Source organism: Bradyrhizobium sp. SZCCHNS2022 (genome assembly GCF_032377575.1).
GTDB classification, from domain to species: Bacteria; Pseudomonadota; Alphaproteobacteria; order Rhizobiales; family Xanthobacteraceae; genus Bradyrhizobium; species Bradyrhizobium aeschynomenes.
On the sequence record NZ_JAUHHZ010000001.1, the window covers coordinates 5,135,954 to 5,193,624 of the forward strand.

The 57,671-nt window shown below is 63.6% G+C and carries 44 protein-coding genes and 2 pseudogenes (2 of these 46 running past the window's edge); 13 read left to right on the forward strand and 33 right to left on the reverse strand.

Translation table 11 applies throughout. The features are described 5' to 3' along the window. The 10 genes from trbJ to QXZ94_RS23055 all read right to left on the reverse strand — a co-directional run. Window positions 1-203, reverse strand: the 5' end (the start) of a protein-coding gene (gene trbJ, locus QXZ94_RS23010; RefSeq protein WP_409998766.1) for a P-type conjugative transfer protein TrbJ. 526 nt of this gene lie to the left of the window's left edge; the window shows 203 of its 729 coding nt (coding positions 1-203); it begins with the start codon at window positions 201-203; the stop codon falls past the left edge of the window. Next, a complete protein-coding gene (trbE, locus tag QXZ94_RS23015; protein ID WP_315722329.1) occupies window positions 200-2,641 on the reverse strand; it encodes a conjugal transfer protein TrbE in 2,442 nt (813 codons plus the stop codon). Before trbE ends, trbJ begins: the two co-directional genes overlap by 4 nt. A gap of 7 nt (window positions 2,642-2,648) precedes the next feature. Beyond that, window positions 2,649-2,912, reverse strand: coding sequence for a VirB3 family type IV secretion system protein (locus QXZ94_RS23020; RefSeq protein WP_172111441.1), 264 nt, complete (start codon window positions 2,910-2,912; stop codon window positions 2,649-2,651). Then, a complete protein-coding gene (locus tag QXZ94_RS23025; protein ID WP_172111442.1) occupies window positions 2,912-3,238 on the reverse strand; it encodes a TrbC/VirB2 family protein in 327 nt (108 codons plus the stop codon). The genes QXZ94_RS23020 and QXZ94_RS23025 overlap by 1 nt, the downstream gene beginning before the upstream one ends. Next, on the reverse strand, window positions 3,235-4,200 hold the full coding sequence (gene trbB / locus QXZ94_RS23030) for a P-type conjugative transfer ATPase TrbB (protein WP_172111443.1): 966 nt from the start codon (window positions 4,198-4,200) through the stop codon (window positions 3,235-3,237). The genes QXZ94_RS23025 and trbB overlap by 4 nt, the downstream gene beginning before the upstream one ends. A gap of 278 nt (window positions 4,201-4,478) precedes the next feature. Next, a complete protein-coding gene (locus QXZ94_RS23035; protein ID WP_315726461.1) occupies window positions 4,479-5,840 on the reverse strand; it encodes an MFS transporter in 1,362 nt (453 codons plus the stop codon). A 46-nt stretch (window positions 5,841-5,886) separates the two neighbouring features. Continuing rightward, window positions 5,887-6,426, reverse strand: a complete 540-nt coding sequence (locus QXZ94_RS23040; RefSeq protein ID WP_172131212.1) for a hypothetical protein — start codon at window positions 6,424-6,426, stop codon at window positions 5,887-5,889. 158 nt (window positions 6,427-6,584) lie between these two features. After that, on the reverse strand, window positions 6,585-7,013 hold the full coding sequence (locus QXZ94_RS23045) for a CopG family transcriptional regulator (protein WP_315722330.1): 429 nt from the start codon (window positions 7,011-7,013) through the stop codon (window positions 6,585-6,587). A gap of 10 nt (window positions 7,014-7,023) precedes the next feature. Beyond that, the gene (locus tag QXZ94_RS23050; RefSeq protein WP_172111446.1) at window positions 7,024-9,018 is read right to left on the reverse strand and encodes a conjugal transfer protein TraG; all 1,995 of its coding nucleotides are present in this window, start codon (window positions 9,016-9,018) and stop codon (window positions 7,024-7,026) included. Between the two features lie 17 nt (window positions 9,019-9,035). Beyond that, window positions 9,036-10,796, reverse strand: a complete 1,761-nt coding sequence (locus QXZ94_RS23055; RefSeq protein WP_315722331.1) for a relaxase/mobilization nuclease domain-containing protein — start codon at window positions 10,794-10,796, stop codon at window positions 9,036-9,038. Between the two features lie 260 nt (window positions 10,797-11,056). Here QXZ94_RS23055 and tnpA point away from each other — a divergent pair, with 260 nt between their 5' ends. Next, window positions 11,057-11,689: an IS66 family insertion sequence element accessory protein TnpA gene (gene tnpA / locus QXZ94_RS23060; protein WP_315722332.1), complete on the forward strand. Its 633-nt coding sequence runs from the start codon at window positions 11,057-11,059 to the stop codon at window positions 11,687-11,689. After that, window positions 11,632-11,814 (forward strand): annotated as a pseudogene (locus QXZ94_RS23065) (transposase domain-containing protein); the annotation flags it as partial. The gene tnpA and the pseudogene QXZ94_RS23065, both read left to right, overlap by 58 nt. A gap of 524 nt (window positions 11,815-12,338) precedes the next feature. On the opposite strand, the gene QXZ94_RS23070 reads toward QXZ94_RS23065, so the two are convergent. The 4 genes from QXZ94_RS23070 to QXZ94_RS23085 all read right to left on the reverse strand — a co-directional run bounded on the left by QXZ94_RS23070 (window position 12,339) and on the right by QXZ94_RS23085 (window position 14,788). Then, the gene (locus QXZ94_RS23070; RefSeq protein WP_315722333.1) at window positions 12,339-12,851 is read right to left on the reverse strand and encodes a S26 family signal peptidase; all 513 of its coding nucleotides are present in this window, start codon (window positions 12,849-12,851) and stop codon (window positions 12,339-12,341) included. Then, entirely contained in the window at window positions 12,848-13,312 is a 465-nt protein-coding gene (locus QXZ94_RS23075; protein ID WP_315722334.1) for a DUF2840 domain-containing protein, read from the reverse strand. The genes QXZ94_RS23070 and QXZ94_RS23075 overlap by 4 nt, the downstream gene beginning before the upstream one ends. A 289-nt stretch (window positions 13,313-13,601) precedes the next feature. Next, a complete protein-coding gene (locus QXZ94_RS23080) occupies window positions 13,602-14,483 on the reverse strand; it encodes a replication initiator protein A (RefSeq protein WP_172111449.1) in 882 nt (293 codons plus the stop codon). Window positions 14,484-14,485: 2 nt separating this feature from the next. After that, the gene (locus tag QXZ94_RS23085; protein ID WP_172111450.1) at window positions 14,486-14,788 is read right to left on the reverse strand and encodes a helix-turn-helix transcriptional regulator; all 303 of its coding nucleotides are present in this window, start codon (window positions 14,786-14,788) and stop codon (window positions 14,486-14,488) included. Between the two features lie 444 nt (window positions 14,789-15,232). On the opposite strand from QXZ94_RS23085, the gene QXZ94_RS23090 reads away from it, so the two are divergent. Further along, a complete protein-coding gene (locus tag QXZ94_RS23090; protein ID WP_315722335.1) occupies window positions 15,233-15,355 on the forward strand; it encodes a hypothetical protein in 123 nt (40 codons plus the stop codon). An 88-nt stretch (window positions 15,356-15,443) separates the two neighbouring features. On the opposite strand, the gene QXZ94_RS23095 is transcribed toward QXZ94_RS23090, so the two are convergent. Next, window positions 15,444-15,722 (reverse strand): DNA -binding domain-containing protein, encoded by a 279-nt coding sequence (locus tag QXZ94_RS23095; protein ID WP_172111451.1) that lies wholly within the window; start codon window positions 15,720-15,722, stop codon window positions 15,444-15,446. A gap of 1,700 nt (window positions 15,723-17,422) precedes the next feature. Then, window positions 17,423-17,941 (reverse strand): MarR family transcriptional regulator, encoded by a 519-nt coding sequence (locus QXZ94_RS23100; protein ID WP_315722336.1) that lies wholly within the window; start codon window positions 17,939-17,941, stop codon window positions 17,423-17,425. Window positions 17,942-18,069: 128 nt separating this feature from the next. Between QXZ94_RS23100 and badH the strand changes: the two genes are divergently transcribed. The 7 genes from badH (at window position 18,070) to QXZ94_RS23135 (ending at window position 25,943) form a co-directional block, all read left to right on the forward strand. Then, window positions 18,070-18,837 (forward strand): 2-hydroxycyclohexanecarboxyl-CoA dehydrogenase, encoded by a 768-nt coding sequence (gene badH, locus QXZ94_RS23105; protein WP_315722337.1) that lies wholly within the window; start codon window positions 18,070-18,072, stop codon window positions 18,835-18,837. A gap of 24 nt (window positions 18,838-18,861) precedes the next feature. Further along, the gene (gene badI / locus QXZ94_RS23110) at window positions 18,862-19,644 is read left to right on the forward strand and encodes a 2-ketocyclohexanecarboxyl-CoA hydrolase (RefSeq protein ID WP_172131216.1); all 783 of its coding nucleotides are present in this window, start codon (window positions 18,862-18,864) and stop codon (window positions 19,642-19,644) included. Window positions 19,645-19,748: 104 nt separating this feature from the next. Continuing rightward, window positions 19,749-20,900, forward strand: coding sequence for a cyclohexanecarboxyl-CoA dehydrogenase (aliB, locus tag QXZ94_RS23115; RefSeq protein WP_315722338.1), 1,152 nt, complete (start codon window positions 19,749-19,751; stop codon window positions 20,898-20,900). Between the two features lie 33 nt (window positions 20,901-20,933). Then, entirely contained in the window at window positions 20,934-22,577 is a 1,644-nt protein-coding gene (gene aliA / locus QXZ94_RS23120) for a cyclohexanecarboxylate-CoA ligase (RefSeq protein ID WP_172131218.1), read from the forward strand. Window positions 22,578-22,661: 84 nt separating this feature from the next. Next, the gene (locus QXZ94_RS23125) at window positions 22,662-23,438 is read left to right on the forward strand and encodes an enoyl-CoA hydratase (protein ID WP_172111457.1); all 777 of its coding nucleotides are present in this window, start codon (window positions 22,662-22,664) and stop codon (window positions 23,436-23,438) included. Between the two features lie 53 nt (window positions 23,439-23,491). Beyond that, window positions 23,492-24,673 carry an acyl-CoA dehydrogenase gene (locus QXZ94_RS23130; protein ID WP_409998806.1) on the forward strand — a complete coding sequence of 394 codons (1,182 nt, stop codon included), beginning with the start codon at window positions 23,492-23,494 and terminating at the stop codon, window positions 24,671-24,673. A 61-nt stretch (window positions 24,674-24,734) separates the two neighbouring features. After that, complete coding sequence (locus QXZ94_RS23135; protein WP_315722340.1) at window positions 24,735-25,943, forward strand: ABC transporter substrate-binding protein; 1,209 nt, start codon at window positions 24,735-24,737, stop codon at window positions 25,941-25,943. Between the two features lie 111 nt (window positions 25,944-26,054). Here QXZ94_RS23135 and QXZ94_RS23140 read toward each other — a convergent pair whose 3' ends face one another. From QXZ94_RS23140 to QXZ94_RS23170, 7 genes are all read right to left on the reverse strand, one after another. Then, entirely contained in the window at window positions 26,055-26,375 is a 321-nt protein-coding gene (locus QXZ94_RS23140; protein ID WP_006611602.1) for a DUF736 domain-containing protein, read from the reverse strand. Between the two features lie 848 nt (window positions 26,376-27,223). Next, window positions 27,224-28,720, reverse strand: coding sequence for a sugar ABC transporter ATP-binding protein (locus QXZ94_RS23145; protein ID WP_172111460.1), 1,497 nt, complete (start codon window positions 28,718-28,720; stop codon window positions 27,224-27,226). After that, on the reverse strand, window positions 28,717-29,811 hold the full coding sequence (locus QXZ94_RS23150) for a hypothetical protein (RefSeq protein ID WP_315722341.1): 1,095 nt from the start codon (window positions 29,809-29,811) through the stop codon (window positions 28,717-28,719). The genes QXZ94_RS23145 and QXZ94_RS23150 overlap by 4 nt, the downstream gene beginning before the upstream one ends. After that, window positions 29,808-31,925, reverse strand: a complete 2,118-nt coding sequence (locus QXZ94_RS23155; protein WP_315722342.1) for an ABC transporter permease — start codon at window positions 31,923-31,925, stop codon at window positions 29,808-29,810. Before QXZ94_RS23155 ends, QXZ94_RS23150 begins: the two co-directional genes overlap by 4 nt. Before the next feature lie 79 nt (window positions 31,926-32,004). Beyond that, window positions 32,005-33,021 (reverse strand): sugar ABC transporter substrate-binding protein, encoded by a 1,017-nt coding sequence (locus QXZ94_RS23160; protein WP_409998767.1) that lies wholly within the window; start codon window positions 33,019-33,021, stop codon window positions 32,005-32,007. 38 nt (window positions 33,022-33,059) lie between these two features. Then, entirely contained in the window at window positions 33,060-34,031 is a 972-nt protein-coding gene (locus tag QXZ94_RS23165) for an ABC transporter permease (protein WP_315726465.1), read from the reverse strand. Between the two features lie 22 nt (window positions 34,032-34,053). Beyond that, window positions 34,054-35,931, reverse strand: coding sequence for an AMP-binding protein (locus QXZ94_RS23170; protein ID WP_315722343.1), 1,878 nt, complete (start codon window positions 35,929-35,931; stop codon window positions 34,054-34,056). 252 nt (window positions 35,932-36,183) lie between these two features. Between QXZ94_RS23170 and QXZ94_RS23175 the strand changes: the two genes are divergently transcribed. Next, window positions 36,184-37,128 (forward strand): helix-turn-helix domain-containing protein, encoded by a 945-nt coding sequence (locus tag QXZ94_RS23175; protein WP_172111464.1) that lies wholly within the window; start codon window positions 36,184-36,186, stop codon window positions 37,126-37,128. 543 nt (window positions 37,129-37,671) lie between these two features. Here QXZ94_RS23175 and QXZ94_RS23180 read toward each other — a convergent pair. The 7 genes from QXZ94_RS23180 to QXZ94_RS23210 form a co-directional block, all read right to left on the reverse strand. Further along, entirely contained in the window at window positions 37,672-37,992 is a 321-nt protein-coding gene (locus tag QXZ94_RS23180; RefSeq protein ID WP_172111465.1) for a DUF736 domain-containing protein, read from the reverse strand. Window positions 37,993-38,855: 863 nt separating this feature from the next. Beyond that, window positions 38,856-39,791 carry a DUF2493 domain-containing protein gene (locus QXZ94_RS23185; RefSeq protein ID WP_315722344.1) on the reverse strand — a complete coding sequence of 312 codons (936 nt, stop codon included), beginning with the start codon at window positions 39,789-39,791 and terminating at the stop codon, window positions 38,856-38,858. A gap of 337 nt (window positions 39,792-40,128) precedes the next feature. After that, window positions 40,129-41,178 (reverse strand): toprim domain-containing protein, encoded by a 1,050-nt coding sequence (locus QXZ94_RS23190; protein WP_172111467.1) that lies wholly within the window; start codon window positions 41,176-41,178, stop codon window positions 40,129-40,131. Next, entirely contained in the window at window positions 41,178-45,491 is a 4,314-nt protein-coding gene (locus QXZ94_RS23195; RefSeq protein WP_315722345.1) for a strawberry notch family protein, read from the reverse strand. The genes QXZ94_RS23190 and QXZ94_RS23195 overlap by 1 nt, the downstream gene beginning before the upstream one ends. A gap of 202 nt (window positions 45,492-45,693) precedes the next feature. Beyond that, window positions 45,694-47,820: a ParB/RepB/Spo0J family partition protein gene (locus tag QXZ94_RS23200; RefSeq protein ID WP_315722346.1), complete on the reverse strand. Its 2,127-nt coding sequence runs from the start codon at window positions 47,818-47,820 to the stop codon at window positions 45,694-45,696. 107 nt (window positions 47,821-47,927) lie between these two features. Continuing rightward, complete coding sequence (locus QXZ94_RS23205; protein ID WP_315722347.1) at window positions 47,928-48,884, reverse strand: ArdC family protein; 957 nt, start codon at window positions 48,882-48,884, stop codon at window positions 47,928-47,930. A 309-nt stretch (window positions 48,885-49,193) separates the two neighbouring features. Beyond that, window positions 49,194-52,550, reverse strand: a complete 3,357-nt coding sequence (locus QXZ94_RS23210) for an autotransporter domain-containing protein (protein WP_315722348.1) — start codon at window positions 52,548-52,550, stop codon at window positions 49,194-49,196. 611 nt (window positions 52,551-53,161) lie between these two features. On the opposite strand from QXZ94_RS23210, the gene QXZ94_RS23215 reads away from it, so the two are divergent. Next, window positions 53,162-53,569 carry a hypothetical protein gene (locus QXZ94_RS23215; protein WP_315722349.1) on the forward strand — a complete coding sequence of 136 codons (408 nt, stop codon included), beginning with the start codon at window positions 53,162-53,164 and terminating at the stop codon, window positions 53,567-53,569. Between the two features lie 39 nt (window positions 53,570-53,608). Here QXZ94_RS23215 and QXZ94_RS34445 read toward each other — a convergent pair. Beyond that, window positions 53,609-53,746: pseudogene (locus QXZ94_RS34445) on the reverse strand (TRCF domain-containing protein); the annotation flags it as partial. Between the two features lie 108 nt (window positions 53,747-53,854). Between QXZ94_RS34445 and QXZ94_RS23220 the strand changes: the two are divergent. After that, window positions 53,855-55,072 carry an ISAzo13 family transposase gene (locus QXZ94_RS23220; RefSeq protein WP_315722350.1) on the forward strand — a complete coding sequence of 406 codons (1,218 nt, stop codon included), beginning with the start codon at window positions 53,855-53,857 and terminating at the stop codon, window positions 55,070-55,072. 116 nt (window positions 55,073-55,188) lie between these two features. On the opposite strand, the gene QXZ94_RS23225 is transcribed toward QXZ94_RS23220, so the two are convergent. Next, window positions 55,189-56,109 (reverse strand): FAD binding domain-containing protein, encoded by a 921-nt coding sequence (locus tag QXZ94_RS23225; RefSeq protein ID WP_315722351.1) that lies wholly within the window; start codon window positions 56,107-56,109, stop codon window positions 55,189-55,191. Beyond that, a protein-coding gene (locus QXZ94_RS23230) for a molybdopterin-dependent oxidoreductase (protein ID WP_315722352.1) crosses the window boundary here: on the reverse strand, window positions 56,106-57,671 show its 3' portion. Its footprint extends 1,122 nt past the window's final position; the window shows 1,566 of its 2,688 coding nt (coding positions 1,123-2,688); the start codon falls outside the window, past its right edge; it ends in the stop codon at window positions 56,106-56,108. Before QXZ94_RS23230 ends, QXZ94_RS23225 begins: the two co-directional genes overlap by 4 nt.

Here is a 57,671-nt window from a genome sequence, read left to right on the forward strand (position 1 = left end):
TTGCGCGACTGATTGATCAGCATCTGGGCCTGGTTCTGCAGGGCCAGGATTTGATTGTTGATCTGCTGCAGCTCGCGTGCGGCGGTCAGCACGTTCTGGGCATAGTTGTTGGGGTCGAAGACGACGGACTGAGCCCGCACCGGAACCGCCGAGGCGAGAACCAGCAGCGCCACCGACGCTGCCCATCGCTTGGCAGACATCATCGCCCCATCTCCAGATTCTCCAGGCGCGGGATGAGGTCGGCGGCCCAGCCGAGCTTGAGATGCCGCAACCAAGCTGCCGCAAAGCCGTCCCTGCCGGCGGACTTCAGAACGTCCGAGATCGCGGCCTGATCGGCTTTGGACGACGCCGCGGCAAAGGCGAGCGCGACCTCGCCGAGACCAAGCTCGAACATGCGGTTGCCCCGGCGCGACTGGCAGTAATAATCGCGCTTGGGCACCGCACGGCTGACGAGCTCGATCTGACGATCATTGAGGCCGAAGCGGCGATAGACGCCGCTGATCTGTGGCTCGAGCGCGCGCTCGTTCGGCAGCAGGATGCGGCTCGGGCAGCTCTCAATGATGGCGGGTGCGATCGGCGAGCCGCCGATGTCGGACAGCGACTGCGTCGCGAAAACGACGGAGGCGTTCTTCTTGCGCAGGGTCTTCAGCCACTCCCTGAGCTGGCCCGCGAAGTCGGCGTCGTCCAGCGCCAGCCACCCTTCATCGATGATCAGAAGCGTCGGACGGCCGTCGAGCTGCCGGGCGATTCTGTGGAACAGATAAGCGAGGACAGCCGCAGCTGCAGCGGTCCCGATCAACCCCTCGGTCTCAAACACCTGCATCGCCCGATCGCCGACGAGCTCATGATCGGCATCCAGCAGTCGTCCGTGAGCGCCATCGAGGCAATATGGCTTGAGGGCCCGTTTCAAGCTGTTCGACTGCAGCAACACCGACAGGCCGGTCAGGGTCCGCTCAGAAGGTGGCGCGGAAGCCAGCGAGGTCAGCGCCGACCAGAGATGCTCCTTGGCGTCCGGCGTCACCACGATCTTCTCGCGCGCGAGCAGGCCGGCGATCCAATCCGCCGCCCAGGCGCGCTCCGTCACATCGCCAATTCCCGCCAGCGGCTGCAGCGCGACCGAGGTTTCGCTATCGGACGACAGCGCTCCGCCGAGATCATGCCAGTCACCGTCCATGGCAAGCGCGGCGGCTCGCAGGGAGCCGCCGAAATCAAACGCGACGATCTGCGCGTTCGGATAGCGGCGGAACTGCAGCGCCATCAGCGCCAGCAGCACCGATTTGCCGGCTCCGGTCGGTCCGACCACCAGAGTGTGACCGACATCGCCGACATGAAGCGAGAACCGGAATGGCGTTGCGCCCTCGGTGCGGCCGAACAGCAGCGCGGGCGCCCGCAGATGATGGTCACGCACCTCGCCTGCCCAGACCGCCGACAGCGGGACGAGATGGGCTAGGTTCAGCGTCGACAGCGGCGGCTGGCGCACATTGGCATAGACGTGCCCCGGAAGGCTGCCGAGCCAGGCCTCGACCGCATTCACGGTCTCCGCCATGCAGGTGAAATCGCGCCCCTGGATCACCTTTTCGACCTGGCGCAGTTTTTCGTCAGCCCTCGCCGGATCCGGATCCCACACCGTCACCGTCGCGGTGACATAGGCCTGGCCGATCTCGTCGGAGCCCAGATCCTGCAGCGCTGCATCGGCGTCGACAGCCTTGTTGTGGGCGTCGCTGTCAACGAGGTGAGCAGCCTCGTTGGTCACGACCTCCTTGAGGATCGCCGCCAGAGATTTGCGCTTGGCGAACCACTGCCGGCGGATCCGTGTCACGAGCTTCACGGCGTCCTGCTTGTCGAGCATGATGGCGCGGGTCGACCAGCGGTAGGCAAAGGCAAGCCCGTTCAATTCGTCCAGCAGTCCTGGGGCCGTTGCAGAGGGAAAGCCGATAATGGTGAGGACGCGCAGATGCTGCGCCCCCAGCATCGGCGCGAGGCCGCAGGTCAGCGGCTGGTCGGCGAGCAGCCCATCCAGATGCATGGGGATTTCAGGGACACGCACCCGCTGGCGCTTGGTCGAGATGGTCGAATGCAGATAGCTCAGCACGGCGTCGTCGCCGAGCCAGCCGCATTCGGGCATGAATCCACCGACGAGCTGCAGGATTCGGTCGGTGCGGTCGACGAAGCTTCGCAGGATATCGCGGCCGCGGACGCGCTCCGGCTGCGGCATGCCTTCATAGAGCACGCGTTCGGAACGGGCCAGATCTTCGCGGGGCGGCAGGTATAGAAATGTCAGATAGTAGCTCGACTCGTAGTGTGCCGCCTGTTCCTCGAACTGCGCCTTGCGCTCGGCATCGACCAGGGCGGACGCAGCATCCGGAAACACGCAGGCCGGGTAGGCTCCGGCCGAATGCCGCTGCGCTTCGACGAAGATCGCCCAGCCCGAGCCCAGGCGCCGCAGCGCATTGTTGAGACGGAAGGCGACTGCGGCGAGCTCGGACGCGACCGAGCTCTCCAGGTCAGGCCCGCGAAAACGCGCCGTCCGCTGCAGCGAGCCGTCCTTGTTGAGGACGACGCCCTCGTCCACCAGCGCCGCCCAGGGCAGGAAGTCCGCAAGCCTTATATTGGTGCGGCGGTATTCGGCCAAATTGAACATGGAAGCCTCACTGGCTGAGATGATTGGGGATCCGCAGGTGACGGCGCACGACCTCGACAAAGGATGGATCGCGCCGTGTCGCCCAGACCGCGACCATGTGGCTGACGACCCAGAGCAGCAGGCCGAAGAACCAGAGCCGCAAACCGAGGCCGAGCGCGGCCGACAGGGTGCCGTTGAGGATCGCAACCGAACGGGGGGCGCCCCCGATCAGAATGGGCTCGGTCAGCGAACGATGCACGGGCGCGCTGAAGCCCTTGATCTCATCATCCATCAGATCACCACCCCGCCGCCAAAGGAGAAGAACGACAGGAAGAAGCTCGAGGCGGCGAAGGCGATGGACAGACCGAACACGATCTGGATCAGCCGCCGAAAGCCGCCGGAGGTTTCGCCGAACCCCAGCGACAGGCCCGTCGTGATGATGATGATCACCGCAATGATCTTGGCGACCGGTCCCTCGACCGAAAGCAGGATCTTGTTGAGCGGCTGCTCCCAAGGCATGTTCGAGCCCGCCGCATGCGCCGGCGCCACCGCCACGAGCACTGCGGCTGCAGCAATCGCAATCGTGGCGACGGACCGGCAGGACAGTCGCGCCTTCATCGCTGATCTCCCAAAGGAACGAGGATGTAGTCTCCGCAAGGTGAGAGCCCCTCGACACGCACGAGCTCGCCGAGCCGCCGTTGCGAGCCGCGCCCGGCGAGAACCGCGATCACGTTGATCGTCTCGGCAATCAGAGCTTTGGGCACGCTGACCACGGCCTCCTGAATCAGCTGCTCCAGCCGGCGCAGGGTGCCGAGCGCGGACCCCGCATGAATGGTGCCGATGCCGCCCGGATGGCCGGTCCCCCAGGCCTTCACGAGGTCGAGCGCCTCCGGCCCGCGGACCTCGCCGATCGGAATGCGATCCGGGCGCAGCCGAAGCGCGGCGCGTACCAGATCCGAAAGCGACGCCACGCCCTGCTTGGTCCGAAGCGCCACGAGGTTGGGCGCCGCACATTGCAGCTCCCTTGTATCCTCGATCAGCACGACGCGGTCGCCGGTCCTCGCCACTTCAGCCAGCAACGCATTGACCAGCGTGGTCTTGCCGGTCGAGGTGCCGCCCGCCACCAGAATGTTGCAGCGGTCGGCAACAGCCCGCCGCAGCGCGCCGGCCTGTTCTGCGGTCGTAATCCCACGAGCTACGTAGTCGTCGAGCGTGAAGACGGCGATCGCGGGCTTGCGGATGGCGAATGTCGGAGCTGCAACGAGCGGCGGCAGCAGGCCTTCGAAACGTTCGCCCGTCGTCGGCAGCTCTGCCGACACACGAGGAGAGGCCGCATGGACCTCGAGCCCGACGTGGTGCGCGACCAGCCGGACGACACGCTCGCCATCTCCCGCACCGAGGTTCTCACCAGTATCGGCCAGGCCAGAGGCGAGCCGATCGACCCACAGTCTGCCGTCTGGATTGAGCATGATCTCCACGACGGATTGATCGTCGAGGTGGCGCGCGATGGCAGGCCCCAATGCGGTCCGCAGCATGCGGGCGCCACGCGCGATGCGCTGTGTCTGGGCGAAGCCGGTCACTCTCATCTCCGATCGTTGCGCGATCATCCGCGTCGCTTGGCGCGATCAAAGATGCAGACCTCTTGCAGGGGCAAGACCAACAGCGCCTTGGGCGTAGCCTGGCGAAGGAAATCGCAGACACCGGAGCGCATCTGCTGGGATCGAGCGACCCGATGGCTGCGCGCGCAGCCGGCCCCGCTCCGATCATCGGCCGGTGAAGCCAGCCCCTCACAGCCACCGACGAAGGCGATCGTTGTGACATCGCGGCTCTTGGTCACGAGCTGCGCTGCGGCGTGGGCTCACCACCTGGCATGCCCTACCGGCTCGCGAGCGAGAGCTTGACGCTCGCCCGAAGCCGCGACGAGATCAGCCACGACAATCTCCGTCCCGCCGCTTGCCTCCGGCGATCGAGGACTCTGTTCGCGTGGAGCGGCGAACCAGATCAAGGCCGCGAGCTGGAGCGCCAGGTTCACTCCAAACGCAACCTGATAGGCAATGACAGGATAGTGCCCATTGGATTGCGGCCATTGGGCCAGCAATACACCGATCCCGTACTGGGCAAGAAACCCCCACCCGAAATGCACCACGTTCAATGCGCCATTGGCGCGACCGGCCATCTCCGTTGGGAAATAATCCGAGACGATCGCAAAGCTGAGCACCGTGGCTGCGCCGACGATTGCGATGATCAGCCATGGCGCGATCGCCGGCAATGGCAGCCGCGACACCAGCGCCAGCTGAGCCGCCATGAAGAGCATCGCGATCAAGGCCAGCAGACGTTCTGGACCTACTCCTTTGCGACGCGCCCAGCTGGCCAGCGCGCCGAGCATCCACGCACCGAGGCTGAGCATGAGGGCCGTCACGCACAGCGCCGTCACGACCTGGGTGCGTGTCATGCCCTCCACGTCGGCCAGCCACGCGGATGCCCACAAGCCCTGGAGCGACCAGGCCGATCCGATGCAGGCTCCGGATAGCGGCGCGACCCGCCAGAAGCGGACGTCGCGCAGAATGCTCCGCAAGCCGCCCGCCTGCGACGCGGACGAGGGCCGCGTTTCGCGCTCGGGCACCAGACAATAGATCAGGATCGCCGCTGCAGCTGTCGCGATCGCCAGGATGTCAAACAGGCCGCGCCATCCGGTCTTCACCAGGATGGCTTCCGCAGGGACCGTCGCGCTGACGGCGCCAAGCGCCCCGACCATGACCATGTAGCCGTTGACCAACGCCACCCGCTCACGCGGAAACCATAAAACGATGGCTTTCAGGCCCGCGGTCAGAGCCGCAGCGACCCCGAGCCCGATCAGAGCGCGTGAGAGGAGCAGAGAGAGCGGCCCCTGCGACCTTGCGAAGGCTTCAGCGCCCAGCGCCGCAACGATAAGAAGCGCGCTCTGAACCCGGCGCGGGCCATAGCGATCGAGCATTATGCCGACCGGGATCTGGGCAGCCGCAAGGACCAGGAAGTAAGCCGCCGTGATCAGACCAAGGTCGGCCGCGCTCAACCCGAGCTCTGAGGCAAGCCTGGCAGAGACGAGCCCGTTGATGGTGCGAAACAGATAGGACAGGAAATAGCCCATCGCGAAGGGCAGAAACACCAGGACGGCGAGCCGCCAGCCCGCGATCTCGCGATGGCCTTGGTCTCGGCCTTCGGTACCCTTTCGGCCGAACATATAGGCCGACAACGAACCACCGTGGTCGGCGTGCTCGCGGGATCGCTCAACGGCTTGATTGAGGCGGGAGGCGAAAGGGATCCTCGCCGCCCTCCCCGGCGGCAGGCACGCCCCAGGACACCTCGGCCATTGGAGGCTCGGCACGGCGAAGCTGAGTCGAAAATGGCTGGCTCACTTGACCGGCTCGCGCAGCACCATCGGGCCGCGTCTGTCGCTGCCTTTCCGACAAGTCACGCTGCAGCTGCTGGATCGTACCAATCCGCGCCGCCTGGTCGAAATCGCGATCGCCGCCCCTTGCCGCGCCCGCGTCCTCCTGATCCACCAGCGACGTCACCGCCAGATGGTAGCGTGCATGAAGGGCGACCGTCTCGTTGAGGACCGCGATATCGCGCTGAATGGCCTGCAGCTGCTGCTCCAGATTCTGCAGGCGATCTTGCGCCGGCATTGGTCCGTCCAGCGGCTGGGCCAGAAACCGTTCGAGCGCCTTTTCCACGACGATCGCACGATTCACGCATCTTTCCTCGGCAGCGCCGGCGAGGCGGGCCAGAATTTCGCTGGAGAGCTGCAGAGTGACTTTGTTCTTCATCGCTCGGACCTCATCTGGTCCGTCGATTAGGTCAGCTTCCCCGGCCTGGCACGCGCAAGATTCGAACCTTCGACGCGTAGCGAGAAGAAAGAAACTCTGGCGTAGATTCCACGCGCCCCCCGCATGCCGGAACGATCTCGATCGACGCTTCCTCTGCTTCAGGAGCCGGGCTCGCTCGACGGTGGTCTGACGAAATCCTCCGGGATCTCGCGCAGGAAGCTCTGTCCCTTCTGCAGCCGGCGACCGAGCGCCTCGACAAAGCCTTCGAACCGCTCGCGGCCCTTGATCTGCGCTGCGGCCTGCGCTTCGGACGGCAGCGGGGGCGTCACGGTCAGCCAGAAGCGAACGAACAAGGCGTGCGTCTCGGCAAGAATGCCGATATCGCGCTCGAGCCGCTGTATCTGCCGCGACAGCCGGTCGAGCCGGCGCGTGAGCGCCGCCTCGCGCCGATCAGCCGCATCGGGCGACAGGAACGACTGAACCGCCGCCTCGACGATCGCCGAGCGCGAAAGTTTCCTGCGATCGGCGAGTTCTACGATCTGCCGCAGCAACTCCGGCGGGAAGTAGACGTTCATTCGATCCCGCATCGTCTCGTCCTCACAAGCCCATGTCATCACGCGGGTCGAGGGCTGCCTGACGCGCAATCCCCGTGATGCCTGCATCGCGCAAGCGGCCCTGCTGCGGCATCCCATCATCGTCATCGAACACAACAGAAAACTCGTCCGCCGGATCTGGGCCTTTGGCTTCGCTCGCAATCGCCTCGTGCTGCGGCAGCTCCGGCTCACGCCGCAAGCCGCCATCGGCCTGCTCGTCCCTCGTCTCGGTGGGCATTGTCATGTTTGATCCGGCAAGCAAGGGCGCGAGCGGCGCGAGCGATGACCAGTCATCCGCACCCGCAGACACTCCGGTCCTGGCGATGTCCGGCGGCGGCAGGATGCGCAGGACCAGTCTCTGATCCTCGAAATAGCGCACCTTTCTGGCGCGGATCGGTGGAGCGCCGGCCACCATCACGATCTCCTCAGCCGCCGGCAGCTGCATCACTTCGCCCGGCGTCAGAAGCGGACGCGGCGTCTCCTGGCGCGATACCATGAGGTGACCCAACCAGGGCGCCAGGCGATGCCCCGCATAATTCTTCACGTCCCGCATCTCGGTCGCGGTGCCGAGCGCGTCCGAGACGCGCTTGGCGGTTCGCTCGTCGTTGGTCGCGAAGCTGACACGGACATGGCAGTTGTCCAGGATGGCGTTGTTCTGCCCATAGGCCTTCTCGATCTGATTGAGCGATTGCGCGATCAGGAAGCTCTTGATGCCGTATCCGGCCATGAAGGCGAGCGCAGATTCGAAGAAGTCGAGCCGGCCCAGGGCAGGAAACTCGTCCAGCATCATCAGCACACGATGGTGGCGCTGCTTCGCCTTGAGATCCTCGGTCAAGCGGCGGCCGATCTGGTTCAGAACGAGGCGAATGAGCGGCTTGGTGCGTGAGATGTCTGACGGCGGCACGACGAGATACAGCGTCGCGGGTTCCTCCCCAGCAACCAGATCGGCAATTCGCCAATCGGATCTCCCTGTGGCGGCAGCCACCACCGGGTCCCGGTAGAGACCGAGGAACGACATCGCAGTTGATAGCACCCCGGAGCGCTCATTCTCCGACTTGTTCAGAAGCTCGCGCGCCGTCGATGCCACCACCGGGTGCGGCCCGGCTGCGCCCAGATGATGCGTCGCCATCATCGCCATCAACGTCGCCTCGATCGTGCGCCGGGGGTCGGAGAGGAACGCGGCAACACCGGCCAAGGTCTTGTCGGGCTCGGCATAGAGAACGTGCAGGATGGCACCGACCAGAAGCGAATGGCTGGTCTTTTCCCAATGGTTGCGCTTGTCGAGAGATCCCTCGGGATCCACCAGCACGTCGGCGACATTCTGGACGTCGCGCACCTCGGAGGGCCCTCGCCTGACCTCGAGCAGTGGATTGTAGGCCGAGGCATCCGGATTGGTCGGGTCGAACAGGAAGACCCGGCCGTGCCGCGCACGGAAGCCTGCCGTGAGCTGCCAATTCTCGCCCTTGATATCGTGAACGATCGCCGATCCGGGCCATGTCAGAAGAGAAGGCACCACGAGACCGACGCCCTTGCCCGAACGGGTCGGAGCAAAACAGAGCACATGCTCCGGTCCATCATGGCGCAGGTAGCGCGCTCCCAGCCGTCCCAGGACCACGCCGTCCTCACCAAGCAGTCCCGCCTTGCGCACCTCGCCCAGTTCGGCCCAACGCGCCGACCCGTAGGTGGCTGCGGCCTTTGCCTCCCGTGACCGCCAGAGCGACATGCCGACCGCAACCGCGATGGAGGCGAGACTGCCACTGACCGCGATAGCCGCACCTTCGGCAAAGATGGAAGGCGCATAGGCATCGTAGATGAACCACCACCAGAAGAACGTCGGTGGGAAGTAGACCGGCCAGCCGGCCAGCATGAACCACGGCGTCCCCAATCGCGGTTGAAAGGCAAGCTGCCAGGCAGTCCACTCGGTCGCGGACCAGATCGCAAGCAGGTTGATCAGCAGGACGGTGAGCAACTGTGCCCATTGGATTCGGGTCGCTGGCATGTGGTGTCTCCCGACTGCTAAAGACCGAGATCGCGCTTACGGCCAAGCTGCCATTCGATGCCGCCGGTCTTGGCAAGGCCCGTCACCTTCTGACCGAGCCGGTGATCGATGTCGCGCGACCACGGCACGAGGTAGAAGCCGAGGCCATTGTCGATCAGGGCGAAGCGGCCGGAGGCGAGGACAAGTCGCTGACGGTAGATTCCCGAGATCCGTTCGCCGGCCGCGACCGGCAGCTGCGGCGAGCCGTTGCTCACCGACAGCCGCGCGCCCACGGATTCGAGCTCCTGCCGCCGCAGCGTCTTCAGAAGATCCCGTTGCGGGACGATCTGCTGTCCGTGTCTCTGTGCCATCCCCCGTTCGGCGAGATGCTCTGCCCGGTTGCGCAGCGCGCCCCTCACCTCCGCACCAAATCCGCTCAGCGCGAGAGCGGCAGGCTCGCGCTCGACGAGCCGATGATCGAGCCAGGTCGCCCCCTCGGCCTTGATCTGATCGGCCAGCGCAAGATCCGAGCGCGTCGCCATGACCAGGGTCGGCCGCGCCTCCTCCGGAGCGCCGAAACGCCTGATCTCGACGATCCCGCCGGGCTGGGGCGCCTGCGCAAAGGCTTCGATCCCGCGGAAGCGAACGTGGTGGGCGCGGCCGTCGATCCCATCGATCACCGCATAGGCTTCGCCCGTCAGCTCGTCATGGAGTCCGCGGTCGACCAACCGGCCCACGATGGACGATGAGCTATCGACGCCATTGATGACGTAGTCCGCAGCGCTCCGCTCCTCACCACCGCGGGCGAATGCCTGATGCATGGTCTTGATGATGTCATCACGCGTGCCGAGATCGCGCAGCTGTCGCTCGGCACCAAGCTCGACCATCCACTCGTTGGGCCCGGCCGCAACGGCCAGCCCCATACGCTCCAGATACTGCAGGCGCCCGCGCATCATGCGGAGGACCTCGGGATCGGGCCGACCCGCCTCATGCTGACGGAGATCGATGGCACCCACCTCATCGGACGCCACGCGGATTTCACGATCGAGCCGTGTCCAGCGGTCTGCCGTGATCTCTCGTTCGAGGACGCAGCGAATGTCATGCTCCGGCTTCGGACCGAGCTCGAGCGCGACCAGCTCCTCGGCCCGGGAGCGCAGGCCTCTGCCGATATAGTCGCGGGCAATCACCAGATCTGCGCCCGTCTGATCGACGCCGCGGACGAGCACATGAACGTGTGGATGATCCGTATTCCAATGATCAACCGCGATCCACTCGAGACGCGTCGACAGATCAGCCTCCATCTGCCGCATCAGATCTCTCGTGAACGCTCTGAGATCCACCATGTCGGCTGCGTCCTCTGGCGAGACGATGAAGCGGAAATGATGCCGATCGTCCCTGCTTCGCGCGTCGAAGGCAGCCTCATCGGCGTGATCACCTCGCGCATCGAACATTCTTGCCGGCTCGCCGTCACGGGTGATCCCCTCCCGCTTGAGATAAGTCAGATGCATGGCCAACGGCGCTGACCGAAATGCGCGGCCCTTGTGCCTTGCGATGCGGGCCTTCACCGTGACGCGGCGGCCCGAGGCAAAGAGGCGCTCGCGACTGAAGCCGAGACGGCCGCGGCCGAAGGTCGAATGGGTGCGGGCCGGCCGGCGTCCGTCGATCACCGAGGGCAGTGTGACGTGCCCCGCGGCGTTCGCCGCGCGCAGGACGCGATGGATGAAGCTCCTGGCCTTCCTCTCACGCGCCTGACGTATGCGCCCCGGACGGATGCGGAATTCGCGCTCTCTGGTGCTCATGCGCGGCATCCCGCGGCAAGGAATGAGGCTATAGTGCCGAAGGCAGCATTGATGTTGTTGAGAAAGAGCATCAGCGCGACACGCGCTCCGACCGGACGGCACGGTTGAACGCGAGCCATGTCAATGGCTTGCTGATCAACAGGCGAGCCGCTTTTATCTTGCAGTCGACCGTCGGCAGGTAAGCGTCCGGTCCCTGCACACCTTCCCCCTCGGGTGTTGTCGTTCCATTTCGAGTTCTCTGCTGCTGTGGAGACTCTCCGATGGGATCCAAACATTTCGAGAACAGAGCGCGCCGCGAATGGTGGTCGCTGCACATCGAAGCGTGGCGTCGCAGCGGTCTCGGGATCCGCAAATACTGCCAACAACAACGTCTGACCGAGAACACGCTGCGGCGTTGGCTGAAGCGGCTGGCCGGCAACGAGACTGCGCTTAAGCTCGAGAAGTATCAGGCGGAATTGCGCCGCGAGCGCGCCCGGGAAGAGCGAGAAAAGGCGCTCCGAAAGCAGAAGCAGCGCAGGTTCACCGTCACCTCGGACGTGCGCAATCGGGCGTCCCAGGCATTCTGGTCGATGCGTGTCGAGGCGCTGAACTGGAGCGGGATGGAGCTCCGCGCCTGCGCCTCCGCGATGCAGCTGTCGCTGCATTCGCTGCGCAAATGGCGCGACCGACTGGCCACGGGCGAGGTCACGATCGACTGGCGCGCCCATCTTCATCCCTCCGCCCGTCCCGCCGTTAGCACTAGTGCCAGGAACTCACAGCCCGAACGCCGCTTGACAGCCGCCGACATCGGCGATCCGGCGGCGGCGCCGGTTCGGCGCTTCTTCAGCGACGAGGAGACGGTGGCGGACATCGTTGGGCGGTCGTCTCCTCGTTCATCACGACGTGCAAGCTGAAAGACGTCGAGCCCTACGCCTATCTGCGGGACGTCCTGCAGCGGACGATCGACGGACACCCTGTCAACCGCCTCGACGAATTGCTGCCGTGGAGCTGGAATCTGGCTTATCATGTCAATACCTGAGGTATGTGCAGCGGCCGGACGCTTACGTCGGCAGCTTGCGGCTGGCGTTGGACCCTCGCCTCGGCCCTTGGTCTTTCGCCCCGCGTCGGCCTGCCGGAAACAACAGCGAAGCATCGGCGGCCGTGACGACCACGGCGGACACCCTGTCAACCGCCTCGACGAATTGCTGCCGTGGAGCTGGAATCTGGCTTATCATGTCAATACCTGAGGTATGTGCAGCGGCCGGACGCTTACGTCGGCAGCTTGCGGCTGGCGTTGGACCCTCGCCTCGGCCCTTGGTCTTTCGCCCCGCGTCGGCCTGCCGGAAACAACAGCGAAGCATCGGCGGCCGTGACGACCACGGCGGACAATCATTATTGGGACCGACGCATCGCACCACATCATAGTGTCACGAATTCCGCAGCCGTCGGCTTTGTCATTCAAAGCCTCTCGTGCCGACCTCAATGACGACCGTTTCCGATCGCAGCGGTTGCTCATCAAGGTCGACATGACGTTCGCAGGTCGTGCGCAGAACGCGTGCATCATCACGGCTGCCTCGTCCACACGGGAATGGCACGCCCGATGACGTCCGATGTCGCCGTCGGACCGAAATAGCGTCCATCCAGCGAGCTATCCGATTGCCTGTTCATCAGAAAGAGCTCGGCATCGCCGATGATGCGGCATCCCTGCCAAGCCGGCAGCGGCCGGCCCTGTCTGTCGCTCTCTTGCGCGATGCCGACTTCGACTCCATCGATCAGGATGACATGCTCGCGACGACAAACGGCCTGGCCGGGAAGAGCAAGAATGCGCTTCAGCATCGGTACGCCCCTGGGCAGGTAGCCTTCGTCCGCAAGCCATCCGGCCAACACGCCTTGGGGTAGGACAACGACGATCTCGTTGGTGACCCATTGCCGGACCGGCCGAACCAGATAGAGGCCCATCGGAACGCTGCCGGAGACATTCCAGATGAGCAGCGGACGCAACCTTGGTCGCCCGACCTCCGTCACGAGCCACACCCCGGCGAGCATCGCGACGCCAATGGCAAGCCCTTTCGTCATGGCATGATCGTCCTTCGATGCAGCCAGGCCCGATGGCGCAGATCCGTGTAGGGACGCGGCGGTTGTCCGGCGGCCATGCGGTTCTGAACGTGCCACCAATGATCCGGTGCGACATCCGCCGGATCGATGCCGAGCGCCTCGATCGCGTCGATCTGCTGCAGCACCCGCTCGACCTTCGGCCAGCCAAACACCTGCAGCAGGATCGCCGCTCCCGGAGCGACGAAGGGCACGGTCGCACAGGCTTCTCCGGGGCCAACGGCCTGCAGAACGTTGATCCGCGACAGCACCGTGCCGTAATCGTTCGACGACCATCGCACGAACGCAAAGACGCTTCCCGGCGTGAATGCGACCTCCCGGCGATAATGGTCGAGGCGAAGCTCCTGCACGGTTCGACCGAAGCGTATGCGGTTTTCGATCTTTCCCTGCAGCAATAGCAATTGGACACGCGTCAGCTCGCTCATTGGCAAACTCTGAGGTTGATGACATCTGGACGGCGCTGCGGGCCGGCAATGAGAACGGCCGTGGGGTCTCGAGCGGCCTCCGCCCTTGGTAACAGGAGACACCAGCGTGCATCGGCGCCCGACAGCGCCGGCCCGTTAGACAAAATCCGAAGGATTTTGCGGTTAGGTAAGTTAGACGGCGGGAAGGACGCGCCGGACCAAAGGCTTAAGCCCGATTTCGGTCCCCGATGGCACGACCATCCGGTCCTCGATGGCACGCGTCCTCCGGTCCCCGATAGCACGAGACAATTCACAGCTTGTCCCCCGCCGCGCCCGAGGAACGATGCCTGGCGAAACGCCTTGCGACCGGGTCAGTCACCGCAGCTGCGAAATTCAGCCGTTCGGTGCCGTTTGGATCGCGGGTCAGGACGAGCTGGTAGCCCGGCAGGCGCTGGCGGCGGACGATGTCGCGAAGATCGTAGGCGAAATGCTTCAGCGGCGAGAGGCTGCCGGACTTGGCATGCAGATAGCCGAGATCGAAGCTCCAGCCGCCATCCTGATGGCCGCCATGCTTGCGCACGAGGCGATACAGCCAGCGCTCCAGCCCGCCCGTCAGCGCGAAATAGGCCCGATCAATCGTCAGCACGAGCGCGTCATCGATGACGCCCGAATAGAACCAGTCCGGCAGGATCAGCTGCAATCCGGACGGCCTGCCATGGGCATCCGCCGTCTCCTTCCACTCGTTGATCCAGGAGAAGCGGTGCCGCCGCCGCTCGGCCGGCTGACGAATCGAAGTGAGCACGGTCGTCGACTGCAGCCGATCAAGTCCTGCCTTCAGACGGTCGTAGTCACGCACGCCGGTGCCGCGACCGACAAACGTCAGGATCTCATACGGCGTGGCGGCCATCAGGCGCGACGTCTTCAGTCCGGCGTCGCGAGCCTCGACGATCTGTGACGCCGCCCAGATCAGAACATCCGCATCCCAGATCGTCGCCATGCCATGTTCGGGGACGGCCTCGACCCGAATGGCAACAGGCCCCGCGCGGAAGTCGATCGGCGCGACGCGCTTGCTCTTGGCCAGCGAGAAGAACGGATAGGCCATCAGATCCTGCGCATCGCGCGGCGCCAGATCGCCAGGCAGCGCGCGAAACAGATCGAGCTGATCGCGCTCGGATTTGCGCAAGCCTCGCACGTTCAAGCCCGCCCAGCCCGCGACGCGCGACGCTCCTGCCCTGCATAGGGAATGAGACCTGGATGTCGCTTCGCCGGCAGAACGGTGCCCTGGCCGGGATCAGTCGTCGACGTCTTGGTACCGCGATCGGCCCAGGCTTTCAGATCGTCGAGCGCGTACACGACGCGGCCGCCGATCTTGCGATATAAGGGGCCGGTGCCGTAGGTGCGGTGCTTTTCCAGGGTGCGGCCGGACAGACCAAGATAGCGCGCAGCTTCGGGTGTACGAAGAAAGCGCGGCGGCGGACCGGCTGTCTGATCGGGCATCGGGCATCCTCCGGGACAGGTTCGCGCCCTCACGGGTCGTTCGGCGCGTCGACGGACATGATCGACGCGCAGGGCAGCGAAGGGGGATGCCGGAGATCGAGGGGCGCGATTTCGGCACCCCCTCAAGGAAGCGACTCGTCTTTGCCGCGGCGGGCGCAGCCTTAGTGACAGCCCCTATCGGCCACGAGCCGTCTTTTCACCAGTGACCGGTGCGGCTGAGCATAGGAGGCCGATCAGTGGCATGCTGAATGCCGCGCTCGAGGGCAGTTCCGAAAATCCTGGGATAGCGATCGCCCGCCCGCTGCCATTGGGCGAGCTCGCAGACCCACCTGCAGAATCAAGCGGCAGCCAGATGATGCCTCAGGCGCGACCCAGGGACGCTCCGCGTGCGGCTTCCGCGCAGATCTCTTGTCCACGCCCTCAGTCGCCTGGAGAAGGATCTGAGTGACGGCCAAGACCGTGGATCGCGGCGCATGCCGCAAGCATGCCGCAAGGCGGCTTCGAAGCTGGCTGAAGCTGCGCCGCATGTTCGATCGCTTCTACCGCAACTTGAGTTCGGTTGCCTGATCTCGCAAGCCCGTTCAATCCATGCGCGCGACGGACCGCGGCTTGTTTCCAAGCCAAGCGGGCCTGCCGCAGTCTCAGGAGCTCAGAGCTACGTCTGATCCGATCCGCGTAGCAAATGATGATAACCCTTCTCAGACATCCACCTCGCCCGCGCCAGATGGCTATCGAAGGCGCGGCGGGCACGCTGGGGTTCGTTGACCGGATCGATGTGCAAGACGAGCCGGGCAACCTCCTCCCAGTCCGCGCCCTCGGATGCTGCATCCAGAAGGCGGAGATAGGTCACAGCATGTTCTTCATCATAGGCTGTCAGAACGGAATCAGTCGGCGCGAGGTCGGCGACAGCAGGATCGAGCGGCGGAATGGGCATTGGTCAGAACCTGTTCGGAGCGAATACAACCTGTCGACCTGAAAAAGCCGCACGGACCCCGTCGAGATCCGGGCACGAGACCGCTTTCCAAACGTCTTCAGCTGTCGCTCCCGCGTGTGAGAAAGATGTCCGTGTTGAAATGCCGGCAAAGCCGGAGCTGTTTGAGAAGACAATTCGACGCGTCTTTGCCGCTACCATGAAGCGCTTGCGTCTAATCCAAGGCGTTTTGCTGCAACCGCTCGGTCATGCTCAGCTCTTAGCCTGCATTCGTGTGGCCGACGCGCGTCCAGATTTCATCCCGAGAATAGTACTCACGGCCGATGATGCCAAAGCGCGCGTGACGCTCGCGTCGAATTCCCACGCCGGAGAGGACTGACGATCGGTATCTGAGAACCGCAAACCCAAGTGCGAGTTCCGTGAGCGGCAGAATGGCCGGGATCTCTCGCCGCCGGGCAGGAATGCACAGCGCCGTGCAATCCAGCTCTCGATCGAGGTCAAGACCAAGCGCTGCCATTCAGGTTCCCGAACCGCCCGGCCCAGAGATTGAGGATGACGATGTAGTTGCACCCTTGCGCCCAAACCCTACAGCTCCGGGCGACAACCTTTTTCACGTCCGAGACTCGAAGCGCTCTCTCGTGTGGAGTCATGGGGTGGCGTTGTGGCGTCGCTGCCGCGAAGCTGATGGAACCAAAGGAAAACCACGCGGCACGGCTTCGGACAGCCGGACTGCAAGACGATCGGTCGCGCACAAGGTGGTCGGGCCCGGCCAAGCATCGCGGAGGTGAGCCTGGCAGATTTCGGCATCTACACGACGAGCTCACGATCCGCAGCCTCGTGCGTCCGGCCGAAGATCGGAATGAATGATCGCCGCGGCGCGAACGACCTTCACGATAGAGATCAAGGGAATCGAAGCCGTCTTAAGCGAGGCGCCGCTTGCTCCTGGCAACCTTTTTGACCTGGGATCTTCTTTGAAGAGAAGGCGCGGCGATCAGCCGCCAGGGCGCGGAGCGCGAAAGGGCAGCCGCAGGAGCGCCGCTTTGCGGCGCGGGACCGACTGCGATCGCGAGACCGGTCAAGAGGGCAGCCGCAGGAGCGTCAGCATGCGACGGCGAAGCCGGGACGCGGGACCGACTGCCCCCGGCGAGCGATACATCATGATGCGCCAGGGATGAAAGACGAATGGCGGAGACGCGTCCATACTTGCTAGCGACTCCGTTCACGACAGCCCGGCCAGCGCGCCCCTTTTACCATCTTCAGCCTCGATCTGCTCTTTAGAACGCGCGCGATCATGTCCTGCTGCCGAACCCGCTCTCAGGGATCTGGCAGTACAGCAAGCCATAGACTTCGGCGGATATACCCATCCTGCCCTCGCAAGGGCAAAGCTATAGGTCGATCAGGGCACCGGGATGTGTGGAATGCGAACCCGGCTCGCCTTGCCAGACGTGCTTCGGTCCTCCATCCACAGTACGCCAGCATGGCCGAGCAATCGACGGAGCCAATCCATTATAGGCAGCGGCGATGCGTGCGTCCGTAGCCACCATCCCGATCGGCCCACACGGGTGATGTACTTCACCATGGATGACAAATCCGTCAGTCGATCGGTCCATCTTTTGGCAAACGCCCGCGAGCACAAGGCAGGTTGATAGCGACAAGCCAGCCGAATGAGTTGGCAACCCCGCTCAGAGGTCCCTTTGTTGCCCTCACGTCTGTTCGTCTTCGGATGGATTGTCGCAGTCATCCAGCTTCTTCATGTTCTCGAGAATCTTCAGCAGATAATGCAGGGCGTGCACCGTGTCGTTGACGGAAAAATCCGCCAGCACGTGATCGTAATAGGTATGGATCTTCGGCAGCGCGAGCGTCTGCCAGACATGGCGGCCGGTCTCCGTCATCATGACGAGCCGTGATCTACGGTCGCGCTCGTCCTGGGCAATGGTCACGTGTCCGTCGCGCTCCATGCGGCCGACGAGCCCCGCGAGGTTCTGCCGGCTGACCATGAGGTATTCGGCAAGGTCGCCGATGCTCATGCCGTTCTGGGCCTTGGGGCGAGACAGCGCTCCCAGCACGGCCCATTGCTGCGTCGTCAGCCCCTCCTCCTGCACGGCACGCGACCCTGTTTTATGCAACATATTAGCGCATTGATAGAGCCGAAAAAACAATCGGTTAGCCAGCTGGATCTTGGTCTCCCGTGCGTCTTGGGAAGAAACTGGGGTATTTTCCATGAATGCTCCACTTGCGCCCCTCTATGACGCATGATAGATACGACAATATGTTGCATAATTAGTCGCTGCTCAAGCGAAGATCGCTCAAAAAGGCGACTCCGGCAATTTGAATACGGGAGGATGAGAGGATGGCACGCTTCAACGGCAGGACGGTCATCGTGACCGGCGGCGGCGGCGGAATCGGGGGCGCGACATGCCGCCGGTTCGCGGCCGAAGGTGCAAAGGTCGCCGTGTTCGATCTCAACCCGGAAGCTGCCGAAGCGGTCGCGGCCGGCATACGTGCCGCCGGGCAAACGGCCGAGGCCTTTCACTGCGACATCACCGACCGCGCCAGCGTTGATGCCGCGCTCGCTGCCGCCGAGGCAAAGCTCGGCCCGATCGATGTCCTCATCAACAACGCAGGCTGGGATATCTTCAAGCCGTTCACCAAGACCGAGCCGAAGGACTGGGAGCGGCTGATCGCGATCAATCTGACCGGCGCTCTGCACATGCACCATGCCGTCCTGCCCGGCATGGCGGCCCGCCGATCCGGCCGGATCGTCAACATTGCATCGGACGCTGCGCGTGTCGGCTCGTCGGGCGAGGCGGTCTATGCGGCCTGCAAAGGCGGGCTCGTCGCTTTTTCCAAGACGATCGCGCGCGAGCATTCCCGCCACAACATCACGGTGAACGTGGTGTGCCCGGGACCGACGGATACGGCCCTGTTCGCCGACTACAAGCAGGGTGCAGGGAATCCGGAGAAGCTGGTCGAGGCTTTCACGCGCTCGATCCCGCTCGGCCGCATCGGCCAGCCCGATGATCTGCCAGGCGCCATTCTGTTCTTCGCCAGCGATGACGCGGCATTCGTGACCGGACAGGTGCTCAGCGTGTCCGGCGGACTGACAATGAACGGCTGAACCAGCAAGGACGGGAGAAACACCATGCAGTTTCAGGATCTGATCTACGAGATCCGCAACGGCGTCGCCTGGATCATCATCAACCGGCCGGACAAGATGAACGCCTTTCGCGGCACGACCTGCGACGAGCTCATCAAGGCCCTGTACAAGGCGGGCTATGACAAGGATGTCGGCTGCATCGTGCTCGCCGGCGCCGGCGACCGCGCCTTCTGCACCGGCGGCGACCAATCGGCGCATGACGGCAACTACGATGGACGCGGCACCATCGGCCTGCCGATGGAGGAGCTGCACACGGCCATTCGTGACGTTCCCAAGCCCGTCATCGCGCGCGTGCAGGGCTTTGCGATCGGCGGCGGCAACGTGCTGGCGACGATCTGCGACATGACCATCTGCTCCGAGAAGGCCATCTTCGGTCAGGTCGGCCCCAAGATGGGCTCAGTGGATCCTGGTTACGGGACCGCCTTCCTCGCCCGCGTCGTCGGGGAGAAGAAGGCGCGGGAAATTTGGTACATGTGCCGGCGCTATTCCGGCAAGGAGGCCGAGGCGATGGGCCTGGCAAACCTCTGCGTGCCGCACGACGAGCTGGACGGCACCGTGCAGGCCTGGGGCGAGGAGCTCTGTGAGCGCAGCCCCACCGCCATCGCCATCGCCAAGCGCTCCTTCAACATGGACACGGCGCACCAGGCCGGCATCGCCGGCATGGGGATGTATGCCTTGAAGCTCTATTACGACACAGAGGAATCCCGCGAAGGCGTGAAGGCGCTCACCGAGAAGCGGAAGCCGGAATTCCGGAAGTTCGTGAAGTAGCAGCACAGGCGGCATCACTGCTGGCGATGCCGTGCCGTCTGCCCTTCGGAGACGTCTCCGAGGGGCAGCCATGCGAACGTGACCAGATCAGGGAGGACGTGCCGATGAATCCGTATCTCGACGAGGACCTCGTTGCGCTCGGCGACCAGGCGCGCCGCTTCGCGGCGGACAGGCTTGCTCCCGGATTCCAGGAGCGCGATCGCACCCGCATTCTCGATCGCGGCCTGATGAAGGAGATGGGCGCGATGGGTTTCATCGCGCCCGAGCTGCCGGAGCAGTTCGGCGGCCTCGGCATGGCGACCCTCGCGGCCGGCGTCATCCACGAGGAGATTGCCCGCGCCGACCTTTCGATGTCCTACGTCAATCTGCTGGCCTCACTGAACGGACAGATCCTGTCACAGCACGGCAAGCCGGAGATCGTGACACCTTGGCTCACGCGCCTCATGGCCGGCGAGGCCCTATTCGCCATCGCGCTGACGGAGCCGCGCGGCGGATCCGACGCAGCGAACCTGCGTTTGCGGATCGAGCGCGACGGCGACGATTACATCGTCAACGGCGAGAAGACCTCGATCTCGGCCGCGGACCAGGCCGATGCGGCCGTCGTGTTCGGCCGGACCGGCACGGTCGAGTCCGGCGCGCACGGCGTGACCGCATTGCTGATCCCGCTCGAGCTGCCGGGCGTCACGCGCTCGCGGTTCGACTGTCACGGCCAGCGCGCCATCGGACGCGGATCGCTGTTTTTCGAAAACGTGCGCGTGCCCGGCTCGCATCGCCTCGGCGACGAGAACAAGGGCTTCGTCCAGGTGATGCAGGGATTCGACTTCTCGCGCGCGCTGATCGGGCTTCAGGTGTTGGCGGTGGCGCGCGCTGCGCTCGACGAAACCTGGCAGTATGTCGCGCAGCGGCAGGCGTTCGGCAAGACCCTTTCGGCGTTCCAGGGCGTGTCGCACCCCCTGGCGGATCTCGACACCCAGGTCGAGGCTGCGCGGCTGCTTTGCCTGCAGGCCCTGTGGCTGAAGGACAAGGGACTCCCTCACAGCGCCGAGGCGGCGATGTGCAAATGGTGGGCGCCGAAACTCGCCTATGACGTGATCCACCAATGCCTGCTGATGCACGGCCATGGCGGCTATGACCGTGGCGCGATGGAGCAACGGCTGCGCGACGTCCTCGGCTTCCAGATCGGTGACGGCACGGCGCAGATCATGAAAACCATCATCGCACGGGCGCGGGCGGGACGCTCGGCCGTGCCAGCTTGACATAAGAAACAACGAACCAACGGGAGGGAAGCCATGGAATTCGACGCCGTCTTGCTCGGGCCGCGCCGCGCGGCCAGCATTGCTGCGGGTCACTGGCACGACCGCACGATCAACGACGATCTCGATGCCTGTCTGGCGGCGTGCCCGGACAAGATCGCTTTGACCGCGGTTCGCCTCGACACCAACACTATGCGCCGCTTTACCTATCGCGAGATGGCGGCACTGGCGGACCGGATGGCTATCGGATTGTCGCGCCTCGGCGTCGGTCGCAACGATGTTGTTGCCATGCAGCTCCCCAACTGGTGGCAGTTCACGCTGCTCTATCTCGCCTGCAGCCGGATCGGCGCCGTCATCAACCCGCTGATGCCGATCTTCCGGGAGCGCGAGCTCTCCTTCATGCTCCGGCATGGCGAAGCCAAGGTGATGATCGTCCCGAAGACGTTCCGCAATTTCGATCATGAGGCGATGCTGAGGGGCCTCATGCCCGAGCTTCCGTCGCTTACGCGCCTCGTCGTCATCGGCGGCGGCGGTGCCGACGATTTCGACGCGCTGCTGACGATCCCGGAATGGGAGACGGCGGCGGATGCGAAAGCCATCCTCGGCTCGGCCCGCCCCGGCCCGGACGACATCACGCAGCTCATCTATACGTCGGGAACGACGGGCGAGCCGAAAGGCGTGATGCACAGCGCGAACACGCTGATGGCCAACATCATTCCCTATGCCCAGCGCCTGAAGCTCGGCGCCGACGACGTGGTCCTGATGGCCTCGCCGATGGCCCATCAGACCGGCTTCATGTACGGCCTGATGATGCCGATCATGCTGAAGGCCAGCGCCGTCCTACAGGATGTCTGGGAGCCCAACCGGGCGGTGGACCTGATCCGCGCCGAGAAAGCGACCTTCACGATGGCATCCACGCCGTTCCTGACGGATCTGACCCGCACCGTGACCGAGACCGGCAAGCCGGTGCCCTCTCTCAGGACCTTTCTGTGCGCTGGGGCGCCGATCCCAGGTCCGCTGGCCGAGCAGGCCCAGGCAGGGCTCGGCGCCAAGATCGTCTCGGCCTGGGGCATGACGGAGAATGGCGCGGTCACGCTGATCAACCTGGATGACGACGACAAGCTCGCCTCGACCACCGACGGCTGCCCTCTCCCCGGCGTCGAGCTGAAGGTGGTGGATGCCGACGGCAAGCCGCTGCCGCCGCGACAGTCCGGCAAGCTCCTCGTGCGAGCCTGCTCGAACTTCGGCGGCTACCTCAAGCGGCCGCAGTGGAACGGCACCGACGCCGAAGGCTGGTTCGATACCGGAGACCTGGCCTACATCACGCCCGCCGGCTACATCCGGATCAGCGGACGCTCGAAGGACGTCATCATTCGCGGCGGAGAAAACATTCCCGTCGTCGAGCTCGAGGCGCTGCTCTACAAGCATCCTGCCGTCGCGCAGGTTGCGATTGTTGCCTATCCCGACGAACGCCTCGGCGAACGGGCATGCGCCGTCGTCGTGCCCAGGGCCGGACAGACCATCGACTTTTCCGGGATGGTCGAGTTTCTCAAGTCGCACAAGCTCGCGATCCAGTACATTCCGGAGAAGCTGATCGTGCGCGACGCGATGCCGTCGACACCGTCCGGCAAGATCCAGAAATTCAGGCTGCGCGACATGCTGAAGGCCGGCGAGCTCTAGGCTCGCTCACGCGCCCCGCGCGTCCGGACTGCACTTCTCGAATCTGTCAATCGAAACGCGCCGGCGGCGCGATGGAGAGCGCGCGTGCAAGACGAAGTCATACTCATCGAACGCAACGGACGTGTCGGACTCGTCACGCTCAACCGTCCGAAGGTGATGAATGCGCTGAACGACGAGCTGATGGACAGGCTCGGCGCAGCGTTGCTGGATCTGGACGCCGATGACGCGATAGGCGCCATCGTGATCGCGGGGTCGGCAAAGGCATTCGCAGCTGGCGCCGACATCGCAGCGATGGCGGACTGGGGCTACAGCGACGTCTACAATTCCAACTTCATCACGCGCAACTGGGAAACCATTCGCCGGGTACGCAAGCCCGTCATTGCCGCCGTCGCCGGGCTGGCGCTCGGCGGCGGATGTGAGCTCGCGCTGGCCTGCGACATCATCGTTGCGGGCCGCAGCGCGAAATTCGGGCTGCCGGAGATCAAGCTCGGTCTCCTGCCCGGCGCGGGCGGCACGCAACGGCTTCCTCGCGCCATCGGCAAGGCGAAGGCCATGGACATGTGCCTGTCGGCCCGCACCCTCGACGCCGACGAAGCCGATCGCTACGGCCTGGTCGCCCGCGTCGTCGACGACGAACGACTTCGCGAGGAGACCATGCGGCTCGCGTCAACCATCGCCTCGTTCTCCGCGCCAGCGCTGATGGCGCTCAAGGAATGCGTGAACCGCGCTTTCGAGCAGCCGCTGAGCGAAGGGACGCTCTTCGAGCGTCGCGAACTCCACGCCCGCTTTGCAGCTGCGGATGCACGCGAGGGTATGAAGGCGTTCCTGGACAAGCGCAAGCCCGTCTTCGTCCATCGCTAACCCCCGCGCCATGTGATCCCTTCCAATCGATTCGACAGGAGCGCTCGATGTCCATGACGGCCCGCCAGATCTTCCAGTGGGACGATCCTCTTTCCCTCGACGGGCAGATCACCGATGAGGAGCGCGCCGTCCGCGACACCGCGCATGCCTATTGCCAGGAGCAGCTGCTGCCGCAGGTGCTGGACGCCTTCCGCCATGAGACGACCGACCCGCGTCTCTTCAGAAGCATGGGCGAGCTCGGGCTGCTAGGACCGACGATCCCGTCGCAGTATGGCGGCGCGGGCCTGAACTACGTCTGCTATGGGCTGATTGCGCGCGAGGTCGAGCGAGTCGATTCCGGCCATCGCTCGATGATGAGCGTGCAATCGTCGCTGGTCATGGTTCCGATCCATGAGTTCGGCAACGAGGCGACACGGCAGAAATATCTTCCCAAGCTCGCGTCCGGTGAGTGGATCGGCTGCTTCGGCCTGACCGAGCCGAACCACGGATCCGATCCAGGCAGCATGATCACCCGGGCGCGCAGGGTCGCCGGTGGCTACAGCCTGTCCGGCGCGAAGATGTGGATCACCAACAGTCCGATCGCCGACGTGTTCGTGGTCTGGGCGAAGGACGATGAAGGCGCCATTCGCGGCTTTGTTCTGGAGAAGGGCTGGAAAGGCCTCAGCGCGCCGGCCATTCACGGCAAGGTCGGGCTGCGCACCTCGATTACCGGCGAGATCGTGCTCGATGACGTCTTCTGTCCCGAGGAGAACGCCTTTCCCGAGGTTCGCGGCCTCAAGGGACCGTTCACCTGCCTCAACAGCGCGCGCTACGGCATCGCCTGGGGTGCGCTCGGCGCGGCAGAGGACTGCTATCTGCGCGCCCGTCAATATGTGATGGACCGCAAGCAGTTCGGCCGCCCGATCGCGGCGAACCAGCTGGTGCAGAAGAAGCTCGCGGACATGCTGACGGAGATCACGATCGGACTCCAGGGCTGCCTGCGGCTCGGCCGTCTCAAGGACGAGGGCGCTGCTCCCGTAGAGATCACGTCGATCATGAAGCGCAATTCCTGCGGCAAGGCGCTCGAGATCGCCAGGACCGCACGCGACATGATGGGGGGCAACGGCATCAGCGACGAGTTCGGTGTCGCCCGCCATCTCGTCAATCTCGAGGTCGTCAATACCTACGAGGGAACGCACGACATTCACGCGCTCATCGTCGGGCGCGCGATCACGGGCATCGCTGCATTCAACTAAACACTTCCGAGGCGCCGGCCCCAATCAGATCAACCAACAATCAAATTGCAGGAGGAAACCTATGAACACCGTTCTAAAGGCAAGTGCCGTACTGCTCGCTCTCGTGCTCGGGGCTTCGGGCGCAGTCGCCCAGACACCGGTCAAGATCGGCGTGCTCAGCGACATGTCGGGGCCCTATTCCGATTTCAGCGGCCCAGGATCTCTGGAGGCGGCCAAGCTGGCGATCGAGGACTTCAACGCGGGCTCGAAGAAACTGTCCGTCGAGCTTGTCTCGGGCGATGCGCAGAACAAGACCGACATCGCCGGCGCGATCGCTCGCCGCTGGATCGATGCCGAAAGCGTCGACATGATCATCGACATCCCGACCTCCGGCATCGCCCTCGGGCTTGCGGGCCTCGTGAAGGACAGAAACAAGGTCCTCATCGCAACCACGGCGGGCACCTCCGAGCTGACCGGGAAATCCTGCACGCCGAACACGCTGCACTGGACGTGGGATACATGGTCCAATTCCCACGGCACGGCCGAGGCCATCGTCAGGAACGGCGGCAAGAGGTGGTACTTTCTCACGGCCGATTACACCTTCGGCACGACCATGGAGAAGGAAGCTGGAGACGTCGTCAAAGCCAATGGCGGCGCGGTTCTTGGCTCCGTCCGGCACCCGCTCGCCGCGATGGATTTCTCGTCCTTCCTGATGCAGGCCCAGGCGTCGAAAGCGGAGATCATCGGCCTCGCCAATGGCGGCACCGATACAATCAACGCGATCAAGACGGCCGGCGAATTCGGCATCGTCGCCGGCGGGCAGAAGCTGGTCGGCCTGGTGCTCTTCATCAACGACATCCATGCGCTCGGCCTGAAGGCGGCCAACGGGCTCATGCTGACCACCGCCTATTACTGGGATCTGAACGACAAGACACGGACCTTCGCTGAGCGGTTCGCCAAGCGCAACAACGGCAAAGTGCCCTCGATGAGTCAGGCCGGCACCTATTCGGCCACGCTGGCCTATCTGCGGGCCGTCGAGAAGGTCGGCCATGCCAAAGACGGCGCAGCCGTCGTTGCGGCGATGCGCGACGCCGGCACCTTTGACGATCCACTGTTTGGCAGGACCGCCGTGCGCGTCGACGGCCGGGTCGTTCACGACATGTATCTGGTCGAGGTGAAGAAGCCAGAGGAATCGAAAAAGCCGTTCGACTACTACAAGGTGGTTGCCACGATCCCGGCCGATCGCGCATTTCGCCCTCTGGCCGATGGCAACTGCCCGTTGGCGCAATAACGTCTCGGTTGCTTCCCGGCGTCAGACCAGCGAGGAGCAATCCGCGCGGCCGGAACGGCCAGCCGACTGCGATGCGCCCCGCCCAGCAGATCCGGACGGGGCGCGATCGGTTCACTCGGCGGTCTTGCGCGGCCGCGACCACAGGAGCGTGTAACCCTCGCCGCCCTCATCGTCGAACAGGTTGGCGTAGATCGGGGCGTTGAAGGAGGGGTCGTCGAGCTTGAGCGAGAGATAGTCGCGTCCCTCCTCGGAGCGACGTGCCCAGGCCGCGCCGATCTCGACACGCCCGGCGTAGACGCGGTGACTGGGCGCATTCTCGCTGGAGCGGTTGGCCTCAGGGACGATGCGCACGCCCTTGGCCTTGAGGCTCAGGGTGATGATCTCGCCCTGGAAATCGTCGCCGACCTTCTTGAAGGAACCGATGGAAGCCATGTTGTCTCTCCTTGGCTGGTTCGGGCCGCGACCACCGCGGCCTCGATGGCGCATATCGGGCGAACGGCGAGCGACGGCGCACCCGAAGGGCTGAAGCGGCAGCGGAAGACGGCGCCGGCCGGCTTTCTTGTCCCGCGAGGAATGGGCGTTCCGCCCAGGGGAAGAAAGTTGGCCGGCGCCGTTGCGCTGAGGCGATCGAGGCTCAGCCGGCCCTCGGCCAGATCAAGCCATTACGAGGCAAGGTGCGTCACGGTCTGAGCAGCTCACAGGAGAGGCATGGTACATTGAGGCTGCACAAGAGACCGGGATGATCAGGCGCAAGATCAGAAGCCGCAGAGAAGAAAAGCGAGTGCCGATGTGGGCCCCTGGCTGCCAGACGTCCGTCACGCCCGGCGAAAGGCCAGGGACAGTCGAGATCCGAAAGGGGGTCCAGCCGTTTCAAGCAGGGTCGCGACTATCTCTCCGATGGAGCTCGACGCCCCGTCGTTCAGCGCTAGCGATCCAATTAGGCTGCTCGAGAACGAGGCAAGAGGCCGTGACGAAAAGCAATTGTTGCGGGATTGCAGGGATCGTCGCGCAGTCGGCGCGTCAGACGACCAAGGCGCTCCCACGCCACCACGTGCAACGCGATTCGAGCAGACATGCATCTCGGCGACAAGTGCAGAGAGGCGCTTGAGATATCGGCGCGGGCCGCTTCAGCAGAAGGGATTCAGAGTTGACGCGCTCACGCGCCGCCTTGGCCAGGAGTCCACACCGGGATGCCAAGCCTTCGCGCCTTGTCGGCGAGGTTGCCCTGGATCCCCGAGCCGAGAGAAAAGGGATCTGATCGATTGGAGGCCGCGCGCAGTTCAGTGGATGGCGGCATACATGATCTTCTCTTCGGTCGCTTCGATCGCCGAGAATTCTTCGACGACCTTGCCTTGCCTTGATACCAGGATCCGATCGGATAGCGCGATGATCTCCGGCAGATAGGAGGATATCACGACCACGGCTCTGCCTTCATCGGCGAGCCTGTTGATCAACTCGTGAATTTCGACGATGGCCCCGACGTCGACCCCGCGCGTCGGTTCGTCAAAGATGATCAGCTCCGGTTCCTGAATCAACGATTTCGCGATGACAACCTTCTGCTGATTGCCGCCGGACAGCTCGACAACCTTGACCTCGTCGCCGATGGCGCGAACCTTGAGACGCTCGATCCAGGTCTTACCGACCTCATTTCTTTCACGACGTGACAACCAGGCTCGCCCTGCCGGAAACTTGGCAAGCAGACCCAGATAGATGTTGCGCGCGATCGAGGCCGTCTCGAAAAAACCCTCCACCTTGCGGTCTTCGGTGATATAGGCGATTCCGGCCTTCACGGCCGGCGCGGGCACGCGGTATCGCACCGACTTGTCGTTGAGCAGAATTTCTCCACCGTGAAAGAAATCACGCTTCAGAATACCCGAGACGATCTTAAAGGTCTCGGTTCGGCCCGAGCCGACCAGTCCGAACACGCCCGTGATCTGGCCCGCGAACACCGACAATGAGTTGTTCCTGACCATCGGCGCCATTTTGAGATTCTGTATCGTCAACACGCGCCTGCCGGCCGGGCGCACTTTGTCCTTCCGCACACCGTAGAGCGTATTCGAGAGATTTCGTCCGACCATGGCCTGAACGATGCGCGCTCGATCGAAGCCCGAGGCGTCGTCGGTGACGACGTGCTTGCCGTCCCGTAGGACAGTAATGCGATCGGCCAACAGCAAGGCTTCTTCGAGCGCGTGCGAGATGAAGACGATCGAGACACCGCGCCTCTTCAAATCCCGCACCAAATCGAAGAAATACTTCTTCTCCTCTGGCGTAAGCGTCGCCGTGGGTTCGTCAAAGATGATGACTTTCGCCTTGTGCAGCACAGCGCGGGCGATTTCGACCATCTGCTTCTTGGCCGCGCCGAGGCCGCCGACGGTCGCCGTCGGCGCGACGTCGAAGTTGAGAGATTGGAGGAACTGCTGAGCCGCGATGTAGATGCCACGCAGCCGATTATAAAATCTCTCCTGACCGAGAAACAGGTTTTGCGCCACGGTCATCGTCGGCACCAGACTGTTTTCCTGAAACACCATGGCGATGCCAAGATGCCGCGCCTCCAGCGGCGTTCTGGGAGACACCGCGACGCCATCGACCGTCATTGCACCTGACGTCAAGGCCACGACGCCGGCCATGACCTTGGTCAAGGTCGACTTGCCTGCGCCGTTTTCGCCGACCAGCGCGTGGATCTCGCCCCGCCGCAGCTCGAAATCGACGCCCTCGATCGCTGGCACGCCGGCATACAGCTTGGTTGCCTTCGACAGGGACAGGATGACTTCGCTCATGGAAGGACCTCCCGGCCGAGGGTTGCAAGAGGCAGCCTGAGCACCCTTCCCGGCCCCTTTGCGATCATCACGAGGTCGCCGCCGAATTCGACGGCAGCGACGATGCCGTGATTGACGCCATCAGCGCGGCTATGAAGCGAATAAACCGGTAGTCCGTCGGCACCAAGCCGGATGACGAGTCCGTACGACCGTGGGGGAGCCCACGGCTTCATGACACCCATGGTCTTGATGTGCGCTCCCTGCAGCGGTTCCTTGAAGGACTGGCCGGACCTGAGCCGTGGTGCCACCCAATAGTCAGGCTCGATCTCAGCAATCATGCGGCGCCGGTAGGCGGGCTCGCGCAGCACGAACTCGACCAATTGCGTGCGGGCGATAAAGGCCGTCAGCCAGAAGCCGCCGCCATGCGCCGGTGCAAGCCGGGAGGGATAGACCGGCAGGTGACCGAGCACGACCGTGCGCGTGCCGCCGGGTGCGATCGAGACCAGACGGTGCCGCCAGCTTTCACTGACGAGCACGCCATTGCCGTTTGCGACGGCGCCGAAGGCGTAGCGAAGCCCGCCCGCAAGCCGCTGCATCGCCTGCGTCCGCGGATCGAGCCTGAAGACACGGCCGGTATCACCGAGCTCCATCAGGTCGCGCGTCCAATCGCCGGCCTTATTCAATGACGAACCATCGGTTGCGATCAGGGTGCCGTTGCCTGCGGGCGCGAGCGCGTTGACGGCGCAAAACTCACCGGTGAATGTCGAGACCGGCGTCTTGGCGGTGATGGCATCATAGATATGAACCTCAGTGCCGCCGATCGCAACGGCCAGACCGCCGGACGGAAGCATCGCCAACGCAGAGATCGGCCGCTCGAACCTGCGGATCTCCGTAGCCGACGATCCGGCCCAACGCAGGAGGCGCGCACCATCGGCGATGAGAAGGGAATGGCCGTCGGATACAATATCCTCCGGTGCTTCACATTCCAGCAGCGTTTCAGCTGCCTCCAGCACTTGATTGGCCTTCAGCGCCCCATCGAACGACGGCACGGTGATGGTCGCATCGCCACGGCCGAGCAAGCGGTTGGCGAATTCACGGATGGCGGCGATCACGAATGCCTCCTCCAGCGCCAATCGTAGTGAACGAAATCGGGATCGGCGTTCTCCAGCTTGAAGCGCCCGATCCGGTTGTTGGCGATGCCGCCCAGATAGAGATAGCCGCGGTGTTCCCGCATCGAGGTAATCATCGGATGATTGACGCCCTTGAGGTCCCAAAGGGATTCCAGGATCTGGCCCTGCTCGTTGAACTTGACGACGCACCCGGTGTTGATGTTCGGAAACAGCCATTCGTCGATCGGCACCCGCTTGGCCATGCGCCGCCGGAAGCCCGGCATCTTCCACGCCAAGTCGAGCGAAGGGCTGCGCATGCCGACCAGCGCCAGCCAATAGTTGCCATCCGACGCCAGGTTGATGTTGTCGGGGTAGCCCGGCAGATTGTCCATGACGGTCTCGACCGCGCCCTTCTTCGGACCGGCGAACCAGTATCGTTTGATCGAGCAGCCAAAGGTCTCCGCGAACAAGATCGACTGACCGTCGCTGGCAACAGCGACGCCGTTCGGAAATTTGAGTCCGCGTAGCACGGTCTGGGTCGTTCCGCTCTTCGTGTCGTAGCAAATGATGCGACCGTTGCCGCGGGCTTCAAGCCCGTCGACCGGCCACTCATCCATCTCGTAACGAACGGTCGCTTCGGAGAAGAAGATCAGCCCGTCATCGGTGATGTCGAGGTCGTCGGCGAGCCGCAGACGGCTATCGTCATTCACCGAATACAGGCTGCGGTTGGTCTCGTCGGTGGCCTTCTCCACAGTTCCGTCGGGCGTGATGCGGTAGAGACCCATACCGCCGATGCAGACGTACAGATTGTCCTGGCGGTCGAACGCCATTCCGAGCGGCTGGCCGCCGATATGAGCGAACACCTCCATCCGCTCGTAGTCCGGCGGAAAGAACCGGATGATGTCGCCGTGACGGGAGCCGGCATAGAGCACATCGTTGCGGTCGAGAATGACGTCCTCGGGCGCCTCGATCCGTCCGAGCGCGATGAGAGATACGTCGCGAAGCTTGTCATTCTGCTCGAACGGCCCCCCCTTGCCGATCTCGGTTGGGGGAGGTGGCGGCAGTGCGTGATAGGTCGGTGCAACGTAGACCTTGCTGATGATCCGCGTGCGGTTCTTCTGCCAGCGGATATCGACCATTGCGGCCACCAGGAGGATCGTCGCAAGCGCCATACGGTTGACGCCGCCGCGCGCGTTCATGGCGGTCAGGCCATTTGTCATCAGGAGCACGATGAGCACACCGACCAGCGATTTGACGACCGACCCCTTGCCACCGCCGAGCGTAATGCCGCCGAGGACGGTCGCCGTCAGGACGATCACCTCGAGGCCGACGCCGATGTCGCCGCCCACGGTTCCGAGGCGGGCGGCAAAGAACAGCGCACCGATACTGGTCAAAACGCCGCTCGCGACGTAGCAGAGCGCGATGGTCCGCCGCACGGGAATGCCGGAATTGTAGGCCGAGCGGCGCGAACCTCCGATTGCCGTGACGTGCCAGCCGGGCCGCAATCGGGTCAGAAAGACATGGCCGACGATTGCGACGACGACATACAGCAGCGCCACGCTCGGGATTCCCAGAACATCTCCGCCGCCGATAAAATCCCAGGACGGGATATCCGGCAGTGACGACGCGATGGCGTTCGAATAGCGTTGAATCAGCAAATCAAATGCCGAGCGATAGACGATCAGCGTGATCAGCGTGGCGATGAAGGCCCGAAGTCTTAGATATCCAATCAAGATCCCGTTCACAGCGCCAAGCAGCCCGCCGACGACCATCGTCGCGACGACCACTGCCGGAACGGGCCAATTGAGAACGTCGAGGAGATAGAGCGCGCAGAAATCCGTCAGGGCAAACATCGACCCGACCGACAGGTCGATACCGCCGACGATGACCACGAGCGCCATTCCAAGACCGATGAAACCGATCTCTCCGGCCTGGCGCGCAGTGTCGGCGAGGCTCGCAGGGGACAGAAAGTTCTGCAGCACCCGGCTCAATGCAAAGGCGACGATCAGAAGCAGAAGCACCGGAACTGCGGTTTCGGTCCACCTCTTGGACAAGATCTCGCCGAGGAGATGGTCTGGCCAGTAGCGATATCGCAGCCGAGTCAATGTTTCGCGCATCTGCCTTCCATGGATACTGCCTGTGCAAACGTCTTGCTGCGCGTTCCGGCTGATCCGGAACGCGCGCCGTGGAGCGGCATCACTTCTTGAGGTCAGAGAGATTCCAGCACGACGTCTGAGACTCCGCGTTCTCCCTGGTGATCGGAATGAGCGTGCTGTATTCGAAGCCCTTGACGGAGCCGGCCTTCACCCCCGAGGACAGCAGCCACTTGATGGTGCCGGCCATCTGCGCCGCCTGCGTCGGCACGTCGTAGCTCATGTTCAGGTCGAACGAGCCATTCTTTACGAGCTCGCAGGCGCCTTTGCGTTCTCCACCGCCCGATGTTGCCAGGAAGACCTTGCCGGTGAGACCGGCCTCCTTGATCGCGGCGGCAGTGCCGATATCCATGCCATCCCAGAAGCCCACGATGCCGCACAGGTCGGGATTCTGCTTCAGGACCGTCTGCGTGATGGCCTTGGCTTTTGCCGCATCCCAATCGGCGGCCTGGCTCGACACCACCTTGATTTCAGGATGCTTGGCGAGAACGTTCTCGACACCCTTGAGCGTGTAAGCGCTGGCGGCCGCAGACAGCGCTCCCTGAATGATCGCGATCTTGTTCGACTTGCCCTGGCAGGCCTTCACCACGCCTTCGGTCTGGCGTTCACCGATCTCGATCCAGTTCGCGCCGACGAATGCCGAGCTGCGATAGGCCGATCCCATGTTGATCTGAATAACATAGATCCCTTCATTTTCCGCGCGCTGCAACAGCTTGGCATAAGTCTGGACGTCGGGGTTGTGGATCACCATGACCGCCGGCTTCTCGGAGATGAGAGAGGTGACGGCCTGCGCTCCCGCGTTGGTGTTCCAGTTGGGATCGCGAATCTCGAACTTGACGCCATAGGGCTCAAGCTCCTTCTTCAGGCCCGCGTACCAGCCTTCCGTCAGATCGAAATTCATGGCGACCGGCACATAGGCCACCGTCTTGCCGGCAAGCGCCTCGCGAAAGGTCTTCTGGAAGGGCTCGTCGAGTCCCTGCTGCGCAAGCACCGGCGAGGCCGTCGCGAACGTCACCGCCACAAGACTTCCGAATAAAAAGCTATGCGCGAGCATCGTCATGGTTTTCTCCCGTTTTGACATTTTATTTTTGTACTGAACTAGATGTCGCCCTGCTGGGCCGTTTCTTCATTTCTCGGATTCAACATCGTATCGGTGATCACCGCGATCAGCAGGACGAGACCCTTGATCAGGTTCTGCCCGGCGTAAGGAATATCCAGAATCGTCATGCCGTTCAGCATGGTCCCGATCAGCAGCGTGCCAATGATGACGTTCAGGACACCGCCACGGCCGCCGGACAATCCGATGCCCCCGAGCACGACGACGAGGATCACGTCGTAGATCATGGTCGAGTTGAAGATCCGGGTCGGCATCGAGTTGACCGATGCCGCCATGACGAGACCGGCAAAGCCGCCGATCACCGCCGCGAGCACATATTGCAGCACGACGATCGGGCGCGAGGGAATGCCGGTCACCCGTGCGGCGAACGGATTGTCACCGACCGCATAGATAAAGGCCCCCCAACGGGTCTGACGCAGAAGAATGAACACCGCGATTGCGGCGATTGCAAACATCACGATCGACGTCGGAATACCGAGGATGCTGCCCTGTCCGAGTCGCTCGAATCCCGCCATGCCGTCGCTCCACTGGACGACATCCAGCCGGAACAGCGCCGCTTGCCCAAGTCCTGCAACGAACAGCCCGGTTGCGAGGGTTGCAAACAGCGGCGGCACCTCCGCATAAGCGATCAGCCAGCCGTTGGCGAGGCCGATGGCGGCGGCCAGGAGGCCGGCTGCAAGCAAGGAGACCGGCAACGAGTGACCACTCTGCACCATCTGCAGGACGAGACCACCCGGGACGGCGAGGGAGGCGATCAGCGACAGGTCGATGCCGCGCCCGATGACGACGATGGCCATCGCCAGGCCCAGAATGCCGAGAACGGCGACATTCTGCAGCAGCGTAAGCATGTTGTCAGCTGTCAGGAAACCCTTGAGGAAGACCGAGAAGGCGACGAACAATGCTGCGAAGACGGCGAAAACGATCTCCTGTTGACCAAGCCGAAAATTCTTCATCGTTGCTCTCACCAATTCCCGACTATGTCCGCCCGCGTGGTGCTGCACTTTCAACGCGATAGGTCTGCGGTAGCGCAGACAGGCTCTCTGCAAGCAGGCCCAGCGCAACCTCGTCGATGGCTTCGACCAAAACGCAGACGATCGTGCTCAGCCTGTCGTCCTTATGGACCTGGATTTCTGCCGCGGTTGCAGGACCGAATATCCGGTCGATCTCCGTCCTGACCTTCTCCCGCACGGCAAGATCGCGAAGCGTGGGCTTGAAGATCTTGCCCACTGCGGTGACCGGAAGCGCATCCAGCACCACGATGCGCTTCGGGCGCGCTGGGGGTTCATGGACATTCTGCTCGAGGTAATCACGGAGCTGCGCCAGTTCGATCGTCTGCTGAGGCGACGGTACAACGAAAAGAATCGGCACCTCGCCCGCGTAGGCGTCCGGCATCCCAACTGCAGAGCTCATTTGCACACCGGGAAATGCATTGGCGACATCTTCGATGGCGGCCGGATCGATGTTGTGGCCGCTCCGAACGATGAGATCCTTTTCGCGACCCGTGAGAATCAGCCGCTCGTCCGCCGTGAGGTAGCCGATATCGCCGGTCACTATCCAACCATCGTCGGTCAGGACGCCGGCATTGTGCGCGGGATCGACGTATCCGGGGAAGACCTGCGGACCCCTGGCCAGCACCAGCCCACTGGTGAGCGGAGGACACTCCTTGCTCAGCTCCGGGTCGTCGAGTGCCGAGATCTTCGTTTGCGAGAACGGCGCCCTGAAACCGACGCTGCCCTGAAGCGGTTCACCGCGCCCCGGGTTGAACGCGATCGCCGCCGCGGTCTCAGTCATCCCGTAGGTTTCGAACAACCTCACTCCCGTCCTTGCCTGGAAACGGTCACCGACCGCTTTCGGGAGGACCGCACCTCCGGTCAGCGCCATCCGGACCGAGCTGATATCACAGGACCCAACCGGCACCTCGGCCAGAGCCGCGATGGAGGTCGGCACGCCGCTTGCGATCGTTACGCGGTGTCGCGCGACGGTGTGCCAATAATCACGTAAGGTCTCCGGGCTTCTCAGGCCGTAGGGCGAGGGAAGGATCACGTGGCCACCAGCGGCTAGAATCGACAGACCCGCGGTGATGGTGCCACCGACGTGAAAGAGCGGAAACCCGTTCAGCGCGATGTCGTACTCGTCGAGCCCGTGAACCTGAGCGAATCCCCATGCCGCGTGGATCTGATTGCCATGCGTCAGGCGGACGAGCTTCGGACGTCCGGTCGTTCCTCCCGTGTGGAAGAGCGCGCACACCGACCGCCGATCATTTGACGTTTCAAAATCGAGCACATCTCGCTGCCTCGAAGCGGCTTCGCCAAAGGCGATCAATCGACCCGTCGCCTCGCGGCTTTCGCCGAGAACGAGGATCTTCTGCAAAGATCCGACCCGGGCCGCGATCTTGTTCGCCTTGTGCCAGATCGCCGGATCGTCGGCTTCCGACGGGATCACAAGTAGCGCTGTCTTCTGCGCTTCGAGGAGATCGACGATCGCGTCCTCGCTCAGCAGATAGTTGATCGAGCTCGCGACGCCTGCGACCTGAGCGCCGAGCAAGGCCGGAAACACCTGCGGCAGGCTCGGACAGAGGAATGCAACGGTCGGTCCATCCGGTCTGATGCCGGATGCCCTGAACAAGTTCGCCGCGCGGGATATGGCGGCCAGCAATTGACGGTGCGTGAGGCTGACCTCGCGGGATTCGCGAGGTATCAGAACGGTCAGTGCATGCCGATACGGATGCAATCGGGCGGTTGCCTCGAACAGGTGATAAAGATTGCGAGCAGGTACGAGGGCGTCATATGGTATCCGCTCCAACGCCACGATGTCGGCAATGGACCCGACCGGGCGCGTGAACCTCGTCGTCATCGGTGAAGACGGGCCTCCCCCCATTGCTGCGGTCCCTCGTACGGCAAGTCGAGCACGCCTACCTCGGCGCCCGCGACTGCTTCCTCCCGTCTTGTTCTTAGCTTGCCGTCCCGAGCGACGCTTGCCTCGGAGCGCAAAGCTCTTGCATGCCCGCGCAAAGTTGGCTTGCGTAGAGCTGCTGGGCTACTAGAATTGCAGCACGTCCCTTGTGCGATGCAAAATGCAGCTTGGACTGCTCGCGATGGATGACCGATGGAGCTCGTGTTCACAACGGAAAGCCTCGAGCCTTCCAAACGCTACGCTGCCTGGCAAGGCGCCATTTGCGACGTCTATGTCCATGTCGACGTCGAGGCGGAGCAACGATCCGACTACCAGGGCTTCATCCGGGAAGCACGATTTGGCGTGTTGACGATGACCGACGTATTGCTGTCGGAGCAGCGGATATCACGACGACAGCGGCATATCGCCAGGCTCGACAAGGACTGCTACTATGTCGAGTTTGTTCAACACGGCAAGGTCAATGTCCTTCAGGCAGGCCAGACGCTGAATTCCAGCCCGCATGTAGGTGCAATCTTTTCCGCGGCCGAAGCCTACGATCTGGAGTGTATCGGGAAGGTTCGATCCCTCTACCTCGAGATTCCACGCAAAGACTTTTCGTTGCGTTTCAGCGAGAACCGTATTCCGGTTGCAATGACCATTGCGACCGGACGCGGTCTTGGCCGGATTGCAGCCGAATTCTGTTCGACATTGGCATCGGAAGCATCGTCGGTTGACGAAGCGGCAAGATCGCGGCTCGGCGACGAGCTGATGGATGTCCTGGCTCTCGCATTGGACATGGGCGACAAGGACCAATTTTCAGAGGATGCCACGGCTCAAAAGGCTCGTCTGCGCTCTGTCAAAGCCTGGATCGAGGAACATCTCACCGACCCCGGTCTTTCGCTCGAGAAGATCGCTAGGAATAACGGGATCTCGCTCAGACACCTTCACTATCTTTTTCGAGTCACGGACATGTCGGTGTCCGAGTGGATTCTCGACCGGCGGCTGCAACGGTCCTACGATATGCTAGCGCGACTTGAGCAGCCCGTGCTGTCGGTGACCGAGGTCGCCTACCAGCTGGGATTCAGCAGTTCGTCACACTTCAGCACCGTGTTCCGACGGAAATTTGGGCATAGCCCATCCGAGCTACGCCGACGATAGGCCGATTCTCACCGGCCGAGCGGCTCATGAGGCACTCCGCCGAGTTCCGGCACGTCCTCGCCGCCCAGACCATCATACATCGAGCCACTGGCTCGACAGCTCGACCTTCGAGCAGTTGTGCTGCCAAAAGCAAGGCACGTCAGGCCAGCGCAACGAGCAGACGCTGATCAGCCTCCAGGTCGTGGACCATCTCTACACCGGAGAGCCGTTCGAAGACATTCCGGTCGAGAGATAGCGCTGACAGGCGCAACGGACTTTGCAGCGCGCGTCAGCGCGTGAGGCGTCATCGGCAGCCGACGCAGCCCGGGGGCGTGGCAGTCCCGTCGAGAATCGATGGTGAGCCCGATGGTGCCCGACAGGAGATAGCCCTGATGGGTGATGAGATCGACCGTCTCGTCGAGCAGAAGGTGAGATGGCCGTCATCCCGCGGCGTCCTGACGGCTGACGCGGCTCGGATCGAGATGAGACCTGCGGAGGTTGCTCTCATCCCATGCCCGAGAGCGGGCCCCGCCCGATTGATTCGGGCGGGGGATGATCAGCTCCTCACTCTGCCACCTTCCGTGGCCGCGACCAGAGGAGCGTGTAGCCCTCGCCGCCCTCGTCTTCGAACAGGTTGGCGTAGATCGGGGCGTTGAAGGAGGGATCGTCGAGCTTGAGCGAGAGATAGTCGCGCCCTTCCTCGGACCGGCGGGCCCAGGCGGCTCCGATCTCGACGCGACCAGTGTAGACCCGGTGGCTGGGAGCGTTCTCGCTGGAGCGATTGGTCTCGGAGACGATCCGCACGCCTTTCGCTTTGAGGTTCAGGGTAATGATCTCGCCCTGGAAATCGTCGCCGACCTTCTTGAAGGAACCGATGGAAGCCATGTTGTCTCTCCTTGGCTGTTCGGGCCGCGACCACCGCGGCCTCGATGGCACATCTCGACGGAAGGCGAGCGACGGCGCACCCGCGAGGGCTGCAGCGATAGTGGAAGACGCCGCCGGCCGACTTTGTTGTCCCGCGAGGAATGGGCGAAGCCCAGGGGAAGAAAGTTGGCACGCGGCGTTGCGCATAGGCGATCGAGGCGAAGCCGATCTTCAGTCAGATCAAGCCATCACGAGGCAAGGTGCGTCACCGCCTGATCAGCTCACAGGAGAGACATGGTGCACCGAGGCTGCACAAGAGATCGGAACGACCAGGCGAAGGATCAGAAGTCACCGAGAAGGAAAGCGTGTGCCGGTATCGTCCCCTCGCCCTACCGACGTCGTCGCATCCGGAGGGACGCCTGAGACCGTCGAGATCGGAGCCGCCGGTCCGTTGGTTTGCAAGGCGTAGCTATCCCCCGCTCACGCATGACGCTCCCTCCTTCAACGCCCCGATCTGCGCGCATGTCTTCGAGGATGAAGCCGGCGAAGTCTTGAGGCCCGGCGGCTGGCAGACGCGCTGAACGAGCCGGACCATGATGATCATGTTCGGAGCGAGACGGGCGGCAAGCTCCATGGACACGCAACCGGTGCAAGTCGGCGGTACCGCCGGGGCGTTTCAGGCCAGTCGAGACGTGATCCTTGCCGCGGCCAATTGTCGTCGGTGGTCGGCAAGCGCCAGACGGCCATGACGTCCATTCTTGCGACCTCACATAAAAGCGGTTGCAAGCAGAAACGCATTCGGATGATGAGTGCAGAGAGATGCCTGGGATAATAGCGCCCGCCGCTGCACCAAGCAGCCAACGGGTTTGCAGAGTTGACGGCGCTCACGCGCCGCCTTGCCCGAAGCTCCACACCGGAATGCCAAGCCTGCGCGCCTTGTCGGCGAGGTTGCCTTGGATTCCAGATCCGGGAAAGACCATGACGCCGATTGGGAGTGTTTCCAGCAGGGCGTCGTTGCGCTTGAAGGGAGCTGCCTTGTTGTGCCGGGTCCAATCCGGCTTGAAGGCGATCTGTGGCACCTTGCGGTTGGCCGCCCACTTCGAAGCGATCAACTCGGCGCCTTTCGGCGAGCCGCCATGCAGAAGAACCATGTCCGGATGCTTGGCGTAAACCCTGTCGAGCCGATCCCAGATCAGTGCGACGTCGTTGAAATCCGGTCCGCCGGTGAGTGCTATCTTGGGACCCTGTGGGATCATCACCGCAGATTCGGCCCTGTGCTTGGCCGCAAGGAAATCGCGGGAGTCGATCATGGCCGCCGTCAGCGTGCGGTGGTTGACCTGCGATCCAGATCGCGGCCGCCAGGGTGACCTGGTGTGGAGCTCGAAAGCCTCGGCGGCGAGATCGCGGAAGAGCTCCATGGTGTTGCGGCGCTCGACCAGCGACACGCCCTCCGAGATCAGGCGCTCGAGCTGGACTGAGCGGACCTCCGAGCCGTTCTGCTCGCGCTGGCTCGAGCGCTGCGCCTGCTCGTTGTCGTCGAGCTCACGCTCGATGCGCATCGTCGCGCGATGAAACAGGTTGACCGTCGACCACAAGAGGTCCTTCAGCTCGGGCTCGAGGCGGGTGTCCGAGAGCGTCGCGACCAGGGCGTCAAAGATGTCGGCAACCGCGCCGGCGATCATCCTGCCCTCGGGCAGCGGCCGCGGATCAGGCTCGTCGTCGAACGGCCGGTAGCCATGCAGCTGGAGTTCGGTCAGAGCGTCGCCGGTCGTTGATTGAATGTCGCGCAGCTCATGCGTCTCGTCGTTCGGAGTGGACATGGGGACCTCGTCTGTGATCGTCAGAGCCGCGCCCATCGCGGCCTTCGATAGCGATCTCCAAGACGACGGGCGGCCCGGACCAGAACCCGCTGCCCTCGAGCAGCGGGCCGGAGCGACAGCGGAGGATGGCGAGCCGCAGCTATTTTGCCTCGCGATGCAAAGGCCCGCTTGCGGGCTGGCGGAAAATAGCTGCGAACCGCCATTGCCGGACCGGACCGGCTGACGTCCGATCGCCTCTGAAGAAGGCCCTCGGCGCGGCCCTCTGAGGCATGGACGAGATCCCCTTGCCCACGCACGCGCCACCGACGCCGACCGGCACCCAAGCAGACGCCGGACGCTAGGCCGGACCCGCGCCCATCAATCTGACGACGTCCTCAGGCAGCAGCTGAGAAAGTAGCATTTCCCGAAGCGGGCCCTTGCCATATGCGCGGAGATCCTCGTTGAAGTCTTCGAGGAGCGGACAAAGCGCGATCGCCTCGATGCCGGCGTCCAACGCACGTGTTGTCAGCGCTTTCGCCGCATTGATACCAGCCGCATCGGCGTCGAGCGCGACATAGAGCCGGCGCAGCCTGGCCGGCCACAGCAGCGTTGCGAGATGATTGGCCGAGAGTGCCGCAGCAACCGGCAAGCTCGGCAGCACCGTTCGCAGCGACAGCAAGGTCTCGATGCCCTCCCCGGCCGCCAGCACATCATTAGCGGAGCCGAAGCGAACAGCATGTCCGAGCAGATCGCCCATCGCCCGCCGCGGCGTATCGATCGGCGCCTTGCCAAGTCTGCGAGCGTCGAAGCCGCCGGGATCGAGCCAGGTCCGATGGACGCCGGTGATGCGGCCATCAAGATCCGTCACGGCGGCAATCAGCGCCGGCCAAGTCTCGATCGTGTCCGTGTCATCGGGGCGATAGAAGCAGCGCGGATGGAAGCGGAGGGTATCGGCGCTGACCGGCGAATCAATGCTGCGATTTGCGAGATAGGTCTCTCCGAGCGTCCCAGGCAGCGGCTGCGCCATTGCAAATAGACGTCGGGCCGCTTTAGTCATGTCGCGCGAGCGCATGGCCTTGATCTCAACGCGCGGCTCTCGCTGCCATCGAGGCAGCTTCAAGAACCGGCGCGCCTCCTCGGCAATCTCGCGAAAGCTCGTCAGGCCACACGTCGTCCCGATGATGTCGAGGAGATCGCCATGCTCGCCGGTCGCGGCATCCACCCATTTGCCGGCCGCTCCTCTCGATGAGGCATGCAGCCGCACGAACAGCGAGCGGCCGGCCGTATTGCTGACGTCGCCAACCAGCCAATAGCGGCCCTCGCGCCTGCCGTTGGACAGATAGTGACGACAGACCGCCTCGGCCTCACGCGCGAGCCGGCCTGCCAGTTCGGATGCCTCGCGTGCCATCACGTTCGCTCCCGCCCGCGGACTCCTGCAACCGGAAACCGCTCCAGAACCTTGGCCAGGACCGCAGCGCCGCTCGGATCGGTCGGTACGAACATCCTGAGCTTCCAGGAGATGATCTCAGCGAACATCCCATAGGCCCGGAGACAGTCCATGAGGCCTTCAGCTAAGCCCGAGAGCTCGATGCGATGGACGCCCATGACGCGGACGCGCCGGAGCTGCAGGCCCTCGGCGAGATCGAGCGCGTAATCGTCACGTAGCAGGGCCGCGAACGCCTGCTCCGGCGCAAGCGCGGGAGCTTCCGCCGACATGGCAGAGTCCCAGCCGAGCGGGACCTTACGACCGATGATGCGCTCGCCCGCGTCGGTCTGAAGCCGGTAGACGCGCGTGAACTCCGCAGGAAGGCGCCTCCAGATCGGCAGCAACAGGCCCGTGACGAGATAGATCGTGCTCGTCGTGAACTCCGGGACCGACGCGAGCTGCGCGCTCCAGGCCGCCTTGAACTGCTCATGATCCGCTTCCACCCAATCGTGGTCAGCGAGTTTGGCGAGCGGCAAAGTCTGGCGTCCCGTCGGCCCCACGAGATGGACGCGTGGCTCGATCTCTCCGTCGTCGAGCAGCAAGCTCAGTGCCGGCAGCTGGATCGCGGCACGACTGGATCGGACGTTACGCAGCGCAACGGCGCGGCGCTGCAGGAGCCGCTCCAAGGCCTCGTTCAGCGGCATCGGCCGGTTGCGGTCACGCTGGGTGATGGTGACGAGATCAGTCTCTGCGCCGGTGGCCGGATGGGTGTAGATCGTCCGCCTCCCGGTGACGACGAAGCTCTCGGCGCGCAGCGTCTCCAGGCCGACGTCGTGGGTCCCGGAGGCGATGGCGCCCTCGATACGTGCCGCAAGCAATTGTTCGAACACCGTGAACAGGATGTTCTGCAACTCGATGGTCAGCGCCAGCAGCCGGTTCAGGAAGGTCGTGATCGGCGGCAGCTCATCACGCAGACCATTCTCGTCCGTCAGCTTCAATCCCGTCGCCTGCTCGAACCGCTGCAGCGAGCAGCTGCCGACCTGGCCGCGGACCAGAAGCCCATAGAGCTGGCGCAGGGCATCGCGGGCGTGCGGACTTTCGAGATTGTCCTCGGGGCGGAATAGCCCCTGGCCGCCGGTCTGGCGCTGGCCGCGGGTGATGGCGCCGAGCGTATCGAGCCGACGCGCAATCGTGGAGAGGAAGCGCTTCTCGGCTTTCACGTCGGTCGCGATCGGGCGGAACAGCGGCGGCTGTGCCTGGTAGGTGCGGTTGGTTCTTCCTAGCCCCTGGATCGCAGCGTCAGCTTTCCAGCCAGGCTCCAGCAGATAATGCACCCGCAGCCGCTTGTTCTTCGCCGACAGCTCGGCGTGATAGCTGCGACCGGTACCTCCTGCATCCGAGAACACCAGGATGCGCTTCTGGTCATCCATGAAGGCCGCGGCCTCCGCCAGATTCGCCGAGCCGGCCCTGGTCTCAACCGCAAGCCGATCACGGATGCGGACGATCCGCCTGGAACGGCCGGTCACCTCGGCGACCACATCGGTACCGAAGCGCTGGACGATCTGGTCAAGCGCGCCGGGCACGGGCGCAAGCGAGGCGAGGCGCTCGATCATCTCCTGCCGCCGCGCCACCGCCTCACGGCTCTCGACCGGCTGGCCATCGCGTGTGACAGGCCGAGAGGACAGATTGCCCTCGCCGTCGGTGAATGGCTCATAGAGCTGGACCGGGAAGGAATGGGCGAGATAGTCGAGAACGTACTCGCGAGGCGTGATATCGACCTGGACGTCGCCCCACTCCTCCGTCGGGATTTCGGAGAGCCGGCGCTCCATCAAGGCCTCCCCCGTCGAGACGATCTGGATGACCGCGGCACAGCCGGCGTCGAGATCCCGCTTGATCGCGTTGATCAGGGTCGGCGTCTTCATCGAGGTCAGAAGATGCCCGAAGAAGCGCTGCTTGGCGGACTCAAACGCCGAGCGCGCCGCCGACCTGGCCTGGGCGTTCAGCGTTCCGTTTGCCCCCGTGATGTTGGCCGCGCGCATCGCGGCCTCGAGATTGTTGTGAATGACCGCGAACGCCTCGGCGTAGGCATCGTAGATCCGCACCTGTTCATCCGTGAGGCGGTGCTCGAGCAGCTCGTATTCCACGCCCTCGAAGGACAGCGACCTCGCTGCATAGAGACCGAGCGCCTTGAGATCCCTGGCCAACACCTCCATCGCCGCGACTCCCCCCTCCTCGATGGCCGCCACGAAATCCGCACGCGTCGCAAACGGGAAGTCGGCGCCGCCCCACAGTCCCAGACGCGGGGCATAAGCGAGATTGTGGATGGTGGTCGCGCCCGTTGCCGAGACATAGACGACGCGGGCATTGGGCAGCGCATGTTGCAATCTCAAGCCGGCCCGCCCCTGCTGTGAAGCCGCCTGCTCGCCCCGATCGCCTCTGATGCCCGCGGCGTTCTGCATCGCATGGCTCTCGTCGAAGACGATCACGCCATCGAAGTCGCGCCCCACCCAATCGACGATCTGGCGGACGCGGGAAAGCTTCTCGCCCCTCTCGTCGGTCCGTAGCGTGGCGTAGGTCGTAAAGAGGATGGCGTCATCGAGCCGGATCGGAACGCCCTGGCGGAAGCGCGACAGTGGCGTCACCAGGAGTCGCTCCATTCCGAGCGCAGCCCAATCGCGCTGCGCGTCCTCGATCAGCTTGTCGGACTTGCTGACCCAGATCGCGCGGCGCCGGCCCTTCAGCCAATTGTCGAGCAGAATACCTGCGACCTGGCGGCCCTTGCCGGCGCCGGTCCCATCGCCGAGGAACCAGCCGCGCCGGAAGCGCACGGCCTGCTCGGCGTCCTCGCTGGCCGCACGCACGTGCTCGAACGTCTCATCGACGATCCACGAGCCGGCGAGGAATCCGCCATGCGCCTCGCCGGCATAGATGAGGCTCTCGAGCTGCGCATCGGAAAGGACGCCGTTGGTGACGAGCGGAGGCAGCACATGCGGTCGATAGGTCGGTTTGGGCGGCACGACCGAGGCCATCGCCGCCGATTGCACCAGCTTGGTCGGATGGGGTTTCGCCTCCGGGATCCGGATCGATTGCAGCTGATACGGTTCATAGAGCGCCTCGGTCAGGCGAGGCCCGTCCTCGGACGGATCATCCACGGGTTCATACGCAAGCTCGCAGCCGACCGGCTCACGCGACGGCGCCGGTGAAGGATCGCGAGCAGCCCGCGGGATGCGTCCTGCTCTCGGAAGGGGACCGACACACTCGCTGGCCTGCGAGATGAAGTGACCCGCCATCGGCAGCCGCGGTGGCACGAGCGCCGTGATCCAATCGAGCAAGGTCCTGACGTCGGGCGCTATCCCCGCCGACTGCGGAAGGACGCGAGGATCAGGCGCTGGCTGCTTGTCGATCACGATCAGGCGCGTGGCGATCGTCGTGCCTTGTCGTGCATAGACCGCTCCATCGATCGCAGCAGAGAATACGAGGCGACCTCGCTCCTGCAGGCGCACGAAGTCGCCCGTCCATGCCGGATTATCCGGGGCGAAACCGGCGGCTGTGATGGCAACCAGGCGCCCGCCCTCTCCAAGCCGCCCCAGTGCCGATGAAAGGTGGCGCAGCGTCGTATCGCCCTGGGGACGATCCACATTCACCGTTGCCGAGAACGGCGGGTTCATCAGGACCACGCTAGGAACGCAAGCCGCATCGAGATAGTCATCGATCTGCGCAGCGTCGAAGCGCGTCACGGCCACACTTGCGAACACCAGATCGAGCAAAGCGGCACGGCTTGCGGCGAGTTCGTTGAGCAGAAGCGAACTACCCGCGAGCTCGGCGAAGATGGCCAGGCTCCCCGTCCCTGCCGAGGGCTCGAGCACGCGATCGGCCGATGTCACTAGCGCCGCCGCGGCCGTGGCAAGCGCCAACGGCAGCGGCGTCGAGAACTGCTGAAGGGTCTGGCTCTCCATCGAGCGCTTGGTATGGCTCGGCAGAAGCGCTGCAATCTTGCCGATCATCGGCAGCAAGGCTGAGGCCACGCCATTGCTGGCCTTGATCATCGCGGGACCGTATTTCGCCAAAAACAGAACGGCGGCGATCTCGCAGGCCTCGTACGCCGTCTTCCAGTCCCAGCTGCCTTCGGCATCACTGGCGCCAAAGGCGGTCTGCATGGCGTGGCGCAGGCACTTCGCATCGATGCGCTCGCCGCGGGCAAGGCTTTGGAGCAACAGCTCGGCCGCACGATGGATGGCTTTGGCGCGTGCGAGGAGTGCGAAGGAAGCCGTACGGCTGCTCGTCTCGGTGACCATGGCAAAGAACCTCAAGGGAGAGCGAGGATGCGGAACGGCCGCCGAACGCTCTCTCTTGTCGGGCGACCTCAACCTGCGCGGCCCCACCTCTCTCACTCTCGTCTCTGCTCAGTTCACCGGGGACCTGCATGACAAAGCCCGGCCGAACTGGCCGGGCTTCCATCATCGATATCTTCACACGCGAGCCGTTCCGAACCGGGGGTCACTCCGCAAGGACAATCTCGTCGACTTCCTCAGCGCCCTCCGTCGCCTCCTCGTCCTCGCTGAGGAAAGCCGGGAGGCTGTCGCCACCTTCGCCTTCAGCTGCCGGTGCGACATCGGTCTCCGCTCCTCGCAGCGGCTCCGGCAACCAGCCGCTGCCGTCGAGCAGCCGCTCAGCTTCGCGCGCCATGTCCGGTTTCTTGAGGTGCTCGATGAGCTGGGCCGAGGCCTCGCCCTTGGCCTCGCGCACGGTTTGCAGGATCCGATGCTTGGTCACGCGCCCGAGATAATTACCCACCGTAGGCGTCCAGCCGGCCGTGATCATGTCGAGCCTGACCGCGCGCGACAGCCGGTCCGCCTGTTCGAGGCGACCACGAACGCCATGCGCAGACAGACGCCCTTGATGCACCCGGTTGGCCGGCTCAGAAATCGCGTTCACCGCCTGCGCGGCGCAATGCGCGAAGAGCTCGGCCTGCGCCGTCCCATCCATCGCCGTCAGGACCGCCCAGAGGTCCTTGTCGCTCGCCGGCAGCTTGGCTTTCCAGGCCGCGTGGCGGGCGGCAATCGCCTTTGCCGGGATGCTGTCCTGCAGACCCGGCGGCTGCTCCGGAAAGCTCGGGCTACGCAGCGAGATCTCGAGGCAATTGAGCGCCGAGCCGAACGGATAGAACACCGCCAGCGCGAAGCTGTGCAGCACCGCCTGGAAGGCGATCGACGGCTGCCGACCCAGCGCATCGCGCAAAGCGAGTGTGCGGTAGGCCGAAAGCTCGCTGATCAGCCGTTCCGGCAGAGGCCGTTCGACATCCTCCGCCTCCTCATCCGGCACCTCGCTCTGGCCGCCGCCGATCACGATGGTCGGCGCCGTTGTCCTGACCTCAGCTTCCGGAGTGCCGGCCCGGCTTTCGCTCCCCGCACCAGCTTCCGCATCCAGGTGGTCGCTGGTCGCGACTGCCTCATCCTCAGGGCGGACAAAGCCGCGGGCGACCCGAAGCCGGCCTTCCGAGTCGACGCTGACGAACGCGCCGGCGCGCGCAATGTCTGCCGCATCGAAGATCATGGGCCGCTCCTTGAAGGATTGCAGAGCGGCTTCGATCTCACCGAGGCGCCGATCGACCTCCTCGGGCAGCTCATCGGCCTGACCATGTTCCCCTTCGAGCTTGGCCTGTTCGGCCCTCAACGCTTCAATTGCGGCCTGCTCGCCGACGGTGAGTTCGGCCGGCTCCCCCTGAAGCTCGCGCAAGCCATGGGTATGCCCGAACGGGAAGTCGACGGCGGCCGCGATCCACTTCCAGCCCTCGATGCCGATCCGCTCGGCCTCTGATTGCAGCTTCTCCGTCACGAGGCGATCGAGCAGCGCGGCATCCTGCAGCCAGCCGCCGTCATCGGCCTCGAACAGATCCCGCAGCACCACACCTCCTGCGGCCTCATAGGAGGCGAGCCCCACGAAGAGGACCCTGCGATCGAAAGCCCGAACCGTCCGCTCCGTCAGCTGACGGCGAATCTGGTACGGCGCATCGCAGCCAGAGCGGCTGACCTGGTCCCAGACCTCCTGCTGGCGTGCATGATCGGTCGTGACCGTGAAGGCCATCAGCTGCTCGAGCGTCATCCCATCAGCGGCGTAGACATCGAGCAGCGCTTGGGAGACAGCGGCCAACCGCAAGCGCTGCTTGACGACCGCAACCGCCACGAAATGTCGCGCGGCGATCTCCTCCTCGCTCATGCCGCTGTCGCGCAACGCCTCGAACGCGCGAAATTGATCCAGGGGATGCAGACCGACACGCTGGTCATTTTCGGCAAACGAGTCATCCACAGCCGAGCCGGAGTCGCGAACCACGCAAGGCACGGCTTGCGTCTTGGCCATCCGCTTCTGCTTCACCAGCAGCTCGAGAGCCCGGTAGCGCCTGCCGCCCGCGGGCACTTCGAACATCCCAGTCTCCCTGCCGTCATCATCGAGCAAGGCGCGGACATTCAAGCTCTGCAGCAGCGTTCGCTCGGCAATACTCTCCGCCAGCTCCTCGATTGAAACGCCACCCTTGATCCGGCGAACGTTGGATTGGCTCAGGACGAGCTTGTTGAAAGGAATGTCGCGCGACGGCGACAGCGTGATCTTGTGAGGGGCCTTGGTCATGTCTTGATTCTCCACAACGGGCTGGCCCGGAGCCTCTCTCTCAGGCCTTCAACCCGCCGCAAAGCGCCCCTCACCCTCTCTCTCTTCACTGTCGCCAAACCGAGAGCTCACGCGGGGGCATGATCCGGAGCGTCCGGCTGAGGGAAGTCAGCCGCATCGGGTATCAGGCCGAGGAGATAGTCGGCCACGCGGCTGGCTTGGCTTGCCGCCCGGACAATGGCGCGATTGTCCTCGCGCAGGACGTCGAGCCAACAGCCGAGATAGTCGGCATGGCGCACGGTCGGCACGATGCCGAGCGCCGCGCAGCTGAACGCCGCCGCGATCTCGGCGATCAGCTCCTCAAAGGCATATTTGCGGCTGCCGAACCGGCCCGTGAGATCCCGATTCAGCCGCGAGGCATGACCACTCGCATGGGCAAGTTCATGCAAGGCCGTGCGATGCCAGTTGATTGGCTCGAAGAACACAGCCGGCGGCGGCACCTGCACGAAATCTTCGGCTGGTGCATAGAACGCACGATCACCTCCGATCCGGAAGTCGACGCCACTGTTGGCAATCAGCGTCTCGACCAACGGCTCGATCCGACCCGGCGGCGGAAGCGGTGCCACAGTCGCGATATCATCTGGCAGACCATCGCATTGGTCGGTGTTGAAGACGGTGAACCGCTTCAGAAACGGAATGGCTTGCGCCTCCTCGCCGACCGCGCGGGCACGCTGCCGTTCATCCGACGGCACAAAGCGGTCGGCATAGACGACGGAAACACCGCGCTCGCCCTTGCGGACATGGCCGCCAAGCGAGAGCGCTTGCCGGAAGGTCAACCAGCTCTGGCCCGTCAATCCGCGCTCGATGACAGCCCCCCAGAGGATCAACACGTTGATCCCCGAGTACGGCCGGCCCGTGGCCCCATTGCGCGGCAAGGCGAGCTGAGCCTTTGCTGCTTGCGTCCCCCAAGGCCGAACCCACGGCACCCGGCCAGCCTCCAACTCAGCGATGATCTTGCTCGTGATCTCCTCATAGAGGCTCGCCCGGCTCTCGCCGGCGCGCGCTCCAACTCTCCGTCCCTGCATCGCAGATCTCCGCGACGGGCGCAGCGGAACTCTCTCGCCACTTCGAACCCGTCACGGCCAACCCAGCCTGCACTCTTGCTCTCAACGAGCTCTTCGCGGCGGAAAACCTTCAGCGCGCTTCACGACACCGAAGACGCTGACGGCGTCGGAACAGCTCAAGCGCCTGATCTTGGTTTGGAGCGAATCCAAGCACCATCGTCTTTTGAAGAGCCGTGTGGTTCCGGAGACCGCAACATCTGCTTTCGCTGATACCGATGATCTTGCCGGTGCTGATGGCGGCTCAGCCCTTCGTCGCCTGCTCCGCCTCGGTCACCAGATATGGCGAATAGAGGCTCTACCGGAATAGGAGCGTGTGGTGCTCGAGAACTCCCCGTCGAGGGTCGCAGCCGCGGACCAGCCGTTACGCCACTGTCGTTCGAGACCCAGCGTCGTCAATGCAGCGTTCGGCGCCGGCCGCGCGCCGTTGATCGTAAAGCTCGCCCCGGGCAGTGATTGGAAAGCTGCAGCAATGCTGCGCTCGAGGTTGAAATTATGAGCCCAGGCGATGCGGCCGCGCCAGCTGAGCACGCCATCCGCCTCCCCCAGAGACAAGCCGGTCCGAAGTCCTATTTCGGTCCGATAGTCCGTCACTCGTTTCGCGGCATAGCTCAGGGCGAAAACCGAGGCGCCGGCGACCGACTGCTCAGTGTAGCGAGGCATATCAAGACTGACGGCCTGGCCTGCCGCATAGGGCGTCAGACTAAAATCGCGGACCGCGGGTATTGACAGACGATAGCCGGTTTCAAGGCGTCCGGAATAGGCGTTCACATTGAACGAGGCCTTCAGCCGGTCGATACCCGCGACGGCAATCGTACGGTCCGTCGTCACATCCTGCCAACCATAGGCCAGGGCGGCGTACAAATAAGCGGGTCCGTGGATGTGTTGAAGATAGGCGCCCGCCAGAAAGAGATCAGATCTTCCTGTACCGAGAGCGTCGACCGTGAAACCTGTGCCACCACCGGCAAGAGCAAATCCTGCGACCGTCGCGGGCGTCAATAAATAGTCCACCCCGACCGCGGTCCCGTAGATGCGGCTGGTGGAGCGAGTTGATCCAGCTCCAGCGCTTCCATCCGTCGAGTGTGACCCGCCAAAGCCGTCGCCCCAGACATTCCAGCGCTGCTCGAAAGACGCTGGGTGCCTGGTCATGGATGCAAACGCGCTGTCCACCCTCCGGCCCGCTGCCATGCCCTCCTCGGCATAGGCCTGCGGGCCAGCTCCGCCAACGCCATCGCGTCCGGCATGACCGTGATCGGCGAGCAGGCTGATAAACTGCCCCATCGCATTGAACGTAGCCTGCTGCGGAGCTGACGCGAGCTCTCCCGATACCTGGGTCAGGCCCAACGGCGAAAGTGTGCCGAACACGAGCGGAATACTGCCCGTCGTATCGAAGAACCGCGTCAGGGCGGTGGCAACACTCTGCTGATTTGCAGACAGACCCCCGCCGTAGTTCGGTGCGCTCGGCGGAACGAAGTCGAGCGATAGGTCGAGATGAACGGCATTTGCGTCATAGCTGAGCGCGGATTTGAAGCCAGCCGGGAGGTTGGTATTCGCCAAGGAGGCAAACGTCCCGCTGACGCCGCCACCAGCGGTCAGAATCGTGTAGCGCTTGGCGACGTAGCCTCCTGCCTCGAAGATGGCATCGACCGTTGCCCCGCCCGGGCTCGCGGTGCCACTGATGCTGGCGAAACTCGAGGCCGTCGGATTCAGCTGGATGAGATAGATCGCGCCGGATTGAAACGCCAGATTCCCCACAATTGCCATCGAACTCCCGGCTGCGCCGTTTCCAGGCGCGAAGACGGTGCCATTGTTGATGCTGACCGTGAGCGGATCGATTGTCCCGGTGCCGGTGATCATTCCGGAGTTGAGGTTGACTGCCGAGGTCCCTGTGAGCGCTCCGTCCACCTGAAAAACGCCGCCGTTGATAGTCGTCGCTCCGGTGTAGCTTGCCGTGCCCGCGAGGACGAATGTCCCTGAGCCAGTTTTTGTCAGACCGCCGGCACCGCTGAGATCGAGGTCTGCGGTGCCAGATTGAACGACAAAATCGGTATTGGACGCGATCACACCGTTTCTGACCGTCCCACCCGTCAGAAGGACACCGCCGTTTTGGATCTGAGTGGTCCCACCAAGATCGAGGATCCCGCCTGCGACCAGCGTCGATCCACTCGCTGCGCCGAGCGTAGCGCCGCCCGAAAGCCGCAAGGTGCCCGCGTTGATCACCGTACCGCCGGTGTAGGCGTTGGCAGCGGCCAGGACCATCGTTCCAACGCCGTCGAACACCATCGTTCCAGCAGACCCTCCATCCGAGATCGTCCCTTGCACGGTCTGCGTCGTACCTGCCGGCGCCGCAAAATGTCCGCTTCCGGTGACCTGAAGCGCGTTGCCGATCGCAAAGTCGGAGCTGTTCGCGAAGGAGAGGCTCGTCCCATTCGCCATGGTGAGGGTGCCGCTGCCCAGGGCGTTGTTGTTGGCCACGACCAGGGAGCCCGCGTTCAGCTGCGTTCCTCCTGAATAGGTATTGCTACCCGACAGGATCAGCGCGCCGCTTCCGACCTTCGTCAGAGTGCCACCGGTCCCGGATATCACACCAGACACCTCTGTGTCGGTGTTCAACAGTCCAGTTGTGAGAGTTTTCGAGCCGAGGACATAGCTGCCAGCTCCTGCAATCGACCCAACACTCAAGCCGCTCGACGTCAACCCGGAGATGTCGACGGTCCCGCCGGAACTGGTGACGAGCTGAGCGTTACCCCCACTGCTGCTGCCGGTAAAGCGCGTGACTCCGAAGGCCCCCGTGGTGACGACCGCATCACCCGCCGTCGCCGAATTTTCGAACTGAAGCGTACCGAGATTGCCGGAGACACCGGACACCATGAAGCTCGGGCGATTGCCAGACTGATCGTCAACGCCCGCCCCGCTGATCAGCAGCGACGCCGCACCGCCAGCGTTTCCGGTGACGTTGAACGTATAGGCCGGTGCGCCGCTGAGAAAGGTCAAGCCGGCCACCTCGGTCGATTGCCTGATATCGATCGCGGTCGCAGTCGAGGCACCGAATTGTGCGGTATCCGTCGCGAGGGGGACCGACCCGACAGTCCAGTTCGCGGCCGTATTCCAATCCGAATTGAGGGGGGTCGCACGCCATCCCGGCGCCACGGAAACGACGGTCCGGGTGGCAGCACCAACATCGTTCCAGTTGAACGATGCCGCCGGATTGGTGCTCAGCCACATCTGAATCTGCTGCTGGCTGGGCGTCGACCAATTCACCCATATCCGCTCGAAATTGAGCTGCAGCAAGACATCGTAGGTACCAAAGCCGGGAACGACGTCCGGGACGGAAAAAATCACGCGACACTCCGCCGGCGTACAGTTCGTCCCAGACAAGCTCGCCAGCGTGTAGTGAGCCGTGCCCAGCACACCGCCGGCATCGATCGTGATATTCGCCCCGACCACGTTGAAGGTTGACGGTGAGCCGGCCGATACGGGAATGACGAAACTGGCGGGATTGACCAGAAACTGTCCGCTGCCGCGGGAGGACGTAAAATCGAACTGCCAGAGATCGGTCGCCGAAGCCGGACATGCTGCACAGCACACGGACGCGATCGCGATCACGACGCGAGAAGACACCTGACGCATGAACCACCCCCGGATACCAGATTATCCGAGGTTGCTATTTATGTCATCATGTTACCGTAAGTTTCCAGCAATTCGTGGCCAATCTGCGGCCGCCCCGACACAGCCACCGCACTATCTGATCGACCACCACCACAGGCTCTCGGGTTCGGCCCGGGCGGGCTTCCGCTTGATTTCATGCCAGAGGCAAAAGACGAGGAGCCACCCAGAAAAAGCGAGCCATAGCGCAAGAGCCGGGGTCATTCCCAATTCCGTCGAAAATATAACTAGTTCAAGGCAACCTATTCCGCGGCCGACTGCAGGGCAAGGCTGCCGCTGCGCAAGAGCCCCTGGCCACATCTCTCATCAGGCGCATTCTGCACAGCCAACAACCGACCTGCATTGAAGCCGTCCCGCGGCTCTGACCGGAGATCGCCGGCATCGGCGGTCCCGCGATCATCTTCTAAATTTCGCAAAAGCAGAATTTCTCCTTGCGCCGTCGGGCAAATCAGTGGTTCATAGGGTGCTGGCTCAACTCGTGGAGACAGCAATGACGGAACACACCGGCCCTAAGTCCGACCTTGTTCATATCTCAAAGCTGAATGGCGACTTCCGGCGAAACTACGGACCGCTGCTTGGAGCGTATCTGTATCTTCGTTCCATCGATGCCACCAGTCAGCGCCGTGTTCGGTGGCTGGGGATCCTGTCAGTGCTCGGATCCGCGCTTGCTGCTGTGCTCGCCCGATCTGGTGCCGCCTGGTGACGAGACGATCTACCCGCGACCTGAAACTCGATTGGCGATGCAAGATGTCTTGGAGAGAGATCACGACTACTTTGCAAGATCAGCCTCGTGGAGATCTGCTTGCGGGCTGCCGCGCGAGCGTGTCGAGCTCACGCTGTCACGATGCCGAGTACCAGCAGGTCACGGCGCGTCTCTCGCTATTCGTCCAGAGATCCACGAACTGTTCAACTCTTTGCAAGACCGGCTTGTTGCTGCGCCCGACATGGATGATCCGATTGCCATCGCGCTGCAGCAGCGCTGAGCACGACCTGCGGGTCCGCCCCGGCAGCAGCGTTGCCGCAATCGCGTCTGGTCCGGCATCGAGACGCATGATCCCGCGCTCGCTGCAGACCATCCTGAGCCTGGCGATTGCGAAGAAGTTGCTGGCCTCGGAAGGCAGCGCGCCAAAGCGGCGCAGCGTTTCGTCCTCGACGTCAATCCGGCCAAACGCATCGGTGAACTCCTGCCTTGGAGTTGGAAGACCACCTCTGCTAACCTGGCTGCCTGATTAAGATCCCCAATCCGGAGAGCCCCAAGGAGGGTCGTCATGGCAAAGGGCTCTGACATCCGCATGAGGTGGCAACTCCTGAGCCCCTACCTGAATAGGTCGCAGCGAAGTTTATGGGCTGCTGCTGAGGCTGAAGCGATCGGCTGCGGAGGTGTCGCATTAGTCTCCGGTGCAACAGGCATCTCCCATAAAGCGATATCAACAGGGGTGCTGAAAGTCAGAGCAACCAAATGTTCCGCGGCAGGAAGCTTGGTACCGACAGGAGGATCTTCTCGTTCTGGCAGAAAATTGACCGAAGTCAGTGATCCGCAGATCGAGCAAGTTCTCCAGAAAATGCTGTCAGAGGAAGTTGCCGGCGATCCGATGAGCCAGCAAAGATGGGTGCGTAGCAGCACCCGAAATCTTAGCAGGCGTTTGGGTGAGCAAGGCCATAAAGCCTGCCATCACACCGTCGCGCGGCTGCTGCGAAAAATGGGCTATTCTCTACGGGTCAACTGGAGAAAACGAGATGCGGGAGCGCAGCATCCTGATCGGGATGAGCAATTCAAATACATCGCCGTACTCAAGGATCAGTATATCCGCGAGCAGCTGCCGGTCATTAGCGTCGACACCAAGAAAAAGGAGCTAATCGGAAATTTTAGACGCGAGGGAAAAAGCTGGCGTCGCCAGCCCGTCGAGACGGAACCTCACTTCGCTAGCTATGCGAAATGTGTGGCAGTTCCCTTCGGCATCTACGACATCAATAAGAACAAGGGATACGTTACGGTCGGAACGTCGAACAACACTTCTGCATTTGCTGTCCATTGCCTTGAAACCTGGTGGTGCCATCACGGCCGGTCATTCTATCCGCACAGAAGCCGGCTCCTGATCCTTGCCGACAGCGGTGGCGCTAACGGGTATAATCTTAGGACTTGGAAGAAGGACCTACAAGAAAAGCTGTGCGATGCATGCGGCCTAACGGTCACCGTGTGTCACTACCCGCCAGGTTGCTCCAAATGGAATCCAGTGGAGTATAGGCTGTTCAGCCACATCAGCATGAACTGGGCTGGGCAGCCGTTGCGAAGCCTTGAGGTGATGCTTGCTTTCATCAGAGGCACGACTACCACGGCTGGACTGACCGTGGAAGCTCAACTCGATCAGACGATGTACCTAAAAGGTCGGAAGGTTACAGAACGCCAGCTTACCGAACTTGCGGTGTCGGCTCATGACATCTGCCCATGCTGGAACTACACCCTAACACCGCGTTCGAATTCCTGACTTCACCGTACCTCAGTTCAGTTTTTTTCATTGTGCGGGCGACCACTACTCACAAGCTCGAACAGAGCACCCGTGGGTTTAACCGGATGCATACTCTTCGCCACATGCGCGTACAGCTAAACCGAGAGCCGCTCCAGCACGTCGCGCACCAGCCCTTGCAGAAGATCGACTTTGTAGGCCGTCATCGGCAATGGTTTGGCACCCGAGCTTGCCGACTTGGCCGCTTCCGCAATCGATGCCGCATCAGCAACCTTGCCAGTGAGCTGGGCTTCTACCGCCGCGAGACGAAGTGGCACGGGCGCGACACCGCCGGCAGCAAGACGTACAAGCTGGAACCTGCCGCCGGCGATCACAACGCGGGCGCAGAGTTCCACAAGCGGCCATTCTGCATGGGTCCGGCTGATCGCCCGTTTGTAGGAAGCGCGCTCGCCCTCGAGCGGAGCAGGAAGCGCAATGCTCTTGAGCTTCTCGCCTGCAGTGAGCGTATGATCGGCATTCGCGACGGAGCCGTCACCGAGCAGGTCGGCGATCGTCAGCCGGCTGCGCCGGTCCGTGGTGATCTTCGCATCATAAGCGAGCAGAGCCGCTGCCATGGTCGACGGGTGCGGCGCGACGCAGTCGCCGAGATCGAAAGCAACGCCATAAAGATGATTGCCAGTCCGGGCAGGGCAGGTGCTGCCGCTTTTCTTCAAGCAACTGATGTCGGCACGGCGGAAGTACCAGCAGCGCGAACGCTGCGCGAGATTGCCGCCGAGCGTTGCAACATGGCGCACCTGTGGCGTGGCTAGCCCTTGTGCGCTCGCCGCAATACCAGGATAAGCCGCGGCGAGACGTGCGTCGGTCGCGATCGTGGCGATGGTGGTCAGCGCGCCGATCTGAACGGCGCCTTCGGCATCCCAGGTGATCGTCTTGTCGCCGGTACCCGAGATGTCGATCGGCACTCCCTGCGACACGCCGCTGCGACGGCGTTCGCTGAAGTCGGTCCCTCCAGCGCGGAATTCAGGCGTGGGATTCGCAGTGATCACGGCGACACTCATGCTGCATCCCTCCCCTTCAGCGCGGCGACCAGACGATCGGGCCGGAACGGAATTTCGGTCAGTCTCACGCCGATCGCATTGCGGATGGCATTGGCGATCGCGGGAGAGGTCGGCACGGTCGCGACTTCGCCGATGCCGACGCTGCCGCCCGGCACATGCTCGAAACCGGCCTCGTCGAAATGCACCTCGAGTTTCGGCATGTCGCCAATTCCCGGAATACGGTAGTCCTCCATGCTGCCGCTCAGGATATGGCCGCTCAAAGGATCGGTCTCCCGCGCCTCATAAAGTGCGTAGCCGACGCCCTGGATCACGGCGCCTGCGGCCTGGCTTCGCGCCAGAGCCGGGGCGGCGAGCTTGCCAACCGCAAGGCCCGTATAGGCGTTGAGCACGCGCACATGCCCAAGCCAGGTATCGACCTCGACCTCCATCACCTGCACCGAACTCGGCACGCCGGCGCCGACCACCATGTGGTTCATCAGACGCAGCACCCAGCCGAACACCCGGCCCATGAGTCCTGCCTCGTGCAGCGCAGGCCTGACTCCGGGCGGCGGCTTGCCGTCCTCCTGACGTCTCGCCGACACGGCGATATCGGGAGCTGCCGCGATCATCTCGCGCCACGGCGCGTTCGAGCCCGGAGCGGGTGTTCGAGAAGCGGTACGCTTGATTTCCGCTTTCAGCTTTTCGATCGCGAGCAACGTCGGCGGCACCACCGAAGCGGTGACACGGCTGCCGCCGGAACCCGGTCCGGGCGGAAGGTTGGAGCGGCCGATGCGAACGTCCACATCCTGCGGCTCGAGATCGAACGCCTTGGCGACGGTGTTCGCGATCACGCTGCGCGTGCCCGTGCCGATATCCTGCACCGCGCAGCTTGCGACAATGCGGCCACCCTCGACCGCGAGCTCGACCGAGGAGCCGGTCTGCCAGAGATAGAGCCAGTAGCCGGTGGCGACGCCGACCCCGCGCCGGAAGCGGCCGGTCTGGGAGGCGGCCGAATTGCGGCTCTTCCAGACGTCAAGGCCGGCAGCCCAATCGTATAGGCGCTGACGGTTGGGATCCGGATCCCAGAGCTTGCGCAGCTGAATCGGATCGATCTTCATGCGCAACGCCGCTTCGTCCACCGCCTGCTCCAGCGCAAACGACATCGGCGGACCGCCGGGGCCGCGGAACGGCGCGCCGGGCGGAAGATTGCTGAGCACGTCGAAGTCAACGAGCTCCTTTGCTTCGGCCGGATAGATCAGCCGGGCAAGGCCAGCGATCAGCGAGTTCACGGCGGCCCCGGTATCGGCATGCGCGGTCAGCGATAGCGCCTTGAGGCGGCCTTCCGGCGAAGGCAGTAACGACAGCTTCAGCTCGGCGGCCGGACGATAGCCGGCGACGGAAAGCTCCTCCTCGCGATCGAAGGCGACCCGCACCGGTGCCTTCGCTACGCGCGCAAGCTCGATCGCGGCGGTGGTCTCCAGCCCAACGCTGCCCTTGGAGCCGAACCCGCCACCGACATGATCGGCGATGACACGCACCTTGTCGTGCGGAAGGCCGAACCGCTTAGCGATCTTCTCCATGCT

Excerpts from the sequence above, each read along its gene's own strand:
- trbE (WP_315722329.1), bottom strand. The coding sequence starts at position 2,641 with ATGTTCAATTTGGCCGAATACCGCCGCACCAATATAAGGCTTGCGGAC.
- QXZ94_RS23170 (WP_315722343.1), bottom strand. The coding sequence starts at position 35,931 with ATGACGACGAGGTTCACGCGCCCGGTCGGGTCCATTGCCGACATCGTG.
- QXZ94_RS23210 (WP_315722348.1), bottom strand. The coding sequence starts at position 52,550 with ATGCGTCAGGTGTCTTCTCGCGTCGTGATCGCGATCGCGTCCGTGTGC.
- QXZ94_RS23095 (WP_172111451.1), bottom strand. The coding sequence starts at position 15,722 with ATGCCCATTCCGCCGCTCGATCCTGCTGTCGCCGACCTCGCGCCGACT.
- badH (WP_315722337.1), top strand. The coding sequence starts at position 18,070 with ATGGCACGCTTCAACGGCAGGACGGTCATCGTGACCGGCGGCGGCGGC.
- QXZ94_RS23200 (WP_315722346.1), bottom strand. The coding sequence starts at position 47,820 with ATGACCAAGGCCCCTCACAAGATCACGCTGTCGCCGTCGCGCGACATT.
- QXZ94_RS23185 (WP_315722344.1), bottom strand. The coding sequence starts at position 39,791 with ATGTCCACTCCGAACGACGAGACGCATGAGCTGCGCGACATTCAATCA.
- QXZ94_RS23100 (WP_315722336.1), bottom strand. The coding sequence starts at position 17,941 with ATGGAAAATACCCCAGTTTCTTCCCAAGACGCACGGGAGACCAAGATC.
- aliB (WP_315722338.1), top strand. The coding sequence starts at position 19,749 with ATGAATCCGTATCTCGACGAGGACCTCGTTGCGCTCGGCGACCAGGCG.
- QXZ94_RS23075 (WP_315722334.1), bottom strand. The coding sequence starts at position 13,312 with ATGAGCGAGCTGACGCGTGTCCAATTGCTATTGCTGCAGGGAAAGATC.
- QXZ94_RS23025 (WP_172111442.1), bottom strand. The coding sequence starts at position 3,238 with ATGAAGGCGCGACTGTCCTGCCGGTCCGTCGCCACGATTGCGATTGCT.
- QXZ94_RS23220 (WP_315722350.1), top strand. The coding sequence starts at position 53,855 with ATGGCAAAGGGCTCTGACATCCGCATGAGGTGGCAACTCCTGAGCCCC.
- QXZ94_RS23130 (WP_409998806.1), top strand. The coding sequence starts at position 23,492 with ATGACGGCCCGCCAGATCTTCCAGTGGGACGATCCTCTTTCCCTCGAC.
- QXZ94_RS23085 (WP_172111450.1), bottom strand. The coding sequence starts at position 14,788 with ATGCCCGATCAGACAGCCGGTCCGCCGCCGCGCTTTCTTCGTACACCC.
- QXZ94_RS23155 (WP_315722342.1), bottom strand. The coding sequence starts at position 31,925 with ATGCGCGAAACATTGACTCGGCTGCGATATCGCTACTGGCCAGACCAT.
- QXZ94_RS23140 (WP_006611602.1), bottom strand. The coding sequence starts at position 26,375 with ATGGCTTCCATCGGTTCCTTCAAGAAGGTCGGCGACGATTTCCAGGGC.
- QXZ94_RS23225 (WP_315722351.1), bottom strand. The coding sequence starts at position 56,109 with ATGAGTGTCGCCGTGATCACTGCGAATCCCACGCCTGAATTCCGCGCT.
- QXZ94_RS23145 (WP_172111460.1), bottom strand. The coding sequence starts at position 28,720 with ATGAGCGAAGTCATCCTGTCCCTGTCGAAGGCAACCAAGCTGTATGCC.
- QXZ94_RS23135 (WP_315722340.1), top strand. The coding sequence starts at position 24,735 with ATGAACACCGTTCTAAAGGCAAGTGCCGTACTGCTCGCTCTCGTGCTC.
- QXZ94_RS23205 (WP_315722347.1), bottom strand. The coding sequence starts at position 48,884 with ATGCAGGGACGGAGAGTTGGAGCGCGCGCCGGCGAGAGCCGGGCGAGC.
- QXZ94_RS23045 (WP_315722330.1), bottom strand. The coding sequence starts at position 7,013 with ATGCGGGATCGAATGAACGTCTACTTCCCGCCGGAGTTGCTGCGGCAG.
- QXZ94_RS23020 (WP_172111441.1), bottom strand. The coding sequence starts at position 2,912 with ATGGATGATGAGATCAAGGGCTTCAGCGCGCCCGTGCATCGTTCGCTG.
- QXZ94_RS23055 (WP_315722331.1), bottom strand. The coding sequence starts at position 10,796 with ATGAGCACCAGAGAGCGCGAATTCCGCATCCGTCCGGGGCGCATACGT.
- QXZ94_RS23050 (WP_172111446.1), bottom strand. The coding sequence starts at position 9,018 with ATGCCAGCGACCCGAATCCAATGGGCACAGTTGCTCACCGTCCTGCTG.
- QXZ94_RS23180 (WP_172111465.1), bottom strand. The coding sequence starts at position 37,992 with ATGGCTTCCATCGGTTCCTTCAAGAAGGTCGGCGACGATTTCCAGGGC.
- QXZ94_RS23160 (WP_409998767.1), bottom strand. The coding sequence starts at position 33,021 with ATGACGATGCTCGCGCATAGCTTTTTATTCGGAAGTCTTGTGGCGGTG.
- tnpA (WP_315722332.1), top strand. The coding sequence starts at position 11,057 with ATGGGATCCAAACATTTCGAGAACAGAGCGCGCCGCGAATGGTGGTCG.
- QXZ94_RS23175 (WP_172111464.1), top strand. The coding sequence starts at position 36,184 with ATGGAGCTCGTGTTCACAACGGAAAGCCTCGAGCCTTCCAAACGCTAC.
- QXZ94_RS23165 (WP_315726465.1), bottom strand. The coding sequence starts at position 34,031 with ATGAAGAATTTTCGGCTTGGTCAACAGGAGATCGTTTTCGCCGTCTTC.
- QXZ94_RS23040 (WP_172131212.1), bottom strand. The coding sequence starts at position 6,426 with ATGAAGAACAAAGTCACTCTGCAGCTCTCCAGCGAAATTCTGGCCCGC.
- aliA (WP_172131218.1), top strand. The coding sequence starts at position 20,934 with ATGGAATTCGACGCCGTCTTGCTCGGGCCGCGCCGCGCGGCCAGCATT.
- QXZ94_RS23070 (WP_315722333.1), bottom strand. The coding sequence starts at position 12,851 with ATGACGAAAGGGCTTGCCATTGGCGTCGCGATGCTCGCCGGGGTGTGG.
- badI (WP_172131216.1), top strand. The coding sequence starts at position 18,862 with ATGCAGTTTCAGGATCTGATCTACGAGATCCGCAACGGCGTCGCCTGG.
- QXZ94_RS23190 (WP_172111467.1), bottom strand. The coding sequence starts at position 41,178 with ATGGCACGCGAGGCATCCGAACTGGCAGGCCGGCTCGCGCGTGAGGCC.
- QXZ94_RS23195 (WP_315722345.1), bottom strand. The coding sequence starts at position 45,491 with ATGGTCACCGAGACGAGCAGCCGTACGGCTTCCTTCGCACTCCTCGCA.
- QXZ94_RS23035 (WP_315726461.1), bottom strand. The coding sequence starts at position 5,840 with ATGTTCGGCCGAAAGGGTACCGAAGGCCGAGACCAAGGCCATCGCGAG.